Below are 57,671 nucleotides of genomic sequence, written 5' to 3' on the forward strand. Positions count from 1 at the left end.
ATTCAATAGTGATTGAATCAGCATCTAGACGATATTTAATTAAGTAAGCAATCTTCTTGACCCGACCAATAATTGGCTCTTTTAATGTTAATTCAATATTCCTGTCATTAATTTTATGACCGACTATTTTTGTATAAATAACCTTATCGTCTAAAAATATTGCAAGGTGTTCGATGGCTGAATGGCTTATTTGGATATGGTTATTATATTTACAATAAATAACATTCTCTCGGTTGAAAGATACGATTAAAGCACTGGTTTCATCGCATAACCAAAAAGGTTTAAATCTTCCGCACAGACAGTAAATTAATTTTTTAAACACGGTGATCTGTGAAAGATTTTCAAGATAGAAAACAAGGCTACGCGCTGACGTAGTCTTGTCCCATTTTTTAAGCCATGTGATTACACCAGTTTCATAATCAATTAGGTCGATATCTTGGTTGGAGCTTATTTCTCTTGTTGTGTAATTATTATAAATAACTTCATATCCAATATATGTTTTTACGTCATCGGGCTGATAATCTATTTCATCGATATACTCGGCTTGGTAAGAGAGATTACAGCCATAACCCGCAGTGTGTAGTTTAACATTTGAAATATAAACATCATTTAATTTTACCGCGTAAGCTTCGCTATATCTGTACTTTACTTCACTTGTTTTCGATGCAATTCCATCATCATTGCCATCATTGTCATCATTAAAAACAAAAGTAAAATTGTTTGGCGATAATTTATTATTGAATTTAAAATAATGCTATTATCAACATCCGTATGCCATGTCACCAATTCATTTAATCTACCGTTTTGATAAATAAGTAATTGTTCGCATGCTGATTGATATAAATATATTTTTTCAATTCTGTCACCTTCATTAATCGCACCAAGGTAGACAGCACCAACAAAATTAGGGATCTGTCATACATTATCAACACCATTTTTTAAGTGGTCAAAATACTCAAGGCGCCTATTCTGGTTGATATATAACTTTATATCAGCTGTAACTCTTGGTAAAATCCTGATTTGTAGCCTGTTTTCTTTTCTATTTAGCGATTCAATAACATCGGTTAACCATGCGTAAGTTTCGCTATAATCAGATAATGGCTGCTCTATTAATATTTTTTTCATAATTTACAATATAAGGGGTGATAGGAAGATGAAAGGAATAATTGCCATTTTGGCTTTTGCGTTTGCGTTTGTTTTAACTGGGTGCTCAATCCCTCAAAAAAAATATGATTTAGATTTATCTGTAGCTGATTCATATAATTATGACGCTTTACCAAGCAATTATCGTGATGTTGCAATTGAGTTTATATCATCACAGTTAAAAGACCCATATTCAGCTCATTATAAAATGTACAAACCAGTCAGAGCATTTAACAAATTAAGCAACGACTATTTTTATATAGTCCCAGTTGGTGTAAATGCTAAAAATGGTTACGGTGCATATACAGGATATAAAATGTTCTATATAGGCAAATTTAGAGGCGAATTTCCACAAAGTAGGAATATAGCAGTAACTTTTAAAAATGATATTATTATTGACAAACTAGAACCTGAACTAGATTGACATCCCCCCTCCCTAAGGGAGGGGTTTTACGGATCTACGGATAAAAAACAGCAGTTACCAATTAACTTTATTAGGCAACCCCTCGAACTATACTACTTACTTCCTCTCTGTTATTCCTCAATTGATTAAGCACTATCTGTTCACCGCCACGACCTGATAACCATTCACGTGCTTTTTCATCACTATCAACTAGAGCAATATTGATCACAGGCTGAGAGTTAATAACTTCAGTTTGTTGTGAGGCTGGGGAATAACTTGGTTGCTGAATGGTTGCATCGCCGCGCTGCAATAGTTGTAGAGAACCTACACCAATTCTTGATGTTGAGGCAGCATCCATAACAAATTCCCTGCCATGTACTACTCCTGCAATCTCGCTTATCCCTATATTGCCTGTATATCCCCCATTCATAAATCCTACTTATTGCGATCTAATTTGTTGAACATTTGCTATACCTGCGGCAATCGCAGCCGCAGCCGCCGCGCCAAATGCAGGACCAACATAAGCAATACCAGCCATCGATGCATAAGCTGCTGTTGGAGATTGATAGGTGTTAATAATCGCTTGGGATATCGCTGCCGCTTTGCTGAACATTGTCATTTTTTTATTATTAGAATATTGCATTTCTGCAAGACCACCAAAAAAAGAATCAGCTTTAGTTATTAAGTCTAGGACTAAAAAAGTTGTACTCAGTTGCCAAGTCGTGATGAAAAACTTAAGAGATATTTAAGGAGAGTTGTGGACGTGAAGTAAGAGAGGAGTTTTTATCTTGTCACTTATTTAATGATATGAAACAGTTTTCAAACACTGGCAACAGATTGGCTATGGATATGCAATTGGGAAAGATCTCCTTAAACAAATAATTTTTAAGTATGTAATGCTTGGAATACACTGTACAAACAGTAATGTTTTCCACACATTTCATATTTGTTATCAATGATTAAGGCTCTTTTAAGATCGGAAGGTCTTAAACCAAAACTGGATAAGCATGTTCTACTGAGATGAGCAGAATCAGAAAACCCCATATTACTCGCTAATGTTGTCAAAGTGGTTGGAGAATCAATAGTATTCATTACACCCTGTAATTTTTTCCATAAAAGATAACCTCTAAAATTAACACCTAATTTAGCACGAAATAGATGAAGGAAACGGCTTTCGGAAAGAAATATTTGATCAGCTACTTCCCGTGAAGATATTTGTTTTACGGGCAATGATGAAATGATTGAAACCGCTTTATTAATTCTGTTATCTGTATCACACTCACAATTTGGTGAATCTTCACACAATAACTTACAAATATGTCCTATATCAAAATTTTGATTAAGTGTGATTGATTTAATTAAGTAATAAGCTAATTTTAAAGCTTCGCTACTACTTAGAAAATAAACAGGATTAGCTTCGGTAAAATGGTATAATAAATGATAAAGAGGCTCTTCCGGTTCTATTAATAAATTAATACAGCATATATTTGATGCATTTAATTTATGACGAATATTCGCTTGAATAATAAATCCAAATACATTTTGTTTTGTATCCGATGTTTCTAACTCTAAAAAGACATTATGCAATGATATAGTCAATTGAATACAAGGATGACGATGCCAATCTGTTGTTATATTGTAAAGAAAATGTAATGTTGAAAAATTTTGATTATATACTTTAACTAATGAATCATTGTTTGACATGATATATTACCTTTGGTTATTTCATTAAATGATTATTACTAAATATTTTTAAATTTAGGTTATAGTAAACACCTCAAATTTTCACAATCAGGGTAACATAAATAATTCATAAAGTTAAGAAAGAACTACAGAAATATCTTTTTAGCTGCTTTCATCCTACAACTATAAATTTCATTAAAAAATCACATAAAATTTCTCAATCTTTTTGTCATTTTTCAATTGAAAAGTCAGTATAAATGCCTTGTTCATTTACCTGTACCACCAAAAAAATCTTAACGATTTCTTTACTAAGTAAATATTGAATTTAAGATTAGTCGAATATATCCTGCCAAAACTTAAGAGAAGTGTTTGCTTAATGGAAAATATTATGAAGATAATAAATGATAATGGGACCAATGCATGACCTAAAAATATTCCTAGCTCAATATTTTATACCAATCATATTGTATCGGAGACTATTATAAAATATATAAATAATAGCCAAGCAATGAAGTTGATATAGATAAAGTAATGTCTACCAAAAGAAAAGAATGTAAACCGAACAATCTTAAAAATTTATTCCACATAAAAACATGACGATAGATATAATTTACTACGTCACTTTGGCGTTTTGTGTTAAAGCAATTTTATGATGCCTTAGTTATATTAAAATGCCTATTTCATATGAAAATATTTTCTGTGTTGATGCAAACACAGAAAAAAGAATAAGCACACTATAAGTTGATACACTGATTAATAACGTTTTGTATATTGATTTCTATAGCTCAAAATCTTATACCTCTTGTCATACCATATATATTTGTTTAAATGATCATTAATCTACTCCACTACTGTTCTTAGAGGTAATGGTTGATTTTGCAAACCAAATAACTATGATTAATAGTAAAAAAATAATTCCATATAACCAAAAAATTTCGTTTGATGCAATTAATAGCCCCTGATTAGTGATGCTTTGCGCTAACTTTGCTGAGACCTGATTTTCAGACAAACCTTGTTGTTGCAATTGTTGATATGTGTAATCTAGAGCATACGTATTTTGATAGATTAGATCAGTCAATTGGCTATGATGAATTGCTTCGCGCTGCTCCCATATTGAGTTTGTTAAAGAAGTACCTACAGAAGTAGCAAGCGTTCTAAAAAAATTGAATAAACTTCCTGCTGCTGCCAATTTATGAGGCGGTATATCTGTTAGAATAATTATATTTAGAGGCATAACAAAACATGCTATTGCGAATCCTTGAACAAATTGAGGCCATGCAAAACTTGAAAAACTCATGTTCGGCTCAAACGAATAAGCTCGCCAAAAAAAGCAACAAGCAAAAACAACAAAGCTCACGGTTACAAATTTTCTCATATCGATAGAAGGAACAAAATGACCTATTATTGGAGAGAGAAGTATAGGAATTAAGCCGATAGGAGCTAGGGCCAGTCCCGCCCACGTCGCAGTATAACTGAAAACTCTTTGTAGAAGTTGAGGCTGTATCACCAATGTTCCAATGTGCAATAAAAATGCTAGACTGATGCAAATTGTTCCTACTGTAAAATTTCTTGACTTAAATAGAGTTAAATCAACAATAGGGTTATCTGATGTTATTTCCCATAGAATAAAAAAAGAAATTGTGGTGAAAGCTATTACAGAAAAGAGAACAATTTCAGATGAATCAAACCAATCAAGTTCTTTACCTCTATCAAGAACAAGCTGTAAGCTCCCAATACCTACTACTAATAAAACAAGCCCGATAGTATCAATTTGGGATTTTTTATACTCTGTTTCTCTTCCTTTTAATATTATTTTAATGCTTATCCAGGCTATCAAACCAATAGGGACATTTAGTAAAAAAATCCAGCCCCAATAAAAATTATCACTTATCCATCCACCTAAAATAGGTCCACACACAGGAGCAATAATAATTGTCATTGACCATATTGCTAATGACATATTTTTTTTTGAATTTGGAGAATTAGCTAATAAAATACTTTGTGAAAGAGGGACAATAGGTCCAGAAACGGCACCTTGAAATATTCGTGAAATGATTAACGTTTCAAGACTATTCGAAATGCCACATAGCCAAGAAGCTATAATAAAGAATAAAATTGAAAACGAAAATAATTTTACTTCTCCAAAACGCTTAGCTAGCCAACCAGATAAAGGAATTGAAATAGCATTAGCAACAGCAAATGATGTAATTACCCATGTTGCTTGACTAGTTGATGCACCTAAGTTTCCTGCGACAGTGGAAAGGGCTACATTGGCTATAGTCAAGTCTAAAATTTGTAAAAAAGCCACTGTTGCCAGAACAACAATAAACCCTATTAATTTCATTCCTGATAGAGGTAATTGTGACATATCATATCTCACTGGTTAGATAATATTAAGTTAGTTTGCATGATTTCTCGTATCAACTGTTCAAATTCTTCAGAATCATAAGAAAGTACATCTGTTTGATACTTAACTTCTTTAGGTGAAACATCTGTAAGTAATTTTCCACTGATATCACTGGTATCAACTTTCACTTCCATAGATAATCCTAACCGTAATGGGTGCTTTTTAATCTGTTCTTTATTTAATTCGATGCGAACCGGTAAACGTTGAATTACCTTAATCCAATTTCCTGTTGCATTTTGTGCAGGTAATAATGAAAAGACACTGCCTGTTCCCATAGCAATACCAGAAATGATTCCATCAAATTTAATATCACTTCCATAATAATCACTTGTTAATGTGACTTTTTGACCTATTCGAATACGTTTTAATTGAACTTCCTTAAAGTTAGCTTCTACCCAGACTTGATCAAGAGGAACAATAACAAATAATCGCTCCCCTTTATTTACCTGTGCTCCAATTTGGACCTGACGTTTTGATACATACCCTGTTACAGGAGAAACAATTTTTATTCGTTTTAAGTTAAGCCATGCTTCCTTAAGTTTAAAAATAGCTTTTTGAATATTTGGATGTTCTAATAATGAATTTTGCATTAATAAAGCATTATTAATTTTTAATTCTTGCTTGGAAATATTCAAGTCATTTAAAGCTAGTGAGACATCTTGCCTAGCATGATCTATTTCTTCTTGTGAAATAACATGACGTGACCAAAGATTTTCTCTTCGTACTAAATCTTTTTCTAATCTATCTAATGTCACTTGTTTTAACTGAATACTGGATAATAGTTTTTCCGTAGTTAATTTTATTTGTTGAGTTTCTCTTATTACTTTTGCCAATTCATTTTTTGCATAACCAAAATTATTTTCAGCATCAATTGATTCTAATTGAGCAATAACATCTTTTTCCATTACCAAATCATTATCGTCAACATAAATGGAAGATATACCTCCACTTATTTGTGCGTGAATGGGAATTTGATTTCCCATGACATACGCATTGTCTGTAGATTGAACAAATTGATAAAATAGACTCCAAAAGATATAATATCCTAGCCCAATACTTAAGAAAATTATTGATAAAATTATCAACTTTTTCTTTCGTCTGGACGTCTTATTAGACGATTGGTCATCAATTTTTTTTATCATTAGATCCTCCCTTCTACATTCTTAATCAAAGTCATTCTTTTTGATAATTTGATAAAATGTCCTTATAATTATGCGGACATTCCACCATCAATAATTAAAGTTTGACCTGTAATATAACTGCCACCTGGGCCCAGTAAAAAACTTGCTGACATTGCTACTTCTTTAGTGGAACCTACCCGAGCTAACGGAATTTGTTTGAGCATTTTATTGTATGCACTATTTGGCAATGCTTTACTCATATCCGTTTCAATTAAACCTGGCGCTATTGCATTAACCCTAATATTGAAACGTCCTAATTCAACAGCTAAAGAATGAGTCATACCAATCATTGCAGCTTTTGAAGCTGCATAATTTACTTGGCCAATATTTCCTTTAAAAGCCGTTACTGAACTAATAAAGAGAATACAACCATTTCCTTGACTAATCATATGAGGTAAAAAAGCATTATTTATCAAATAACTAGATAAAACATTATTATTCATTACTTCTAACCATGCTTTTTGATCCATATTTATAAACAAACTATCTTTCACTATACCTGCATTGTTAATTATTGCATAAGGAGCACCAAATAATGAAATACATTTATCTGCTAATTCATTCACTTCTTCCTGTATCGAAACATCGCATTGAAAAGCCGTGCATTGCTTTCCTTGTGAAATTAAAGAATCACATAATGCAATTGCATTTTCCCTACTATTTTTATAAGTGAATACAACGTTATATCCAGATTCAGCCAGTTCAGATACAATTTCAGCACCAATGCCTCTAGAACCACCCGAAATAAAAACCCATTTATTAGAATTTTCCATATTTAATCTCTCTATTTTAATTTAACTATTCGTTTTTATGCCCATAATATTCATTGTTATAATTAACGATATTTCATTCATAATCCAAACAGGGATAACAAAGCTAATTAATAATGATTCTTCATGAAATGTTGTTTCATTGATTATCACGTCATACTCCACAGTTTTGGGCAACTTTTCTAAATTTTGATGGCTTATATGCGGACTTACAAAAACCTGATGATTTGTGTGTAAAAACATAACTTTATCACCAATAAACTGTTCTTGCCCTTCCATAAAGCTTTTAAATTTTCCGGTACATAAAGGAGTTGCATGTTTGGATATAAAAAGAGAAAAAATAAGTGCATCAAAGTATATCCATAATAAAGAAATACGAGGAAAAATTGTTTGAAATTCTTGTAGCTTTTGCTTCATTAATGCAAACGAAATATTAAATTTTTGAGTCTCTGAAAAATCATAATTTTGCATCGTTTTTTCAAACCTATTTTTTTGAACACGACCAATAAAATATTTTTTTGTTAAATTTATATCTTGTAATGCAAATGAGAGCTTACTGTCCGTATTTTTTAATGAAAGTTGATACTCTTTATCAACATCCAAAGGAGCTCGCAAAGAAGAATACCAAACGTACCCTTCTTGTTGCTGCTTCATAAATAAAGATGTTGTGTGCTGTTTCAGAGGAAGCATAGCAAGCATGCCATGAACAGCTAGATTGTCTAACCCTATTTGTCTTGCTTTTAGTTCTTCAAAATGAATTGGGTTATAATCACTTGAAAAATTAGCCCATTCCTTTAGGGAATTTTTGTTAAATTTAAATTTCATTGTTATACCTTTCAAAAATCAAAGCACTGTTTGAACCTCCGAATCCATAATTGACATTTAAAACAGATTGAATACTTTTTACCTGACGATGTTTGTTCGGTACATAATCCAAATCACAATCTGGGTCCGGATTATTTAGATTAATAGTCGCTGGAATCATATTAGTTTCAATTGATTTTATACTTAGGATTGACTCTAACGCACCTGCCGCAGCGATAAGGTGACCAGTATAAGATTTAGTACTTGATATTGGCACTGAATACGCTTTTTCACCAAAGACACTCTTTAACATATTTGTTTCATTGAGATCATTTAATTGCGTTGAAGTACCATGTGCATTTATATAATCAACTAACTCTATATCAGCTTGTTTTAGCGCATTTTTTACAGCATGATATCGACCACCACAATCAGGAGCTGGAGTTGTTACATCATAAGCATCTGAGCAATTACCATAGCCGGTGACTTCAGCTAAAATGACTGCCCCTCTTGCTAACGCTGTTTCATATTTTTCCAGGCAAAGTATGGCTGCTCCTTCGGATAATACAAAACCGTTTCGCTTTTTATCAAATGGGCAACAGGCATTTTCACGATTTTCCTGTTCTTTACTTAAGGCATTGAGAATATCAATGCTCCAGACATTTAGAGCATTATTTAAACTTTCCCCACCTCCAGCTATTATCATATCTGCTCGCCCACTTCTAATTATTTCTACTGCATCACCAATTGCAATACCTCCTGTGGCACAGGCTGAAACTGGAGTATTTTGATAACCACGTAAATTCCAGTTCATTGATATCATTGCAGAACCAACATTATGCATCGATTGGATATTAGTTAGCGGTGAAGCAAAACCTTCTGAATTATAAGAAAGGCAATTCGAAGCCAGTTCATCAGAACCGCCCCAACCCGTTCCAAAAATGACACCGCGTTTAAAAGGTGAATAATGCTTGTCCAGTTCACTTAAATCGTTCCCAAAAGCCATTTTCAACGCTTCATCAGCAGCAATCAGACCTAAACGACAAAAACGCGGTGCATTTTTTAAAACTTTTTTGGAAAATGGAGATAAATCTAATTCAAATGGAATTTTACCGAAAAACTTGGCTGTAATAGATTTATCTTCATATTCATATTTAGAGTATCCAATTTTATAATCTATGATAGCATCCCAAATTTGAGCTACATTTTGGCCTAAGGAAGTAACAGCCCCATAACCGGTAACAACTACACGTTGTTTAGAATTTTTATTCTCCATGTTAGTTCCTTAAAATTATAAAGATTGTGACAAGTAGTCAATAAATTCACCAACTGTACTGATTTGTTTTTGTCCTAATTCGGCCATATTAACGGACACACCATATTTTTTCTTTAGTGCAACTTCAATTGATACATAATCTAAACTCACAAGGTCTAACTCTGTTAAAAGTGTATCTCTAGTAATCATTTCTGGATCAAAATCCGTTAATTCAGTAATTTGCGTAACAATAAAATTAAATAATTCCATACTATTTTCCTTTTTTATTAACTTGATAAACTTCAATTATTTTTTCCAGATAAAGAAAGTAAGTAACAAACTTCTATATGAATTGCGTTTGCTAATATATCGATTTCCTGCAAAGTTGTGTCATGACCAAAACTGATGCGAACCGCACTATCAATTTGTTCATTAGAGAGTCCCATTGCTGAAAGAACATAAGAACGATGGTTTTTTTTATTATTGCTACAAGCAGATCCTAAAGATAAAGATATACCGTGCAATAAACTTAGCCTGCTGGCCAAAGATTCGGCTCGAATACCATCAAAACTAATATTCAATGTCCAAGCTGCCTGAGATTTCAAATTGTTATTTCCATTAATCACATATTGAACAGACAATAAATTTAATTTTTCTAAAAGAGCCTTTCGCAATTTACGATAATGTTCATTTCTCAAATCTAACTGACTTTCTGCCTCTTTGGCAGCCATACCCAAACCAGCTAAGCCAATCGTATTTTCAGTTCCACTACGTAATCCTTTTTCTTGCCCTCCACCATGTAGTAAAGGCGTTAAGGAAAGATTTTTCGAAATAAACAATCCACCGATTCCTTTAGGACCATTAAATTTATGCCCTGAAAAAGATAATGTAGAAATTCCAGGTAATTTACTTAATGGTATTTTAATTTTTCCCACTGCTTGGACAGCATCAACATGAAACAAAATCCCTTTCTCATACGCTAAATGAGAAACTTTTTCGTAATCTTGAATAGCACCTGTTTCATTATTAATAGCCATCATTGAAATTAACTTTGTATTCGGTTGGATTGTTTTCTCAATATCAATAAAACTGATTATTCCTTCTTTGGAAGGCTGTACTAAGGTTAGCTGCATTCCCTTTTTTTCAAAAAAGTATAAAACTTCAAGAATAGAGGGATGCTCTATGCTAGTACTAATCACATGAATTGAAGTTAAATCCGATTCTGAATATTGTGATAAGATGCTTTTTAATGCAAAATTATTACTTTCTGTTCCTCCTGATGTTATAACAATCCTATCTGATTGAGTATCTAGCAACTTTGCACATTCCTGATGAGTATTTTGCAAAATTTCTTGGGGTATTTTATTAAGTAAATAATGACTAGATGGATTTGCATAATACTCCATCGCATCTTGCATCTTTTTTTTTACTGCATTACTCAAAGGAGTAGTTGCATTGTGATCAAAATATAAGTTCATTACACCTTTTCCTTAATTTGCTTAAATAAGCTTATTAGCATTTCTACACAATGTTGTTGGGATGGTTCAAGAACTCCTAATAATTCTCCTATTTCACTGTCTGAAATTTTTCTGACTTGAGACAAAGGATTATTTTCAACATATTTGCAAAAGATATTAGACATAGCTAGGGATGTTGTACATCCCCATGCTTGAAAACGAGCTTTTTCAATCTTATCTTCTTCTTTATTGTAGTTAATAAAAATATCAACCTTATCCCCGCAAACCGGATTTGAAAGCGCTAATTTAATTCCGGACTCCGTCATCTTTCCTTGATATTTTGGATCACAAAAATTATCTGTAATGATTTTATTGAACATGTTGTCTCCTGATTGATTTGTACAGCATGAATTTAATTTTTTGCATTCTCACAAACATCATTTTTATTCATGTTTTTTTCCAAAGTAACAGCACAGCAACCAAACTCTTTTGCTGTTGGAGTACGACTTACAAATTCAATACGTTGAGAATTGCGCCAAGATTTTGTTTCATCGTTACGAATAAATACTAAATCTTCAGTTTGAATCATTGCCGGTACGGAAAGAGAAAGGGGATCAAAAATAGCAAGTTGTCCAACTTCTCCATCTGGTACTTCTTTCGATAAGTCATTAGGATCTCTAACGGAAAAATGAATATATGGGGGGACATGCTTATGGTTGAATTCATCTTCAATGGCCATAAAATTGGCTTCTACCATACCATACATATCTCGAACATTTGAACTAGGGATTCCTAACCAAGTTTCAATATCTTGATTGAGTTCTTTTCTGGAAATCATTTCACCAGTGAATCTTTTCCAACCTCCCATCATTATGACTAAACTCTGTGAATCTAATTTCAACTTAATATTGTTAGTTTTTAGATAAGTGATAAAACGATTGATTAAAAATGGAGGACCAATGATATGTCGAGAAAATTTATTTTCCCAATTCATTAACGCTTCTATTGATTTTTTAGCATCAAACTCATAGTTATCACCTAGTGCATAATATCTAGTATCCAATAAACCTGTTAGAAAATTAAAAATTTTCACCATCGCCATTTCGGGTACATCTTCTGGTGATGGACATAAAAATAATCCAGCTCCTGTCGATATTTGAAACATAGAACGGTAATTAGATACCACAGCAAAAGCAGTGTTAGTCATGGTATCATGGCAACGTCTATAAACACTTGGGATACCACTAGTACCAGTTGAGCGCATTTCATGTTCAATTTCTTGAAGTGGCTTACTTAATAATTTATAATTATCGCCCGACTTAAACACCGATACTGGGATCAATGGAATTTTTGTCAAGTCTTCAAATACTTTTATATTAGATGGAGTAAAGTTCTGTTCTTCACAAATTTTTTTATAATAGGGGTTGTTCTCAAAATGATGCGTGACGGTATCTTTAATCAAGCATAATTTAAGTTCTTTTTGTTCTGATTCCGATAATTTATATAATTTATCGACATCAGCAATTAAAAGCCTTAATGGATCAAATCCACTCATCTTTATTTCTGAATATAAACTCGCTATATTTTGCATAATTTAACTTCTCCCTTTATTAAATGAATTTACCTTTTTTGTTAATATTTCGTTAAATAAGAGTTAAGATTTTATAAATTATTAAATAATATTGTCTTGAATAAATTAGCTAAATTTGTAAGTTGCAAAAAAATCGCTGAATGTTTTATTAAATCTAATAACAGGCTAATTCTGCATGTTTTGTTACTTTTGGTTGTATTGAAAATAGCTTCAAATAAACAAAACAGTCAGTTTATTCAAGTCAGTAACTTTCGAATTAATATACTATTTACACGATATATTAACTAGGAATAGGAAGAGAAAACTGATGATTTACGATTGTTTGATAGTTGGTGCAGGTCAAGCTGGATTAAGCCTAGCATCATTCCTGAGTCAAAAAAAAATCTCTGTTATTATACTAGAAAGAGATAAACGGATAGGGGATGTTTGGCGAAGACGACCCGATAGTATGAAATTATTTACGCCAAGAATAATAAGCCAGTTACCGGGTTTAGTGCTAAAGGGAGACCCTAAAGGATATCCTGATAAGAATGAGATAGCTGACTACTTAGAACTTTATGCTCAACATAATAAATTAAATGTTTTATTGAATAAAAATGTGTGTTCAGTAGAGTATAATGAAAATATTTATTCCATAAAAACGCAAGATGGCGAAATATTTCATGCAAAATGTTTGGTCAATGCAACGGGTGCAAATCAAAAGGTTGACGTTCCTGAAATAGCTAAATGTATTTCGCCTGAGATTAAGCAAATCACCATAGATCAATATCAAAATCCAGATCAATTGAAAGAAAAAAAAATTGCGATCATTGGTGATGGTTCCGGTGGTCGTCAAATTGCTAAAGAATTAGCAAAAACACATAATGTCACTTTATTTTGCGGTGCGCCTCGTCCATTTTTTCCAAAGGAACTGTTTGGTGTAAATACATTAACTATATTAAAAAAATTGTCTATTTTAGATGCTGATACAAGAAGCATTATGGGGCGTTGGCTGATGAGAAGAGGATTTATTCCTTGTAATGATATTGTAAATAAAGTTTTACGCAAAATGGGAGTACAATTCTATTCTAAGCTTATCAGTGTAGATAATAAAACATTGATATCTGATAGTGGAGAAAAATGCCAACCAGATGTTATTATCTGGAGCCTTGGATATGCAGAAGAGACAAACTGGTTAACTATTCCTAATACTGTTGATTCCGCAGGTTTCATCTGCCTAATCGGTCATGATTTAGGAGGTAAAACATCTTATCCTGATTTATTTGTAGTTGGGAAAAAATGGCTCAGTTGTCGTGCATCTGAACTAATTTGTGGGTGTGTTAATGATGCTAAACGCGTAGCTAATTTTATTGAAATAGCTCTACATAATAAATGATTCATGTGTAAAACTTCTATCCATGTAATTAGGCTTATAACGATTTAATTTTTTTTGATTTTTCATTTTTGCGTGTTATCCTTCCACAAACTAGCCCTGACGAAGATAGAGTAAAATTTTATTTGATTGCGTTCATTCTTAACTTCTAAGGGCTTTTTCATCAAAATTATTTTAATATAAAGTCTCTTTTATTTGATTAGCGACTCACATTAATTGAATTAAAAATAACAGATATGATATCACGTATTAAAATTGTGATGAACACTAAATTTAGTGTAATTAAAATAGACAAATCTATATATATTGCAAAAACCTTTTTCATCGAAATAAATTCAATATTTTTTTAATTAAAATAAATCGATCTTAGCCTGACATAATGCCAGTATTTTGGAGTCGTTAAAAATGACATTAATAACTTTTGATATTTATATTTAAATAATTATTATAAAGATTAATTAATTTGGATATCACCAAACTGATTTTGGTTTTGATATTTTAAATACAAAGGACGATAGCGATATGAAAAAATTTTTAATAATAGAACTTAATGCATAATTATACGGTTGAGTATACTAGTATTAAAAGAAATGGAAATAGGAATCATTCTTTATGTAGAAAATGGTTTATAAAATAAATTTGAATAGAAGAATGAATAACTTTCTAATGAAGATTGTCTTATAAACTTTGAAAAGATAAAGACAAATTTATAGCCATAAAACTGTATTTTTCCTATTTACATTGTTATCTTTTTTAAAATTAAAGTCCGTTATATTTGAAAGGAAGTCAGAAGTGGGAGTGGGAAGTGGGAAGTGGGAAGTGGGAAGTGGGAAGTGGGAAGTGGGAAGTGGAAAAATGGCAAGGCTTTTTAATAGGCCTATCCATAAAAGAGAACTAAGTAATAAAAAAGTCCATATCAAGTATGGACTTTTATTAAAAAATATTAATTTACCTTTTACAGTAAACGTTCATATTTTGTAAAAATTTCATGAATTTTGTTTACATCATCAGCAGTTAAATCCCCACGACTGAATGCCGCATACATTTTCATAGCGCCTGTGGAATGATTATTAAGTGTTTGATAAGCCATCAAACGAGGACGAAAAGTATCCGTTGATTGTCTATTGAATCTTTTACTGATAGTACGTGCTTTATGTTTATATACTAATGAATTTCTATTTATATGAATAACATATACACCATCAGTAGATTGATTATCTTCTTCTTTTTTAATTGCATTTTCTTTAAAGCACCATTGAAATATGATACCGTTAAGATGTTGTTCATTTCCTGCAGTAGAGAGTACATGTGGATGGCCAGAATTTTGTTCTGCCCCCCATTCAAAACCGGATGTCGAGCCTTTAGACATCATGAAAACCAGACATAAATTTGAATCAGCACCATTTGGATAATAGAAATTGTTATCGTATAAATTATAAATTGCAGAAGATTCAGATTCAATCCCATCATTTAATATATTTGGTTCCCCACTTTGACAATTTAAATAATTATTCCCTATCACGCTATACTTAATATTTTCCATATTTTGATGTTTTGATGCAAAATAGAATAATCCTTTACACTTTTGATCTAATCCTGCTTTCACTAAATCATCAATGAGTAATAGTAAGCACTGATTATCTCGTCTCTGTGATTTAGTGATGTAATTGTCATAAATTGCATAGGCTTTATCACTTACTGTGTCCAATGGTTGATCGTTCTTATCACTGCCATAATCAACAGTGCCTAAATTATTTTTACTCCAATTGACATTTGGAACTTTAATTGCTACACCTGACATAAAAATCTCCGTTAATTTTTGTTTATTAAAAGACTGTTTAACTCATCATCTTTAATTTTAATTATTGAATCGTAATAAATTTATTTTGTTATTAACCTAAATGATATTGAAAAATGGTACACCAATTATGTAAATAGTAATTATTGCCTCCTATATAAATAGATACGTTATTATTATCGCGTAATTGACCCGCATTTCTTCCGTCAGTATCTGAAAAACCATAATTGATTATAAGATTAGCAGGGCTTTCTTTACATGTGATCTTAAGCGTATTACAACTATTACTATTGTTAAGCATTTGAACATTCTCAATAATATCTATACCTGCAGAGTTTTTTATAGAAAAACCTTTGTTTTGAATTTTGTTATGATTTGGTAATTTTTCTGGGCTATCAAATATCAAACCCATTTTGTTAAATGTCAGATTCAATACATTACCATTTATGGTGTGGGAAATTGGATGCAATGGCTGCCAATCTTCACCTGACATGACTTTATTCAAAACATAACCATAATAGGCACCTAATAATTTAGAACTGTATCCATCTATGTGCCACCTGTCTAGATATTGTAACTGATATATTGGTGTAGCTAGATAAAATCCACTACCTTTTTCAAGCGCTAATTCTAATTGTGCTAGAGCAACATCAGGACAATATGGAACACCTGTTTGAGATAGATAAGAAGAAGATACTTGGTAAGTAATAAATGGCAAATCAGAATAGTCATCGCCCGTGATCTTTTCAATGTCCTCAATTAAATCAGACCGTAATTTTCTAAGAGCAGTTCTATAATAATCGATGCCAAAGTTATAATTTGCTTCACCTTGAGTGTAGGTTATTGCAAGTAATCGGTACGATTTACCTTGTTGAGCTGCAATTCGTTTACCATTTTGAACATCATTGAGAATGTTTTGATAGTTAGAACTACCTTTGGACAAATTAGATATTGGCTGACCTCCCTCAGAACAATTGGAAGATAGAATCACTTTATTTTTAAAATTATGAAGTTTAATTTCTCGAATAAACATCTCGGCAGTACCAGCAGATGGTGACTCATAATTATCATCGTTTTGCCATTCAATGTGATTTACCAATGTTTGATATTTATGATCTCTAGCATAACGAGTTCGAATACCATGATTAAACATTTTGGCGTATTGAGAAAATGGCGTTCCAGAAAGGATAGGATGTGCAGTCGATCCTTCACCTAATGATTGACCATAAGTAACGATATGATTAATATCAGCAAGCCCTGAATCAGGTGGATAGATTAATGTTTTTAATTTGGCAGCAAATTGTTTATCAATATTAAATTCTGAATTACCCTCTTCATCAATTTTGAAAGAGACATTGCCTTGCTCATCAGCAATAGTAAAACCATTTTTTTGAGTATTATTGAATGAAAAATTTTCTGGAATTGACTTTTCAGGATCCAATAAATCATCCAATGAATCGTTTAAATTTACCATAATTGCTATTTGTCCTTAATTATTATATAAAAAGCAAAATACAGTTATCAAATTAAACAAGGTTTGTTATAACAAACAAGTAACTAAATAAACCTGTTTTACTTTTATTTAATTTCAGTTTAAAAAACCTAAAATGAATAGCAGATACAACCATATGATTTGCTTTTAACATTTTTAAGTTATTTTTTAGACATCGATGTTGATGATCTATGTTGTTATAATTGATTTAAAATCACTCTCAATTTGAGAGCAAATTGGCGATTGATTTTAAATTCTGAAAATCCGTTTTCATCGATTTTAAAAACAACATTACCTAAACTATCAATAATTGAAAAACCATTTTTTTTGGTACTCGTAAATGCCGAGGGATCTTTATTGATAGAAAAGAATTTACCGTTATTGTCAATTTTTAAAGTCCTACCATTATTACCAATATAGCTTCCATCATCCTGGTTTACATCATTAAAATTTTGTGGAAGCGTGTTTGTTTGATCCGATATATCGTTCAATGTTTCATTTGAATTTGTCATATTATTTTCACCTTTGTTATTCATATAAAAATACAGCTAAATAATTAAATTAGATTTGATATTACTTTTCACAAAAAAGAAGATACTATCTTCCACCATACAAAATTTTATTGTTCTATTTCTTTGAAAATATGAAGTCTATAGTGATCTGATGTAGATAAATTATTTTTTTAAGACAATATAAATACTTCTAATTTAAAATTGAAAAAAGCTAGGATTTTTTGATTGGCCAAATTTGATTTGCTAAAACGCGAAAAATTATTTTAAACTTCCATTTTTATTAAATATAACTTATCTATAAAGCACACCGAGTTTGAAACAAGTAATACTATAATTCATTTAATGTTTAGCTATTAAATATTGATGCGAGCGCATTTATTCAAATTTTGCTCACTTGAGGGTTGAATTGTACTTTTAAAAAATTCGTAATAACTGCTTAAAATATTTAACAATCATTTCTACTATTCATCATTTAAAAATATGATAGATAAGCGGTTGTACCCTATCTGGGAACGTACTCAAGAGTTTGTCCCGCATAATAAAAAATAAATTTTTTCACTCTACTATTTATTTAGCATTAAACAGTATATGAAAAGTTATTTCCCAATTTTCAATGAATTTAAGAGCTGAATTTATTTTTTAATCATTCATCCGCAAGAAAAACCCACAATAATTGTGGGTTTTTAATTTTAAAATGAACTAAACGATTATAGAAATGCTTCGAATTCAGTAAAAATTTGTTGAATTTTAGTAACTTCAGATGGAGTTAAACCTTCTCCTTCCATACCACTACTAAATGTAGCATACATCTTCATTGTACCATTACCTGGATTTTTGATAGTATTATAATTTAATAAAGATGGGCAGAATTTAGCACATGAACGCGGAACATATTTTGTTAAATTAACAGCACGATGACGGTAATCTAATGAATTTCCATCAACATGAATTACATAAACACCTACAGGATCTTGTGGATCTTCAGATTTTGATACAGCAGCGTGTTTAGAACCATTATTCCATTTAAAGATAGAATTTTCGAAGTAATCTGCATTACCGGCAGAAGAAAATGCATGTACGTGGTTTACTTCGTCTTCTCCACCCCAATCAAATCCATAAGTAGAAGGTTGAGACATCATAAACACCAAGCATAAATCATTGCCTTTTGAACCATCAATGACTTGATGATCATAAAGATCTGCACGGCTTTCGATTTTTGTTCCATCATAACGAACTGTTGGAAAATCTGAATATCGATCTATAACATTATTGCCGATTACACTATACTTAACATGCTCAAAGTTATTGTGAGGTGATGCTAAATAAAATAAGCCAGTACATTTGCGATGTAACTCTTCTTGGACTAATTTATTAATAAACAATGCTAGAGCTACATTGTGTGGACGAGCTTCTCGCTGATTACTAAAATCGCCAGTTTTTTCAATGTATTTCTTATAAATGTTAAGTGCTTCTAAGCTAATCATTTTTTCAATGTCAGCGATTGAAATTAAATTACTGTTTTGAAGTAAGTCTTGTAAATTTGACATAAAAATTCTCCATTTTTTATTATTTAAATTAAATTAAAAAGAAATTTGCGTTTAACTTTAAATAAAAGTTTAATCCGCAAGGTTTTTACTAATGTTATTACTCAAGGTAATAATCGAAATAGCTCACTACTGGTTTAAAGTCAGTCAGCTCTATCGATAGGGTAGATAACGATGTTGTATTGAACATTTCGTTACTCGTCTCTTTTTTATTAATAAAAAAGAATTTATATAGATTTTTACCCAAAATGTGAGTTTTCAGCTTTTATTTTGGTTTTGAAGTGATAAGGATTTACATTGATTAATCAGGTCAATTTGCTTAGTAAAGAATGTTGAAATAGTAATAATATTTATTTGTATTAGACATAATTATGCCATCACAGAAAAATACTAATTTCATGAATAATCAATGCAATAGCGATAGAATAAGTATTTATTTCAGTAAACAGACTTGTTTAGAGCTCTGATGGCTTGCTTATCTTGATTGCATTTTTCAATAACATTTAATAAATGTTCGTTATATTTAATGCTATCAGCAAACGTTAATAATTTAGGCGGTAATACTGGCAGACAATCAGTTAATAGACTTTCTGATATCGGTTGATTGACGTATACCTTTCGCTCTTTGGTACAACCTGTTAGCAATATCATTAGGAATATACTCATTAGCGCAATTGTTATTTTTAAGTAAATCATCGAGTTTTTCCTGCATTTGTAATGATTGATTTTCAAGTTTCCGTTTTGTCATTTCATTATTTGCAATAATTTGGTTATCAATTATATTTTTTTGCTCAAGTTGAAAAAGTTTATTGGTTAATTCTTGTACTTGAGCTTGTCGTTCCTTTGATGTACGAACTTCACCAATATACAAATAAAGTAGCATTAACCAAAGAAAGATAAACATACCAACAAATTTATTCATTTTTTCCCACCATCAATCATTCTTTATTAAATAGGTTCTTTTCTGCTTTCCTGCGATTTGTCAAGCCAGTTGAAGACTGTTTAATGCCATCAACTGTAATTTTATTCCAACGTTCGAACTCATTTGAAGCGCCGATATAATTACCTACATTCAATTTTGCCAACAATGTCGATTGAGTAAATGCTAAAACTCCTACATTAAAGACAAAAGAACACAACGCATCATATTGATTTTGACTTAGTTCGACTTTTATCAATTGATTAATCGATTGCTCTATAAAATAAAGATCTTGTACTAAAAAACAATCAGCCTGCGAATTACTGATTATGTCTTTTTCTTTTACATTTTTTGTATGACCATAACCAATAGTCCATACTCCTGCTGGACATTTATATGCATTTAATTTTAGACCTTCAAAGCTTTTTATCAGATCGATTCCTTTTTGACTAATATTCATGTGTTTTCCCTTATGCTTCTATAATTTATTGAATTATTTGTTAAATAAGATGTTTATTTTGATAATGAATGGAAATTAATAACTTTTAGATTAGCTCATATTAAAAAATACTAATGATTTAAATTGACTGTTTAAGTAATGATAAAAAACCATTTTTTAATAATCCTAGATATAAACTTTATTCAGATCTATTTCAGTCTTTATTTGTATTAGTGTAATATTTTAATTAGCAATGTATTATTTATTATCAATTTGTTTTATCAATCTTTCTTCAAGAACTTTAATTAAATTTGCACCTGACCAACCAGCTAAACCGGCAACACCTCCAGCTATTTCAAAAGCCCAATTACAATAACTTGCAATAAAGATGACCAAAGCACCAGAAAAAATTGATATAAAAATTTGTGCAATAAGTGTCCATAAAAAGAATTTACTACCATTGAGTAAGTGGTAACAATAACTGGCTAATGAACCTAAAAAAGTGATAAAATATAAATATACGACAACGGTCCAATTTATGTTGTCTGGATCTTTTATTGGCATATTATGTGACCCTTTTACGTATTTAAAGTTAGATTGTTAAAAGAATATAAATTAAGATTACATTAATATAAAAACTAAATTCTTAAATTCATATGTTGTTGCTTAACGTTTCATGATGCAATATATGAGTAATATTTCTTGACTAATAGAATTTAGTATTTATAATTTGATAAAGGTTTTATCAATCATTACCATTCTATATTTTCATTAACGTTAATGATTTCTTAGTTAAATGATTTGGCGACTCAGTTATTTTTCATTAGTAAGTTATTTGAATATTGATTCGTCATTTTATTTTTGATAGAATGCTAGATTAATAAATATAAATTTAGAATCACTGTTCTTGGCTTTAGCGATTTGAAAGATTCAAAATTCTAAAAATAGATGTTATGTCAATGAGTATCAATATTTAGAAGGTATTGTTGTAAAAAATATCAATAAAATTGATATAATATTAATTGCAATAAAAATAGTAAATAAATACAGAGTGCTATTTTTAATATATTAACCAACGCCAACTCTATAGCAACCTAAAACTATAAGTTTTAAAAACAAAAAAGCCCAGCTGATTAGCTGAGCTTTATGTATACGTAATAAATCACATTATAGAGTAATAATGTATGCTAATTTGCGCAATGTCAAGAGATTAATATGATTTATCTATAAAAAGATAAATGCTGCAACATACTATTAAGCTTAATTAAGTATATTAATAACCTCATGAGAGTCTTTACCGATAGTTTGGACTACACTTCACATGCAATATTTTTAATATAACAAACCATTAAATCGTCATTGCTCAAAGTTATGAACTTTTACATTCAAAATAACATTATCTATTGTTACCCTCCCTATTTCTTTGTTAAAGATTAACGATAATTTCAATTTATCCGAATATAAAAAAACCCAGCTAGTTTTAGCTGGGTTTCGTTCATATGCATAATAAATTGCATTATGGAGCAATTATATTTGCTCATTTGCGCAATGTCAAGCGTCTAATATGATTTATCTGTTGAAAATCAACCGTGATCATCAATTAACCCACTGCCTGATAAAGTGTTTTAATAAAACCATGAGAAAATTTTTACTTATTCTATGAAGCAGTTTCAAATAATAAGTCTTTAAAACACCATTATCCGAAGATATGAACCTTTACATTCAAAATTAATATTGTCTATTAATGCGTTTACTTCGTTTAAACTTGACGATAATTTCAATTTATCCGAATATAAAAAAACCCAGCTAGTTTTAGCTGGGTTTCGTTCATATGCATAATAAATTGTATTATGGGGCAATTATATTTGCTCATTTGCGCAATGTCAAGCGTCTAATATGATTTATCTGTTGAAAATCAACCGTGATCATCAATTAACCCACTGCCTGATAAAGTGTTTTAATAAAACCATGAGAAAATTTTACTTATTCTATGAAGCAGTTTCAAATAATAAGTCTTTAAAACACCATTATCCGAAGATATGAACCTTTACATTCAAAATTAATATTGTCTATTAATGCGTTTACTTCGTTTAAACTTGACGATAATTTCAATTTATCCGAATACAAAAAAACCCAGCTAGTTTTAGCTGGGTTTCGTTCATATGCATAATAAATTGCATTATGGAGCAATTATATTTGCTCATTTGCGCAATGTCAAGCGTCTAATATGATTTATCTTTTGAAAATCAACCGTGATCATCAATTAACCCACTGCCTGATAAAGTGTTTTAATAAAACCATGAGAAAATTTTTACTTATTCTATGAAGCAGTTTCAAATAATAAGTCTTTAAAACACCATTATCCGAAGATATGAACCTTTACATTCAAAATTAACATTGTCTATTAATGCGTTTACTTCGTTTAAACTTGACGATAATTTCAATTTATCCGAATACAAAAAAACCCAGCTAGTTTTAGCTGGGTTTCGTTCATATGCATAATAAATTGCATTATGGGGCAATTATATTTGCTCATTTGCGCAATGTCAAGCGTCTAATATGATTTATCTTTTGAAAATCAACCGTGATCATCAATTAAACCCACTGCTTGATAAAGTGTTTTAATAAAACCATGAGAAAATTTTTACTTATTCTATGAAGCAGTTTCAAATAATAAGTCTTTAAAACACCATTATTCGAAGATATGAACCTTTACATTCAAAATTAATATTGTCTATTAATGCGTTTACTTCGTTTAAACTTGACGATAATTTTAATTTATCCGAATACAAAAAAACCCAGCTAGTTTTAGCTGGGTTTCGTTTAAATTTTATAAAATAGCGCAATAGTCTGCATCTGATCTAACTTATCTGAAAAAAGGATAAATGTACCCCCCAATAAAACTTTCTGCTTGATTGAGTATATTAATAATATCGTGAGGACGTTTACCAATAACTTTAGCTTGTGCATTACATGAAACATTTTTTGTATAGTAAGTCATTAAAACTGTCCAATGCGCTAGATTATATTCTTTTAGATTTAAAATAGCGCTATCAACGATTTCCGCTTCTTCCTCTGTCAAGTATTGACGATAATCAAAATCTCTTGCAGCGCCAGTAATAACTGCTGATTTTGATGGATATTCAGTTCCGATACGTTTAAGTACGCGAGTATTTTTCCATGCGGTTAAAATTTCTTTGGTCTCTTTCATTGTTACCTCTCACCATTAATGCTTTAATTTAATTATTTATAGAATACTTTTATTTAATTATTTATAGGTTTTATATTTATTTTTCTTATAAGATTTAATTTGCTTTATATCCAAAAAATACCGTATAGAAATTCACTTTAATTTCTCACCAAATTTCACGGCTATTTTTTTGGTTATCGTTTAATAAGATGCTATCTTCTAATCGGTAACTCATTTACGATAATTTATATTATCACATGATAACCAATATTATCGATTAGATCAATAACTATTATTATTTGATGACCGATAACTTAAATTATATACTTACAACATCGATAACCATGAGATAACGATATGAATACCTTTACTGATAGAATTAATTGGGCTCTAGAAGCATCAGGCATGTCTCAGCATCAACTCGCTGAGATAGTAAAAATTAGCCAACCGGCCATTCAAAAACTCGTTTCTGGTAAATCCAACACATCCCGTAAAATCATTGAGATTGCTTCTGCTTTGAACGTTGATCTCCTTTGGTTAACAAAAGGAGTTGGAAACCCCGATATAGGGGAAAACTTGTCCAATGCAAAAATAGTGGGAACAATTGATGAATGGGATAGTAAGACACCACTTAATGATGACGAGATTGAAGTACCATTTTATAAAGATGTCAGATTATCTGCTGGAAGTGGTTTTGCTGATGACATTGAAGATTACAATGGTTATCAACTACGCCTATCGCGTTCAACCATGCGTAGATATGGTATTGATAAAGACTGCACGGTTTGTTTAACCGTTTATGGCGATAGTATGGAGCCAGTTTTTCAAGATGGAGCAACAGTTGCCATTGATCAAGCCGACACCATTATTCGTGATGGTAAAATTTATGCAATTAATCATGCTGGCTTACTAAGAATTAAAATACTTGAAAAATTACCTAATAACCAAATCAAAATCAGAAGTTACAATGCTGATTATGAAGATGAAATTGTTTCACAAGATGAAATTACTATCTTAGGGCGTGTATGGTGGCAATCATCAATACTTAATTAATCGGTTAATTTAATCGGTCAATTTATCATGCAGATCAATATGATAATTTACATTCAATTGAGCTTGTTATGATTCTACCTTTAAAATGCATAGTATCAATGCATCATGGCGCTTATTTAAGCCCTTAAATGGGCTTTTTTATGATACATTTTCCCTTAACTTGGTTATAAACAATAACTTTCGTTATTGACAAATCTGATAACTTATATTATCATTACCACATCAATACCAATCGAGTTAACAGAGTCATTAAACAATACTACGAGTTATTTAGTGGGTTAATAAGATTCAAGTAGCTAGCAGGGGCTTATGAACATACTGCGGTCTTGATGGATGTCTTGGGCATGACGCTAAGCTGTCTAATTGGCTGTTTTGATTCGTTAACACTTAAATCAGCCAATTTAACACCTAAGCATGAAATAAAATTTATGTATAAGGATATCAATTGCTATAAAAATAGCAATCAGTACATCAGTTGCCCCGCTAGCAGGGGCTTTTCTGATAATAATAACTAAAAAATGATTATTATTTTAATTTTTTATCAATCCACTTGCATAAAACTCATTAAAAAATTCAAGTCTATTGAGCTCTCTATGACAGGGAAATAACCAAAGTTTTATGGAAGATAAAAATTGAATAAGATTGCCATAAATTACTATAAGTAACTTGGTGCTAATTATGCGTTACAAGTAATGGAACAAACCATAGAGTAACCAGAATTACCCATTATAATAGCAATAATCGCTATCAACATTAAAAAAACTAAAGAAATAAAGGAAACACACGAAATAGATAAACATTAAAAACATCAATCTATGCTAACGAAATTGATATAAATAACAATAAGCAAAAAGCATAACAAAGTAATGAATAGATTCGGTCCTATTTATTTGTTAAGCAATTTAGGATTTTTGAAACTAATATTATTGCCATTGAGCCAACATTAATACCAAATACTTTTATAAAAATAGCAATATTTAGCAATGACCAACTATCATCAACAAATATTAGCGATAATGGATCATTAGTTGGAAGGAAACTCAAGGACATAAGTAACTAGATAATTAACCCATTGCTTTTATCTTTTAAATGATCATTACATTTTTTCAATATTTAGGGTTATTGATTTTGAAAATTGGCTAAATTTTGCATCAACGGTACCCTTCAAAAAATAAAATTATCACGCCACCACTAAAACTATTACCTTCATTGAATAACTTGTCTTGGATACTTAACATAAGATAATGTTGCACTGATAAAAATGGTGCACACCTATTTAGGTATGGATAACTCTAAAGTTGTAATCATTATCGAAAAAATAAATATAATGATTAGTCAATTATGATGATGAGATAATCGTCTTTATAAATATTCATCAACAATTAATGTCCATTAAATTTTTAAACCATTAATAACATCATTCACGGAATCAAATTTAATGGGGTTAATTCATTTTATCTTTTCTTAAAAGTGAAGTTTAAGCGATAGTCACAAAATCGATACCAACATAATCGGTGTTAAAACAACTTACGAAAAGTAACCATAACTTTTCGACTGACTAAATTTTATCTTTCTTAATGAAAAAAATAATATTCATATTAACTAATTGATTGAAATAAAAAACCCTAGATGAACTAGGGTTTGATAAGTAAGTTAACTAAAGGATTAACTATTTTTCTTCGCTTTACTTTTGTACTCATCATAATACTCTTGTGCAAGTTTACGCATTGATAAGCCAATCGCAGCGTATTGATATTCATTTAAGTTCGCTAAAGATGCACGAGCAGAAGGATGTTGTACAGCAAAACCTTTACCAGGTAATAAAACAACCCCAGCTTCATCAGCTATTCTAAATAGCATTTCAGATGGATTTTTATTTGTTAAGATCCATTGAGCAAATTTATCGTCATATAATTCACGACAAATATGTTCAAGATCAATTAGAGTATAATAATCAACACTATTTTTATCGACAGGGTGTTTAAGACCTAAATGTTGATAAAGAGACGCAGCACGACGTCGGATCAATGATTTTAATGCTGCCTTATAACTTTGATCGGTGTCAATCATTTCGCACAATGCAAATAAAACCATTTGTACTTGTTGTGGTGTTGAAAGACCAGCAGTGTGATTTAACGCAACCGCTCGGCTATCGGCAACTAAACGATCAATAAATTTTAGATTTTCTGGTTCTGTTACAATTGAACTATAACGCTTATTTAAGACTTGTTTCGTTTTGCTAGGCAATGCATTAATTTTTTTATCTAAAACATTATCTTTTGTTGTGGCAATAACACCTAAACGCCAACCTGTTGCTCCAAAATATTTAGAAAAAGAATACACCAAAATAGTATTATTAGGGCAAATAGCAAATAATGATTTGAAATCGTCAGCAAATGTACCATAAACATCATCGGTTAATAGGATGAGATCTGGACGTTTTTTAACAATATCTGCGATGATTTTTAATCCTTTATCGTCAATTTTTACTGAGGGTGGATTGGAAGGGTTGACTAAAAAGAACGCTTTTATAGAAGGATCTTCTAACTTACGCAACTCAGACTCTGGATACTGCCAATTAGCATCAGGATCAGAGTTAACTAATACCTCAACCAACTGATAATCATTGAGTTCTGGTATTTCAAGATATGGCGTAAATATTGGAGCACCAATGGCAATTTTATCACCTTTTTGAATCAAATTATTTTCTTTCATTGAATTAAAAATATATGCCATAGCGGCTGTTCCGCCTTCAACAGCAAATAAATCAATATCATCAAGATCAAGATATTGAGCGCCCATTTGCTGTAGCACATAAGATTTTACAACTTCTTCACTTAAACGAAGCATCCTATCAGGAACAGGATAGTTACAACCTAAAATGCCTTCAACCATCTCTTGTAAAAAAGCATTTTCATCCAAACCAAGTTGATCACGAATGTAAGAAAAAGCTTTACCTAAAAACGAAACGCCCTCTGTATTATAATTTTGACGAATAAAATGTTCAAAGCGCCCTGTTAAACCATCTTTGATTGGAAAACCACCAACGCCCTCATTTAAGTAAGAGTAGGACATTTCCGATTCTTGCGTTGCAAAGACACCTAATTGGAAAAAAGCTTGTCTTGGCCAAATAGCTAAAAAATTAGGATTCCCTCGACCTGCATTTAGCATAGCTCGATCGGCATGACTTTGTGCTAATTTAATTAAGTTATCTTTTAACTCAAAAGGACTTAAATTAGCATACTTAGCATATTGTGTTTGGTTCTTCATAATCTGTATCCTTAAATTAATATTTTAATTAAACAAAGGCCACAACCAATGGTCCTAATAAAGTCAGAAATACATTAGCTAAAGCATAAGTAATAGCGAAAGAGTTTGTTGGTGTAGAATTACCCGCTTTGTTAAGAACTTCACCAAATGCAGGGTTAGCACTACGAGCACCAGCTAAAGCACCTGCAAAAACGGCAGCATTTTTGTAACCAAGAACATATTTACCAAAATAAATAGCAAGCAACATTGGTAAGACTGTAACGACAACACCAATTAAAAACAATGATAAGCCTTGTTCCCGAATAGTATTGATGGCCTGAAGTCCAGAACTTAACCCTACTACTGCAACAAAACCAGCTAACCCGAAATCTTTTAATAGTTGCACCGCACCAGTTGGAATATTACCTATAGTTTGATGCAGTGAACGGTACCAACCGAATATCAAACCTGAAAGCAATGCACCACCACCAGCGCCTAAGGTAATTGGAATCTCACTAACACGGATAACAATTAAGCCAATAATCAGACCAACCACCAAACCTAACCCGTGAAATATCCAATCCGTTTTTTCGCTTTTAGTGATTGGTGCACCAATTTTATCAATTACTCGACGAAGATCACTATCGGTACCATAAATGGTAATTACATCACCCAATTTGAATTGGAAGTCACTGTTAAGAGGCAGTGATTGTCCATCACGATGAATAGCTATAAGATAAATGCCATGTTTTAATTGCATTACTTCCTCAGAGGATAATACCTGGGATAAATTCTGACCAACATAACGCGAGTTACGCATTTCGACATCTTGCGTATTCATTACAACATCCATACCTGAAGCAGAATTTACTTCTGACCCAAGAAGATCATTAGCTTGTATCATGGCATCACGGTGACCAACTACCAAAATAATATCTTTGGCTTTTATTACTGTATCAGGTGATGCTTCTAAAATTTTATTGCCACGTTTAATTCGTTCGATACTAATACCACTAACGGTTTTTTCAATATCAGAAACACTTTGATTGATTTTATTAGTGACTCGATATAATCGACCACTAATATCGGATAATGCTAAGTTTTGGTTCGCACCTAATAACAGGGAGCCATGAAGCTGCTCTCCTTCAGCCTTAATCGCATCATCACCAATATCTCGCCCCATGATTTTTGGTAAAATATTCACGCAAATGATAATCGCACCGAGTGAACCAAAAATATAAGTCACCGCATAACCTATGGTCACATTGCTTTGTAAATGACTTAGCTCTTCAGGACTTACACCTAATTGACTTAATGCATCGGAAGCTGTGCCCATAATGGCAGATTGCGTTAAACCACCTGCTGCTAAACCTGCTGCAAGTCCTTTATCTAAATTGAATATTTTTGCCAGAACAACAACGGTAATTAATCCAACAACTGCAATAAAGAGTGCTAAAAAGATTTCACGAAGTGTTTTAACACCTAATGAACGGAAAAACTGCGGACCACTTTCGAATCCAACAGCATAAATAAAGAGAGCAAAAAGAACGGCTTTAACGCCAGCATCAACAGTAACACCAAAAATACTTAAAGCAACAGCCACTAATAATGATCCTGCTACACCACCAAGTTGAAATTTACCAATCCGAATACCACCTATTAAATACCCTAAACTTAATGATAAAAATAAAAGTATTTCTGGTGAGTGTTTGAGTCCATCTAAAATCCAGTTAAAAAGCCAGTGAAACATAATAATTGTCCTCAAGCGCTGTGATTAATGATTTATAGAAAAGATATTTATTAAGGAATGGAACTATATTCATTGAATTTATGAATATGGCTATATATTAAACTTCAATGCAAAGAATAGAAAGTCTATTTTAACGATTAATATTATTGTTAGGAATAATAAAAAACTTTAAAAAAACGCAATTAACAAATACGAAAAAAATAATGAACATAAAAATAATTATTATTCATTGATATGACTATTTCAATACCAAAATTTTCAAGGAACAGAATGCTAATTGATATGGCGGTAAATTAGAACAACAAATATATTTAATAAAGTTGTTTTTTTATTTTTTTCATCTTTACGAAAGCTAATCAGATTTAAATTTGGAAATGATAAACAAAAAAATCCGCCGAAGCGGATTATATTTAAAGCAATTTAAGAAACAATAATCCTATAAAGGGTTATTCAATACCTGATTTAAAGTACTTAGTTAATAGATTATTTAATATTGATATTTTCTTAATTTTCGCTATGGTCTTTGGATCTATCTTTCTTTCGACATTTTTTCGTGAGCCATAAAATCTCACTATTACCTGATCTTTATCATTTAGTGAATTGATATAAGATACAAATTGATTATTTAGAATAAATTTAGTCCATTCATATACAGTGCTACCACTTTTACTCTTAAAAGTTAAGTCACTAGATGATTCATATATATCATCATTTTGAAAGATCTTAAAATGATCAATAAACAGTCGTTCTTTACTACTAAATATAGCAGTAACCGTTGTAGTATATAATTTTTCTTTAAAAATAAAGGTTTCTATACTCAAAGGTTCGCTTTTTAATTCGATCTTAATAATATTATTTTGAGAATTATAGGTGAAATTGATATCATCCGTGTTAATAATATCAATGAATCGATGTAAATCATTTGGATTAGTTATTTTTTTTGATAGGGATAATAGCCCATAAAGGTTAGCATTACGCAATCTTAGACCATTTGAAAAGGTAATAATATAAATATCTTTCGATTTTGAATCTGTCTCTACTTTTGTTACATATAAATCGTCTATATTGGGAAATTTAATTTCTTTTAATTTCTCTATCTCATCTAATCGCTTTTGGTAATTTTTTGCACTAACTATCTGATTATAAGAATTGAGATCATTGAGATAAAGCACTTCTCCATTTTTCAAAACTATCTTATAGTAAATTTTATTTCCAACTTTGACTTCTTTGTCCAAATAACCTTCCATTCCGTTATATTTTTTATAAGAAGGATAAAAAAGTGAACGTGCATTGGGTTCAGAATATAAACCACTATATTTTTTCAGGTTTATTGCCTCAGCAGAATATTGATCAAAAACAAAAATATCTTTATCTGCTGGATTATATTTTTCTTTTTTAATTAATGCAGATGAAGAAAACGAAACAACCGTCAATATAAGAAACAAATAACAACAAACCTTTTTCATACCATTATCCTTAATCCTTTTTATTTTTTTGTAATAGTATGTTATTTAAGCTTTTTTGGCAATAAAAAATCCCATTTCCATCAAGAATTTTAAGGTAATAGGGGATAAAAAAATTGTGCTTGATAACATGTCTATTTGTGAAATTTAAGCGAGCTGATATGAGAGTTTGCGTATTTACTTATGCTTAATGAATAACTATCTGAATTTTGTATTATTAAGAAAATGGGCTACTATAGCCCATTCCCTTGTCTAAACAATAACCTTTCAACACTTTTGACCACATTTTTTGAGATTTTTTCAGACAGCTTTTGTTTACGTTGAAAACTCACTGAAATAATTTTATGTGTATCAAGATGCGATAAAATAAAATCATCACTAGTACTGATTTCGTCAACTAACCCTTTATCTTTTGCTTGAGCAGCAAACCAGTGTTCTCCTGTTGCCACCTGCTCAATATCCACATTAGGACGATACTCTTTAACAAAATCTTTGAATAATAGATGAGTCTCCTCTAATTCTTGCTTAAATTTCTGGCGCCCTTCATCAGTGTTTTCTCCAAACATGGTCAATGTACGTTTGTACTCACCGGCTGTTTGTAGTTCTATATCCACATCATGCTTTTTAAGCAAGCGATTAAAATTTGGAATTTGAGCAACGACACCAATTGAGCCTACAATAGCAAACGGTGCAGCAACAATTTTACTGGCGGTGCACGCCATCATATAACCTCCACTTGCGGCTACTTTATCAACGACAACAGTAAAAGGGATATTGCGTGCTCTAAAACGTAATAATTGTGAAGCCGCTAATCCATAACCATGTACAACACCACCAGGGCTTTCTAATTTAATCACGACCTGATCTTCTGGTTTGATAATAGCAAGTACAGCAGTGATCTCTTGACGCAACTCTTCAACCTCATGAGCATCCATACTACCATTAAATGATAATACAAATAGCTTAGGTTTAGTACCATGAGTGATTGTAACCTTTGTTTGTGGATTAGAATCATCAATAATGTTATTACAATCAGTTTGGTTACAATTTTTATCCTGTTTCTTTTTTTGTTTGACGGCTAATTTTGCCTGCTTTTTCTCATTTTTTTTCTGTTTTTTAAGATCTTTTGTATACTGCTTAGCTTCAAGTTCATCCATGCTTGACATCAATATATCATCTTTAACTTGTTCATATTCCTGACTGATATCCTTAACAGATAAGCGCCCAGCAACGATTGATAATTTGCGACGTTGACTTACTATAAAAACAAGGATAGACAAAATAGCAATGACCACTGTTGCGGTTTCTGCCAAGAAAAGAGCATACTGTGAAAACCAATTCATTTAACATTTTTCCTTAGATTGAATGTATTGCATTATTATAACAAGATAATTAAGAATTGTGCCGAAAATCAACAAAGATAAAATTGTCGCTTTATTCGGCAATTCAAATTAATTATACTGATACCTCAACATTATCATTCAATGAGAATCTTTATGTCTTTACGTCCAATTACTGAAATAGCACAGCAATATAATATTCCTAAACAATATGTTTTACCTTATGGTAAACATGTCGCAAAAATCGATTTATCCATTCTTAAAACAAATCAAAACAAACCAAAGGGTAAATTGATACTGGTTACTGCTATTACCCCAACTCCTCTCGGCGAAGGTAAAACTGTTAATACGATTGGACTTAGTGAAGGATTAAATTATATTGGTAAAACAGCGATAGCGTGTATTCGTCAACCAAGTTTAGGTCCGGTATTTGGCGTGAAAGGTGGTGCTGCCGGTGGCGGTCAAGCCGAAGTTTTACCGATGGAAACCCTAAATTTGCATTTAACTGGCGATATTCATGCTATCACCGCAGCTCACGATTTGGCATCAGCTGCATTAGATGCACGTCTTTATCATGAAGAACGTTTAGGTGACGAATTTACCACACAGACTGGTTTACAACGTTTAAATATTGATGTCAATCGTATCGTCTGGAAACGTGTCATAGATCATAACGACCGCGCATTACGGCATATCAATGTTGGCGTCGGTGGTGGCGTAAACGGTATTGAACGCCGTGATGGTTTTGAAATTACTGCTGCATCAGAACTGATGGCAATTTTAGCATTGGCTTCTGATTTACATGATATGCGCGCACGTATTGGTCGAATTATTTTAGCGTATAATACTCAAGGCGACCCCATCACAGCGGAACAACTTGAAGTTGCGGGTGCAATGACTGTACTATTAAAAAATGCCATTAATCCAAATTTAATGCAAACTGTTGAGCATACTCCTGTACTAATTCATGCTGGACCTTTTGCTAATATAGCTCATGGTAACTCCTCGGTTATCGCTGACCGCATTGCCTTGCAACTGGCTGATTATGTTATTACTGAAGCTGGATTTGGTTCTGATATGGGAATGGAAAAGTTCTTCAATATCAAATATCGTCAAGCAGGTATAAAAGCGTCTTGTGTGGTGTTAGTCGCTACTGTTCGCAGCCTGAAATCAAACAGTGGTAGATATAACATTAAACCAGGACAAGCCATCCCTAAAGAGATCTCAGAATCGAATGTAGAACTACTCGAAATTGGTGCAGCTAACTTAGCATGGCACATTAACAATGCTAAAAGTTATGGTTTAAAGGTAATTGTTGCTATTAATCGCTTTCCCCATGATAGTGAGGAAGAACTTACTTTCTTACAAAAATATGCTATTGACCATGGTGCGTTTGCTTGTGAAGTGAGTGAAGTATTTACCCATGGTGGTCAGGGCGCTGAAAAACTGGCACAACATATTATTAAAGCTTGTGATACGCCAAGTGAAATTAAGTTACCTTATCCGGATAATATGCCTTTAATTGAAAAAATTCAAACCATGGTAAAAAAATATGGTGCCAATAAAGCAAATCTTTCCAAAAAAGCGCTTGACAATATCAAAGAGATCGAAGCATTAAAACTCGATCACCTGCCGCTTTGTATTGCCAAAACGCCAATGTCAATCAGTGCCGATCCCAACTTAAAGAATGTACCAACGGATTTTGATGTTGATATCAGTCATTTAGCGATTTCTGCTGGTGCTGGATTTATTCGAGTCTATGCTGGTAATGTAATGACTATGCCTGGACTGGGTACCAATCCGGCTTATCGACAAATTGATATTGACAAGGATGGTAATATTATAGGTTTAAGTTAATGCAAAAAGTAATTATGCAAACCAAACAACAATATAAAGCTTTTATTGACGAAGAAAATTGTATTGGCTGTGGTAAATGTATTCGCGTTTGCCCAACCGATGCTATTGTCGGCAGCAAACAAGTATTACACACCGTATTACCGCAGTTATGTACTTCGTGCAGTAATTGCATCAATACGTGCCCAACAGACTGTATTACATTAAGTACATTAGGTATAGCATTAAGTGAAAATGAAGAGTTACGACTGACTGAGAAAAAGCAACAACGCTTAAATTACAATCAACTTGTACCACCTACGATACTATTTCCACACACAATGCCTGTAAATCACAGCAGTCAAACTAGCCCAAGCGATCGCAAACAATCGATTGCTGATGCGATTGCTAGAGTCAAAGCCAAAAAAAACCTCGCTAAATAGCGAGGTTTTTTATTCAGTTATTATATCCTATCTTTCAGATTAATAACAAAGATTAGTCTTTATTACTGCTTCTAAACGCACGTTTACGATCATTCTCAGTTAGATGACGTTTACGTAAACGGATAGATAATGGTGTTACTTCCACTAATTCGTCATCATCAATAAATTCTAATGCTTGTTCTAACGACATTTTAACTGGCGGTGAAAGTGTGGTTGCTTCATCAGTACCTGATGCACGCATATTAGTCAATTTTTTACCCGTTAAACAGTTAACGGTTAAATCATTTGAACGAGTATGAATACCAATAATTTGACCTTCATAAACTTCAGCACCATGACCTAGGAATAATTTACCACGATCTTGTAAGCTATAAAGTGCATAAGCTAATGCTTTACCCGTACCATTTGAAATCATAACCCCATTAATGCGTTGACCAATTTCACCCGGTCGTACATCGTCATAATGACTAAATGTAGAATATAGCAAACCAGTACCCGATGTCATGGTCATAAACTCCGTTCTAAAACCGATAAGACCACGACTTGGAATGACATAATCCAAACGCACTCGACCTTTACCATCTGGTAACATATTAGTCAGATCACCTTTACGTAAACCAAGCGCTTCCATCACAGAACCTTGATGTTGTTCTTCAATATCAAGGGTTACTTGTTCAAATGGTTCTTGTCTTTTACCGTCGATTTCTTTGAAGATAACTTTAGGACGAGAAACCCCAAGTTCATAACCTTCACGACGCATATTTTCAATTAATACCGATAAGTGTAATTCTCCGCGACCAGAGACTCTAAATGCATCAGGATCAGGCGTTTCTTCAACTCGAAGTGCCACATTATGTACAAGTTCTTTCTTCAAACGTTCAAGAATTTGGCGAGAAGTCACAAATTTACCTTCTTTACCTGCAAACGGTGAACTATTAACATTAAAGAACATAGTAACAGTTGGTTCATCAACAGTTAATGCTGGTAATGCTTCAATGCAGCTGTTATCACAAATCGTATCAGAAATACCTAATTCACCAAGGCCAGTTAACGCAATTATATCACCGGCTTCGGCAACTTCTGCTTCATAACGTTGTAAACCTAAATGACCTAAGACTTGCCCTACTTTACCAGTACGTTTATTACCTTCACTATCAACAATCGTCACTTGTTGATTTGGTTTTACGCGACCTCGTTTGATTCGACCGATACCAATAACCCCAACATAATTATTATAATCAAGTTGAGAAATTTGCATTTGGAATGGCCCATCTAAATCCACTTTTGGAGGCTCAACATGTTTAATGATAGCTTCAAATAATGGTGTCATATCTTCAGCCATATTTTCATGATCTAAACCAGCGATACCCATTAATGCAGAAGCATAAACAATAGGGAAATCGAGCTGCTCGTCAGTTGCACCTAAGTTTACAAACAGATCAAATACTTGATCAACAACCCAATCTGGACGCGCACCTGGACGGTCAACTTTATTAATTACTACAATTGGTTTTAAACCATAAGCAAACGCTTTTTGTGTGACAAAACGAGTTTGTGGCATTGGTCCATCCATAGCATCGACTAACAATAACACCGAGTCAACCATCGACATAACACGCTCAACTTCACCACCAAAATCAGCATGACCTGGGGTATCGACAATATTTATACGATAATCATTCCAGTCAATCGCTGTATTTTTGGCTAAAATGGTAATACCACGCTCTTTTTCAAGCGCATTAGAGTCCATTATACGTTCATTGTCGTCACCACGCAGATTATCTAGCGTACCTGATTGTTTTAACAATTTATCAACCAAAGTTGTTTTACCATGGTCAACGTGCGCAATAATGGCAATATTTCTTAAATTTTCAATCACAATTAAAATCCCAATTAGGAGATAGATTCTTTAGGCGCGATATTGTACACCTTTTTAGCCCAAATGTTGATCTATATCACAAAGTTTATTTAAAAGAACGTCATTACTTGATAACATTACAAAAATATTAATCTATTTTGACAAGAAGTTTAGGGTTATCTATACGTTTGAGTATAAAATTGTGTTGCAAACTGATCAACTTTAGCCCAATCGGTATACTCAATGATAGGTTTTGTCACGTCTGTATCACCCTTACCTAGCCACATAATAAAACGAATCATATTACGATCAAACCAATTGTATTTGGGATAATAAAGTGCGCCAGCAAAAACGGCTTTAATTGTTGGTTTCCATGCGATTTTAGCTAAGAATTTTCTCGTGTACAAATTGGTTTCAGGGGTATTTTTATGCGGCTTTCTGGCCACAACATTCACACCAAAAAAACCCGATTTAATTTTATTTAATTGCTGATAATTATCATCAATAAATTTTTTCATTACTTTATTGTAAAATCCATAACGAATAGAACATCCTAACAAAACTGCTTGATATTTTGTAAGATCGATATTCATCGTTGGTAAAAGCTCAATGACATCACAATCACATTTACCCGCGAGTTGATTTTCGATACGCTGCATAATTTTAAATGTTTGCTTTTCGTAAGTAGTATAGAGTAATAAAACTTTCATTTTTAAATTTCCTATTAAAGGGTTTATACCTGCAACTTTTTAATTCATTTAGTCGTAATTAACTGACTATAGGATAGCAAGCGAAACCTATTATATATAAACGTTAAAGATTAATCAGTACTTTATATTTACTTAAATCATCATATCTAATCAGAATGGCTAACTTAATTTTGTTGAATGGATTTTCTTTTTTTGGTTAAAAAGTAGATTATAGTTTTGAACGGTTGCCCACTGATCTATGCATTGAAATTATCGGCTATTTGAATCATAACTAAACCTTTGTGGCAAATCATAATAGCTTTTTTGACATTTCTATATCACATTGATGAAATCTGAATGGAAACAGGACTAATTACCTTTTTATTACTCATCGAAACATTGCCTCTATTTATTATAGAATTTGAAACATCGACTTAAGTCTTGAATCTATATTGAAAATATTTTTTAGAACACAATTTTCATAATTAAAAGAGATAATCATTAAAGTAGATGTAACTTTTTTTATGATAAAAATTAATAAATTGTGGATGATTTACTAAAAAACTTTGATTATAGTATTATACTAATTTAACCTGATCGGAAATGAATATGGCAATTTCACCCCCAAAACTTAGTGCAATTATTTTGGCGGCAGGAAAAGGCACACGGATGTATTCCAACCTTCCTAAAGTTTTACATAAAATCGGTAACAAACCGATGCTTCAACATGTAATTGATACAGTTAAACAACTTAATACCAATCGCATCAATGTTGTTTATGGTCATGGTAAACAACAGCTTAAAAATGCGTTTAAAGATCAACCTGTACAATGGGTTTATCAAGCTCAACAGCTTGGTACTGGACATGCAGTACAACAAGCTATTGCCTATATTGAAGATGACGAAGACATCTTAATTTTATATGGCGATACCCCACTTATATCAATACCAACCTTACAAAATTTAATTGCCAGTAAACCCAAACAAGGTATTGCGTTATTGACTGTTGTACTTGATGACCCTACCGGTTATGGGCGTATTGAGCGGAAAAATGGCAAAGTCGTTGCGATTATAGAGGAAAAAGATGCTTCATCAGAGCAGCAAAAAATCAATGAAGTCAATACTGGGATTATGTTAGTAACGGGCAAACTATTAAAAAATTGGCTAACGCGATTAACCAATAATAATGCACAAAAAGAGTATTATTTGACTGATATCATTGCTTTTGCTAATCAAGATGGTTACGAAATTCTCACCTCTCATCCAATAAAGCAATTCGAAGTTGAAGGTGTGAATAATCGATTACAGTTAGCGATATTAGAACGACACTATCAACATCAACAAATACAAAATCTATTACTTTCAGGTGTAACCCTACTTGATCCAAACCGTTTTGATTTACGTGGCACTCTTACCCATGGTAAAGATGTCGTAATTGATAGTAATGTCATTATTGAAGGTGATGTAACACTCGGTAATAACGTTACTATTGGCGCAGGGTGTATCTTAAAAAATTGCCGTATTGATGATGATTCCGTTATCAGCCCATACAGCATAATTGAAAATTCAACCATTGCTAAGCAATGTACAATTGGACCTTTTGCACGATTAAGACCAGGTTCAGAACTTGACGAACAAGTACACGTTGGTAACTTTGTTGAACTTAAAAAAGCGCATTTAGGCAAAGCAACCAAAGCTGGACACTTAAGCTATCTTGGCGATAGCCAAATCGGTAGCAATGTCAACATTGGTGCAGGCACGATTACCTGTAATTATGATGGTGCCAATAAATTGACAACCATCATTGAAGATGATGTATTTGTAGGCTCAGATACCCAACTCATTGCCCCAGTTAAAGTTGGTAAAGGTGCAACCATCGCTGCAGGTACTACTGTCACCAATAATGTTAATGATAACGAATTAGTAGTAAGCCGAGTAAAACAAAAGCAATTTGCTGGTTGGAAACGTCCAACTAAATTAAACAACGAGGAATAGACTATGTGTGGAATTGTTGGTGGTGTGGCCAAACGTGATGTTGCTGATATATTACTAGAAGGTTTAAAACGATTAGAATATCGCGGTTATGATTCTGCTGGGCTTGCCATTATATCGCCACAAGGCGAATTACAACGCGTTCGTCGCGTTGGCAAAGTTCAAGCCCTAAAAGATGCCGTCGATGCGCACCCACTCAAAGGTTCAACTGGTATTGCCCACACACGCTGGGCAACACATGGTGAACCGGCTGAACATAATGCCCACCCACATGTTTCCGGATTTATTAGTGTGGTGCACAACGGTATTATTGAAAACTTTGAACCATTACGAGAACAGCTCATTGCTAAAGGTTACCAGTTCCGTTCCGAAACCGATACTGAAGTTATTGCTCATCTAATTCATGACATCATTGCAACTGAAGATTGCTCATTATTTGATGCTGTCCAAAAAGCGATACCACAGCTACGTGGGGCTTATGGCACTGTGATAATGGATACTCGTAACCCTGATATATTAGTCGCTGCACGTTCGGGCAGCCCCTTAGTGATTGGTTGTGGTATGAGTGAAAATTTTATTGCCTCAGATCAACTTGCATTATTACCAGTCACACGTCAATTTATCTTTTTAGAAGAAGGTGATATTGCCCTTATTGGCCACAGCGCGATTACAATCATAGATAAAAATTATCAACATGTTACCCGTCCACGTATTGAATCCGATGCCAGATATGACGCTGGGAGCAAAGCAGGACACAACCACTATATGCAAAAAGAGATCTACGAACAACCTAATGCTATAAAAAATACGCTTGAAGGTCGTATGGCACATGGAAGAGTAGATTTATCTGAACTAGGGGAGCGTGCCGAAAATATTTTAAAACAAGTTGAACATATTCAAATCGTGGCATGTGGTACTGCTTATAATGCTGGTATGGTTGCTCGTTATTGGTTTGAAGCTTTAGCCGGTATTGCTTGCGATGTCGAAATAGCGTCAGAATTTCGCTATCGTAAACCAGCACGTCGAAAAAACAGCTTATTTATCACGTTATCGCAATCAGGTGAAACTGCAGACACTTTAGCCGCACTAAGGCTAGCAAAAGAAATCGACTACCTAAGTACACTCGCAGTGTGTAATGTAGCAGCATCAACCCTTGTTCGTGAAGCAGAATTAGTACTATTAACTAAAGCTGGGGTAGAAATAGGTGTTGCGTCCACAAAAGCATTTACTACTCAATTAACGGTATTGCTGTTATTAGTTGCCAAATTGGGGCGACTCAATGACATGGCAGAAAGCACAGAACAAGCCATTGTTCACGCATTACAAACCTTACCAAATCGTATTGAACAGGTATTAATGTGTGAACCACAAATTAAAAAACTCGCCAGTCAATTTGTTGATAAGCATCACGCTCTATTCTTAGGGCGAGGCGATGAATACCCAATTGCTATGGAAGCATCATTAAAACTAAAAGAAATCTCATACATTCATGCTGAAGCTTACGCTGCTGGTGAACTCAAGCATGGTCCTTTAGCATTAATTGATGCAGACATGCCGGTAATAGTTATGGCACCAACTAACGAAATGTTGGAAAAATTAAAGTCCAATATTGAAGAAGTCCGTGCTCGTGGTGGTCAACTTTATGTATTTGCTGAGCAAGATGCCGGTTTTGTCAGCGACGACACCATGCATATTATTAATTTACCCCATATTGAACAGCTTACCGCACCAATCTACTACACTGTACCAACTCAATTACTGGCTTACCATGTGGCATTAATCAAAGGCACAGATGTCGACCAACCCAGGAATCTAGCAAAGTCGGTAACAGTCGAGTAAAACCAAACCCATAATTATTAAGACCATAAGGGTCAATTATTATGGGTAAAGATCAATAAAAATCAGACAAGCATCACAAACCATTGGCATAAAATTTATGCCAAACATCCTTCCAAGCATTTAACCATTTTGCAAGTGTGAACCACATCACATAATCAGAAAATACCCTGTTTTTTGAAGTGTGATAAGGGTCACATTTACTCATTATTCCAGATGAATATTATGAATAAATCCCTATAAAATAAAAGCATAATAATTATATTCATCAATAAGGAAAGATGCATTTTATGACAACATTAAATATTAAATTAAAAGTCCAAAACTTTGGGCGATTCTTAAGTAATATGGTGATGCCTAATATCGGGGCTTTTATTGCTTGGGGATTTATAACGGCAATTTTTATTCCAACGGGCTGGTATCCTAATGAAAATGTTGCCAAACTCGTTGGTCCAATGATCACTTATTTATTGCCACTGCTCATTGGCTATAGTGGCGGTAAATTAGTTCATGGAGAACGAGGAGGTGTCGTTGCAGCCGTAACAACTATGGGTGTGGTTGTTGGAGCATCCATTCCAATGTTCTTAGGGGCTATGATTGTAGGTCCATTAAGTGGCTGGGTGATTAAACAATTTGATAAGACCATAGACGGTAAAATCAAAAGTGGCTTTGAAATGTTAGTCAATAATTTTTCAGCCGGTATTATTGGTATGCTCCTTGCTTTATTATCATTCTTTGCCATTGGACCTTCAGTAGTTGTCGCATCTAAGGTACTTGCAAGCGGTGTTGACTTTATGGTGCAACATAATTTATTACCACTCACTTCTATTATTGTTGAACCAGCAAAAATCTTATTTTTAAATAATGCAATTAACCATGGTATATTTTCACCACTTGGTATTCAACAAGCAGCCGAACATACACAATCAATATTCTTTCTAATTGAAGCTAATCCTGGACCAGGTTTGGGATTATTACTTGCTTATATGCTTTTTGGTAAAGGCGCGGCAAAAGGTTCAGCAAGTGGTGCTGCAATCATTCACTTCTTTGGTGGTATTCATGAAATTTATTTCCCATATGTGTTAATGAATCCTCGCTTAATTATTGCCATGATTTTAGGTGGGATGACAGGTGTATTTACACTTACCCTTTTTAATTCAGGCTTAAGTTCCCCCGCTTCACCAGGTTCAATTATTGCCCTATTAGCAGTAACGCCTAAAGATTCAATGCTTGGTGTGATTACCTCAGTCCTAGCCGCAACGACAGTATCATTCTTAGTATCAATCGTATTATTAAAAACAACTAAAAATATCGATAAAAGCTTTGAAGATGCAAAATCAGATGTCATAGCGATGAAGGATGAATACAAAGCTTTAAAAACTGAAACATTTAATCTTGATAATGTGAAAAAAATTGTTGTAGCTTGCGATGCAGGGATGGGATCGAGTGCAATGGGTGCAGGTGTACTTCGCAAAAAAATACAAGATGCTAATTTAGACATTTGTGTTATTAATCTTGCCATCAACAATCTAACCTCCGATACCGATATCGTTATTACTCATAGAGATTTAACTCAACGAGCAAAACAATATGCACCCAATGCACATCACATCTCATTAACTAATTTCTTAAACAGTGATTTATATAGCCAACTTGTAAACGAATTGATTGTTGCACAAGGTGTTAGCAATATTAATCGTAGTAATATTGAAACATCAACGCATAATATCCAACCATTATTTCAATTCACAGAAAAGGACATCTTTTTAGGTTTAACCGCTCAAAACAAAGAAGAAGCAATCCGTTTTGCAGGGCAAAAATTAATGGATAACGGCTATGTTAAATCCGCTTACATTGAAGCAATGCTAGAGCGTGAACGGCTAACTTCAACTTATCTTGGCCAATCCATTGCTGTACCTCATGGCACAATTGAAGCCAAAGATAGTGTCATCAATACCGGTATCGTCTTTTGTCAATATCCAGCTGGAATAGAATTTGGTGAAGAAGCGAATGACAAAGCCAAAATCGTTATTGGCATCGCTGCACGCAATAACGAACATTTAGATGTCATAGCCAAATTAACTAACGCGCTGGACGATCCAAACCTTATTGCCAAACTATCCAATACCTCTCGTTTTGATGAAGTGTTAGCAATATTAAGTTAAGTATGACATCACAATGACTTCCTTCACTTTACTTAAGGAAAGTTGTTAAACCAATTATATTAAATACAAATTAAAGGTAAAAAATGCAAGCATTACATTTTGGCGCTGGCAATATTGGGCGCGGATTTATCGGTAAATTATTATCAGACGCAGGTATTCATGTAACATTTGTCGATGTTAACCAACAAGTGATTGACGAAATTGCCAAACGTCATCAGTACCCTGTTAATGTGGTGGGCGAGCAATCAACCACTGAAATTGTTCACAATGTTGACGCGATTAATAGCTCATCGTCCGAAGTGATTGACTATATTGGAACAGTCGATTTAGTAACCACCGCAGTGGGTCCACAGATTTTAGCTCGGATTGCTGAAGATATGGCAAAAGGATTGATTGCAAGATATCAACAAACCAACAACGCACCACTTAATATCATTGCTTGTGAAAACATGGTACGAGGAACCAGCCAATTAAAACAAGAAGTATTTAAATACATACCTTATGAACTCCACTCATGGATGAACAGTCATATTGGCTTTGTTGATTCAGCCGTTGACCGCATCGTACCACCAGCAACATCTAAAATAGGCGATATTTTAGAAGTCACAGTTGAAACATTTTCGGAATGGATTGTTGATAAAAATCAATTTATTGGCGATATCCCATCAATCAAAGGTATGGAGCCAGTCGATAATTTAATGGCATTTGTCGAACGTAAATTATTTACTTTAAATACAGGTCATGCCATCACCGCTTATTTAGGATTTTACAATAATATTGCAACCATCCGTGATGCTATTTTAGTTAATAGCATTCGCACAGTTGTACAAGGAGCAATGCAGGAAAGCGGTCAAGTACTGATAAAACGTTACAATTTTGACCCTGCTAAACACCAAACCTATATTGAAAAGATCCTTACGCGCTTTGAAAATCCATATCTCCAAGACGATACAGCTCGCGTTGGTCGTCAACCCATTCGTAAATTAGGGTCTAACGATCGATTAGTTAAACCGCTACTTGGCACATTTGAATATGAACTAAGCAATAACAACTTGCTCATCGGTATTGCAGCAGCACTTAATTATTACAATGTTGATGACCATCAAGCTATTGACTTAAATAAACAAATCGTTGAAAAAGGCTTAATTCAAACATTTTGTGATATTTCAGGTATCGAAATCAATAATCCTATTGTTTGTCAAATTGAACAACTTTATACTTCCATGCAACATCATCAATACTAAATGAATAATGCTAGAATCAACATTAGCAGAAAACACAATACTTGAAAAACTCAACCAGCAAGCTGACATACACAGCTTGCTGGCGGAGGCGATAAAAATGATCAATAGCATTATTAGTCAATTGCTTATAAAGTCCTTTCGTAAAGAACCTCACGCTATAAAATTTGTCATACCTTCACTCATTGATAAAAATGGTCCGCTCAATGATACATCTATCTGTTTAAAATTACTTTATGTGTTTGGAATCATAACGCACGAAGAGTATGAAGATGTCGAGCTATTAATTGCCATATTAGACGAACTTGATCATGACGATAAAAAATACACTTACCTCGACGATGAAATATTAGGTCCGATTAGTCTATTACATGATATGGTACTGCCATCAAATTGGGATTCACAACATCAAAAAGCCAAGGATTCTGGTATTGTCGATACATTAAAGTCATCCATCTATCAAAATCGATATCAACAAATGATACGCTCAGCACTGATTATCGCTATTACGGATCTGACGGTACGTATGATTAATAAACAAAATATTCACTGCATCCCTTAAAGAGAGAAAATTCATCTTTAAAACAGTTGGTTAATAAAAAACCAAGGACTCATCGAAAAACAAAAACTGGTCTTAATCAAGATCACATAAAGGGAGAACTATTATAAACATGGTTCCTTACCAATGGCATTAATTTTGAAACAATTTACCTACACATTCAATCCTTCTATTAAATCATAACAAACTAAGTTAAGTATGGCTCTCAGTTTGGCAAAAAAACTGTAATAGTTTCTATCTATTGACACAACAAAAATTTTCAATTTCAGGGTGATTTATATTTCATTATGCTATTCAAATTTTGTCGGTGACAGACAAATCATTTACTTTTTTATAGTCTCCTCCTTTTGAATTAAGATTCGTACATTCGGGGTTGAATGTAAGTTTGAATTTCTAATGAAACGGTATAGACTCCTAAATATTTTTTACAAAATTTACTGTTTTCATACTCAAAAATCATCAAGATCCAAAAAGGATTATCCTTTATTTCCCACAATAAAAATAACTCGCTATAATGCATTCAATTTTATTGTTAAGTGGATTATGCATGAAAACACTATTTGCCAGCACGTCGCGCGGGCTTGAAGAGTTATTAAAAAAAGAGTTAGAAGAGTTAGGTTCGGTCGATTGTAAAATCGCCCAGGGTGGTGTTTTTTTTGACGCGGATGAAAAAACACTATATCAATCATTATTATGGTCTCGTTTGGCATCGCGTATTTTATTGCCCATTGCGGAGTTTGATATTTACAGTGATTTAGATCTTTATTCGTGTGTATTTAATCTTAAATGGCCAGATATTTTTGCAGTTGATAACTCCTTTGTCATTAATTTTGTTGGTGTCAACGATTTTATTCGTAATAGCCAATATGGCGCACTCAAAATTAAAGATGCAATTGTTGATCACTTTTCTCGTCATTCTAACGAGCGTCCTAATATCGCTAAGCAAGATCCAGATATTCGTATTCATGCTTATTTAAATAAGAACCGTGTAACACTGTCATTAGATTTGAGTGGCAGTAATTTGCATCAACGTGGTTATCGTCAGCAAACTGGGCAGGCTCCATTAAAAGAAAACTTAGCGGCAGCAATCATTATGCGATCAGGATGGCAGATAGACACGCCATTAATCGATCCAATGTGTGGTTCGGGAACACTATTGATCGAAGCGGCAATGATCGCTGCAAAAATTCCACCAGGTTTATTGAGAAAACAGTGGGGATTTTTCGCCTGGAAAGGTTTTAATGCAAAACTTTGGAATGAACTCTTATTTGCTGCTAAACATAATATTAGTAAACCAAATACACCATTTATCGGTTACGACAATAATGCCGTTGTTTTAGAGCGAGCAAAACAAAATGCCATTCAAGCTGGAGTAGGCGATTTGATTACCTATGCACTGCAAGATGTAACGCAGTTAACCAATCCACTCCCTGATGATGTAATGGGTATGATAATCAGTAACCCTCCTTATGGCGAAAGATTAGAAAGTGAACCTGCTCTTGTTGCATTGCATACAGCGCTTGGTCGTCAAATTAAACAATATTTTGGTGGCTGGCGACTTTCTTTATTTAGTGCTGCGCCACAATTATTAGACTGTTTACAAATGCGTGCCGAAAGACAATTTAAAGCGAAGAATGGTCCATTAGATTGCGTACAAAAAAATTATACAATTGCGCAACGTTCTACCGAACAAGTCAGTACCCCCATATTGCCAGCCGCTGATTTTGCTAATCGTTTACGAAAAAATAAGCAGAAGCTTGAAAAGTGGGCTGCACAAGAACAGCTAGAATGTTATCGCCTTTATGATGCCGATTTACCTGAATACAATGTAGCTATCGATCGTTATAAAGATAAAATAATAGTACAGGAATATGCAGCACCTAAAAATATTGAACCACAAAAAACTCGGCAACGACTGTTTGATATTATCAACGCCACAATGTCAGTGCTAGAACTTACTGCCGATCAGTTAGTTTTAAAAACTCGTGAAAAGCAAAAAGGCAAACAGCAATATCAAAAGTTGAGCCAAAAACAGGATTATTTTTTAGTGCATGAATATGCCATTAATAAACACAAAACTCAATTTTGGGTAAATGTGACTGATTATTTAGATACTGGGCTGTTTTTAGATCATCGTTTAGCACGCAAAATGATTGGTGAGATGAGTTCTGGTAAAGATTTTTTAAATCTGTTTGCTTATACTGGTAGTGCAACTGTTTATGCTGGACTAGGTGGCGCTAAATCAACAACGACAGTTGATATGTCACGTACTTATTTACAATGGGCCGATCGTAATTTGAAACAAAATGGTTTAACTGGTCGACAGCACCGCTTAATTCAAGCTGATTGCTTATTGTATTTAGAACAAAGTGATGGTCAATTCGATCTAATTTTCATTGATCCGCCTACATTTTCGAATTCAAAAAGGATGAGTGATACTTTTGATGTACAACGTGATCACTTAAAAATAATGACACATCTAAAACGGTTATTAAGACCAAATGGAATCATTGTGTTTTCAAACAATAAACGTGGTTTTAAAATGGATAATACTGGTATGCAAAACCTTGGATTGACTTATCAAGAGATCACCAATAAAACATTATCTTTGGACTTTAAACGTAATAAGCAAATTCACTGCTGTTTTATTGTCCAACATCAAAAATAAAATATCACTGAAAATGAAAAAATTTTGACGTAATTCTCCTTAAAATAAATCAGTATAGATCTTTTTAAGGAGAATTGTTTTAATTTAAACTCTTTTTGAAAAATTAAACAAATAAATTCAATGGTAAAAATAAATTGAGTATTACTCGTTTATTTTACCTTTAGTAATGAAAATATTTATAAGAATTCAACCATTATTCGAACAACATCTAAAGCAATTTTTTAATACTTAATCATTTATAAGAGAGAATTAATTGAATTCTAATTACGTTATACTAAAAACTTATTTACAGATTACAACAATCATCAAGGATGATAAATTAGTAAAGAGAATAAATATTTAGAACTTTTATGAATATCGTTATTGATTTTTTATTTCACGAATACGAATACTACTGGTTACTTCACGCCATATGACCATTAACTGATCTTCACTATAGGCTTTACGGCTATCAAGTGGGACAATATAGTACATTTCAACCAATAAGTTGGGATTTTTATTATCAGGCTCTTCCATATTAATGCCTAAATTAAAGATATAACTCTCTTTTTTAAATTCATCGAGGTTTTCATCGTTAAAATCCTTACTTTTAACAATTATTTCCTCTAAATGCAGATTGTGACTCTCACGTGTCCCTTTATAAATTTTTTGCCCTTCACCCTGAATAATAAAATAGTCAGGAATATCAAATAACGAATAACCTCCAGCATAATTATTAAATGTAATACGAAAATAAAAATCATCCCTATCTTCATAACGATAAATGAAATCGATTTCTTTTGGTTTGTCATCATCGCCTTGCATAAAGCCATTTGTAAAACAAAAACCGGGTTCGTTTGGAACAGTAAAATCATCACGAACACGAATGCGTTCAAACAATTTTCGCATTTGCACTATCTTTTCCGGCACATCGTTATTATGGATATCTGGATATTTTTTTCTATCCTCATCATACCGACTGGCCGAACCATTGGTAGCTTCCATTTCAATTTTGAAGGTAACTTCGTCCTGCCAACGATAACCTTCTAAAATTCGGGCTACATCAGGAACTCCCTCACTCTGCATCCGTTCAAAAATAAGACCTTCTATTTCAGCACTATTTGCAACTGACAAAGGGTAGATTGCTTTTAAAAATTTACCATCAATAGGATCGTCTGGTTGAGTGTTTTTTAACTCTTGTTCTCGTCGGGCTAGCATCTGTTTAAAAGGGGGAAAATATTGCTGATTGGTTGCGATATTAATGCCTTGATTATAATCATATTTGAATGAATTTTCTTTGGATGATTTAAATTGTTTTGGTAAATCAATTAAATAGGTTCCTAAGCAACGGGTAGCCGTATCAGTAAGTAGCTCATCGACCTGTTGTTGTTGTTCAGTTGATAAAGTTGCCATATGTATATCCTTGCTAAAAAATTGGTAACTAAAGAGGGTAATCACGAATAAAATAACAATTAAAAAAAAATGTTTTTTATTAAGTTTTAAGTTATGGATCATTATATAACCTTCTGAATAATATCGACTATTGCACGCAAAGCAAACTCTTGACCGATTGCATTTTGATACGCAGGTTCATGTTCAACGGGTATATGCATACGAGCTTGAATCTGATTAAGTGGAATTTCACCAGAACTTTGTGGTACGGTACCATCGCCATTGCTATCGGCTTTTTTTAATATGTATTCTTCCGCAATATTGCCTCTTTTTTCCGAAACGGTTTGGGTTCCCCAAAAAAAATGATAATCGCGTTTAACCTCTTTCCAATCATTAAAGCTTGCTTTAAGAGTTCTGATTTCAGTTATCTCGTTTAAATCTAATCGATTATTAGCACCAATATGATTCATTGCTGGTCGTTTTTCCTCTTTTTGATACCCTTTAATAACCTTACCTTGCCAATGTACAGTTTGATAGGTAAAAAACTGTTTACGCATTTTATTTCTGTTATTTTCTATTCCGAAAAACACATAGGTATTGGGATGATATTTATTAGCGATCTTTTCATGAAAAGGTTTAACATCTCTATAAATTAACTTTTTATAGTTTTGCCAATCAATTCGCATTGTAGCTAAATCATGCTTTGAATTTAATGGATTAATTAAATGCGGTTCACAAACGCACCACCAGTGATCTTTATTTAAATAAATATCATCATAAGGATTCTTTTGAGGAAACGAGTATGATTTTCCGTTAGGAGCAGTAATGATTAACCATTTTGATACATATTTTTCGCTAGGTAACAATTGTAATGGACCAGGAGCTTGAGCACATACAGCCGTCATTTCTGCAGCATCTTTCCCTAAAACATTTGCAGTAGCCCAATTTATCATAGTACTACTACCATAAGCTTCACTTCCTCGTTTCATGCGGGTATAAGCGGCAGCAGCTCCCGTCGAAGGTTGTACACCGTTAATCACACCGTATACTTTTTCACGCCCACCCAGAACTTCAGTATAATAACGCGCAACCAATCCGCCCATAGAATGGGTAATTAAAATCACTTTATCGCAAGTTCTGCCTCGTTTTTTATAAAATCTTGGGATTGTCTCTTCAACTAGGATTTTAAGTCTTTTTGCACTTTTTTCATTAGATTCTAGCCAGTTATAACCCATCGCATAAAGAGGGAAATCATAATCTTTAAAGATCTGAATCTGATCATTATTAAACGTTAACTTTGCTTTTGATCCTTTTTCTAACTCAAAAGGTAAAGCTTTAATCAGACTTTTTACTTTACTGGATAATTGTCCATTTGGTTGAAATAAGTATGATTGAAAGGTTTCTAAAAACTTGCCATAACTCTTATAACCAACGCTTCCCCATCCTCTTGCTCGACGAACACCAAAGAGCCGATTTTCAGGATGGTTATTGATTGCTTGCTTTATTTTTTGATTTCTTATTACTGTTTCGTCATAAATTTTATTAACCTGATATTTGCTATACTTAGCAATATCTTTGATGTATTGTTTTTTTATATTCGAAATTTCCTTTTCTGCTGCATCAATAACAGTTCCACGGTAATCTACCTCTGTTTTTTCAGGATCAAGTTCTTTTTTTCTTGCTTTGGCTCCACCAACACCCCAAAGTGCCCAACCAGCTACTGAAGCCGAACTATCTAAACGCCAAACTTTTTTCGTATTTGAATCCTTACCGTTTGTAGATTTTACCTTTAAATTACTTCCCATTACGCCAGGCAAAAAAATAATAGGTATAACTTTACGCTCTTTTTCAATATGAATTTTTTCCATTTTCTTATTTGAACGTGGTACTGTGTGAAATACGGCACTTTGGGGATCATTATTTTTGTCCATTCTATTTCCTTATTCCTTTATTGGTTACATCATTTTTTGATAAGTGATTAGTTATAAAGTCACTTATCCAATAACTAGGATCGTTACAACTGACTTAGCATAATTTTACTGCTGACTTGTAAATCCCTAACACAGTGAAAAACTATCATTAAATCTGCGTACCTCACGCTTCACTCGACAATGTGCTTGATCTTCGCTCTCTACGACAATAATAAATTCAGTGATTAATCCGTACAAATTGCTTATTTTTACAACATGACCAAATGAGCTGATTTTTGTCACTACTAGTGGAAATTGGTTAAGAGGAAGAGTCAGAAAGATGGCTTGGATATGGAAGGATGCAATTGAAATTTGCTTATCTTTGCAGGTCAAATCCATCTGATATTGCCAAAGTGCATTTGACCACGCTTGACCTTTAATTGATACGACAAAAATACCGGATAACCCGTCGAGCTTATCAACTGAAAACAGATAGTTAGTGTATGATAAGTGTCCGGTAAGCGAAGCTAAGCTATCGTCCAGTTTCTCCATTATGCCCATACAACAATCCTTCATTTGCAAAATGCTATATTGATCTTCATAAAAAACAAGGATACATATAGATGATAATCTGTATTATATAATAATAATTATTTCTTTTTCGTGAGTCAATTAATCTGTTCGTTATGCCAAATAATGACTAAGTCGAGTAATAAATCTGGTTTTCTATTTTATCGATACCAATATTAAGAATTATGCATAAATACATCTAAGAACAATGTGTCATTAATAAAATGAATATTCATAACATGTACAACCTATAATAGATCGCATTGTTATCGATTTGAGTATTCACAAAGATCCTCTGATTACAAATTATTTACGAGGAGTTATTCGCTCCTCGCTATAGATTTAAACAATACAACTCTAAACTAACGAACGACCAAAACTGAGGTTTGCGCGCTACGAACTACACCTGCTGCATTTGATCCTAATAAATGAGTGGTAATATTAGGGCGGCGAGATCCCAGTATAATTAAATCGGGTTTTAGTTCTTCCGCAATATGAAGAATTTCATCCCTTGGGTTACCAAACGCGATAGAAAACGACAATTTTTCTTGCGGTAAATTAACCGAAGCCATTAATTTATTTAACCACTGTTCAGTTTTTACTGTCGCTTTATCTTTAAATTCATCAAATCCAAATGAGTAAGCATTCACAATTGCTGACGCGACAGGTAAAGTATGAAAGAAAATCACCTCAGCATTTGATAATTTTGCTAAACATTCAACATGTGGGATGACTTTTTGGGTCAACTCATCTTCAAGCACATCAATTGGTACTAAAATTTTGTTGTACATAAAACTTTCCCCCTTGATAAAAAACCGGATAAAAGATCATTAACAATATGGTTTAATTGTTCTGTATTTTGATAATCGTGATTTTGATTACTAGGATACGCAATTTGGATTCATTTTTTTATTTTAATAGTTAAGTTAGTTGATGCTCACTATAATATCCTAAATCCAATTTAGAAAAATGAAACTTTTTTTTGCTCATTTCATGACGGAGATCACCATGAGTAATATCATTTACCGTTCTGACATCAAACCAGAACTCGAACAAGCTATTGAGCTTTATCGTCACTGTTCACTAGGTGAACGCCGACCACTTGCAGATTCAACACGATTTCAAGCTATGTTAAATAATGCTAATTTAGTTATAACCGCGTGGCATAATGATAAATTAATTGGTATTGCCCGTTGTTTAACAGATTTTGTCTATATAACTTATTTAGCTGATCTCGCTGTGGATGAGAATTATCAAAAACAAGGTATTGGAAAACAATTGATTAAAGAAGTAAAAAACAATACTCATGAGGGATGCTCAATCACTTTACTAGCAGCACCAAATGCAGTTGATTATTATGAACATATCGGATTTAATGCCCATCCTTCAGCTTGGATTTTAAGAGACTAATCAATATGAGAATCATTTTAGCATCAACATCACTATCACGTAAAAAAGTACTTGAAAAATTCGCTATACCTTTTGAATGTGTCCCACCAATTTGTGACGAAACGCCACTTTCTGGAGAGTCTGCCGAGCAATTAGTGGTACGTTTAGCGAATCTGAAAGCGCAATCCTTAGTCGACATATATCCAAATAGTTTAATTATTGGCTCAGATCAGGTGGGGGTTTTGGAAGATAAAATTGTTTGCAAACCACATACGGTTGAAAATGCTCGTAAACAACTTGCCAATAGCAGTGGCAAAACAGTCTATTTTTATACCGGTATGACAGTTATTAATACTCGTTCGGGTCAATCAACAACTATTTGCGAGCCATTCAAAGTCACTTTTCGTCAGTTAAGTTGTGCAGAAATTGAGGCTTATATCGCAAAAGAGATGCCCTTACAATGTGCAGGTAGTTTTAAATGTGATGAGCTCGGTATAACGCTGTTTGAGAAATTAGAAGGTGATGATATTAATTCTTTAGTCGGATTACCGCTGTTAAAACTTAATAAAATAATGATTGACATGGATTGTAATCCATTATTTCTTTAATAAGTGATGCAAACTCAATAAGTCAGTGTTCACTTAATATTAGGTGAGTGAACATTGACTTATTTATCAATCAACCGTCCTGCCGATAGGTTCATAATATTTTGGCTATAACTTGCCACATCATTATCATGAGTAACAATCAATAAAGTGGTACCTTGTTGATTAATTTCTTTTAGCAGTTGCATAATATCGTTAGAACTTTCCTCATCAAGATCACTGGTTGGTTCATCGGCAATGAGAATTTGTGGCTGGCAAATTAGTGCTCTCAATATCGCAATACGACGCATTTCACCGCCCGACATATTTGCTGGATACACATCTTGCAAATAACTGACTTTGGCTTTTTCCAATAATTTCTGTGCATAACTTAAGCTATTCTGGTTGGAACGCTTAGTTAAATAAAAGGGTAAGCGAATATTATCTATTGCAGTGAGATTAGAAAGTAAACTGCTGCCTTGAGGAATATAACCAATATGCTGATTACGAAACGCCGATACTTGTTGATCATCTAATTCAAATAGATTTACATCATTGAAGGTTACTTTTCCTTGTGTTGGTGTTAATAAACCCGCAATAATATTCAGAAGCGTGGTTTTACCACTACCGGATTTCCCCATAATGCAATTAAAATCGCCTTGTTTCATGCTAAAACTGATATTATTTACTGCTGCAAAAGTTTGCTGAGCACGTTGATAATCTTTACGCAAATTTTTAACATGCAGTTCCATTATTCCCCCTCTCTGAGCGTACTATAAGTATCAAATTTTGTCATAGATAAAGCCGAATAGATACTTGATAATGGACCAATAATTACAGTTAATGCAAATACTCCTACGGCATAGCCTATCGCATCAATAACAGAAAGATTAATGCATGGCAAACCAATGGTTTGGCAGATTAATAAACTAAATGCATATAATAATACGCCTGCTAATAAAATTCCCATTAAGCCACCTAACGCACTAATAATTAAAGATTCACGCAACAACATTTTTACCAAATCTCGACGTGACGCGCCTAAGATACGTAATAAACTGATTTCTCGCTTGCGCTCATTTAAACTTGACGAGAAAATTACAAAAATAATCACTATTGCTAATACCCAAAAAATTACCGATAAACTATATACTACTGTCGAAAAGCCATTTAACCATTTGGAAATCTTACTTAACATACCTTTAGTTATAACAAAATCGAGTTTATAGTCGATAGCATATTTTGGCATAATTTGATTCACAATATCTCTAGGCTGAAAATCGGGAGCAACTTTGATAAAAATTGAAGAAGCATAATCCGCAAAATGATCCACATCGCCTTGTACTAATCCGGCTTCTTTCATTAAGGTATGTGCCGCTTGCATCGTCATGAATACCGAAGTATCAAAGCCCATACCAGTACTGTCCATTTTAGCTGCTATTTTAAATGGATGATTGAAAAACATAACTTCATCGCCAATATTTGAGCTAATTTTCGATCCAACCACTATTTGATTATCAGTAAGAGGCTCAGCTAGTTGCGATTGTAACCAAGGTTTGATCACAAAATCACTTTGCTGATCAAAGCCAATTAGTTGCACTTTTGCAGTACAACAACCTGCGCTGAGAGAAGCGATAAATAACTGAGGTGATATTGCTTGTATTCCTTTTATGTTCTTGATTTTATCAACTAAATCAACCTTTAAATAAAAGCTACTTGGTTCACCACGTAATAAGGCTATTTCTAGATTTTTTTCGTAACCATAAGGAACAACCAAAATATCAGCGCCAAGGCGATCTGCCATACCTGAAATTCCCAAACTGAGGTTTTTCATAATGACACTGCCACCAAAAAGTGTGGCAGAAAACAACACAACAATGATAATTAAACAACAACTGCGAAATGGCCGCCGTTGAATGTTTCGCCACGCCAAATTAGCCAAAGTAATGGGTTGTTCTTGCATGTTTTTATCCTGTTTCCTAACAAAGATGGAGCATATCTAAAAAATGCTTCGTCTGGCTGCTTTATTTAGATAGAAAATATTAACAAGTGATACAATAAATAATAACACGGACAATAATACTAGCGCTGGTTTAGCGCCCATATTACAACGCATCATCTCGTTACTGCATACGCCAATTAAAATGGTTGGAATAGCCGCAGCAAATAACGAAATACAGGCGACCGCCATACTCAATCCCATTCGCAGAAAAATTTTACGACAAAATAGCATCAAGATGCCAATTGCAATAATCATACTCCCCACGCCAATCTCAGCTCTACCTGTCCAAAAGCATTTCATAATTTTTCCAACTCCCGCATGCACATGCTCTGCTTGACCATGCATGGTTGCAGTGGGTAGGTTAACTGTTTCTGGTGGGCAAACGGGTAAAATATACAGAGGAAATAAAATAAATAATATGCCAATAATGATATAAACTAATGATGAAACAATACGATTTTGCATAATTTAAAACCTTTTTGTTAATTATTAATTACTTGGGCAACCTTGCCATGTTCAAGCACAACAGTTGTTTGTGCATGTTTTGATACTTCAAGTGAGTGAGTCACAACAATAATAGTACTCCCTTCTTCGTGCAGTTGATGCAGTAAATTCATAACCATTGCTTCATTGCTTTCGTCTAAATTACCTGTAGGTTCGTCGGCTAATATTAATTTTGGATAATTGATTAAGGCTCGGGCAATACACACACGTTGCTGTTCCCCACCTGATAGCTGATTTGGCAAGTGCTTAGCGCGAGCAGCAAGACCGACCCTTTCCAATGCTTGCATGGCTTCTTTTTCATCAACCATGCTGTGATAATACTGTGCCACCATAACATTTTCCAGTGCAGTTAAATAAGACACTAAATGAAATTGTTGAAAGATAAGACCAATTTTATCACGGCGGATTTCGGTTAATTCGGGTAGAGATAATTGGGTAATGTCTTGTCCATCTAAAATGACTGATCCTAATGATGGTTTATCCATACAACCAATAATATTCATCAAGGTCGTTTTGCCACTGCCTGATGGTCCCATAATAGATAACCACTTGCTCTCTTCAACTACTAAATTCACCTCTGATAAGGCATGAAGAGAACCATAAATCTTAGATACATTATTAACTTCGAGTATATTCATACTTTACATCCTATTCGCCACGCAATACTAATGCTGGCTCAACATCTAATGCACGTTTAACGGGAATTAAACAAGCAATAACCGTCACAATTGCTGATATTAAAACGGTACTGGGTATCAAATAAAATTCAATAATGATTGAACGACCAAAAACGTTAGAACTGATCACCTGCGCAAAAATAAGTCCACAAATCACCCCAATTATCCCCCCAGTAATCCCCAAAACTAATCCCTCCGCTAAAAACTCTTTAGCGATACTTTCATTCTTAGCACCAATGGCCTTTTTAAGACCTATTTCTTTACGCCGCTCCATTACGACAGTCATCATGGTGGTAGCCACGCAAATCATGGTCAAAACTAATACTATAAAAGTCACTAAATAAAGTAATGATGACAGCTTACCTAATACTGAAGTTTCCGATTGTGTCACCCATTTAATTAAATGTGGTTCAATTGTTGCTGATTGGCTTTTAATGACTTCTATATAATGCTTTAACTCATTTTGTGATGCAGTGATACTGACTTCAACAACGTCGGCTTGATCACTCTCCTCGAAAAACTGTTCTAAATCATAAAGATCGACAAAAATAAAATTATCTTCTGC

Annotated in this window: 48 protein-coding genes and 1 pseudogene (1 of these 49 running past the window's edge); 13 read left to right on the forward strand and 36 right to left on the reverse strand. The window is 33.2% G+C overall.

The window, feature by feature from the left end:
- A partial coding sequence (locus J3U13_RS01845; RefSeq protein ID WP_267339745.1) for a hypothetical protein occupies positions 1–322 on the reverse strand: 322 nt, incomplete at its 3' end.
- 831 nt (positions 323–1,153) lie between these two features.
- Here J3U13_RS01845 and J3U13_RS01850 point away from each other — a divergent pair.
- Positions 1,154–1,567, forward strand: coding sequence for a hypothetical protein (locus J3U13_RS01850; protein ID WP_267339746.1), 414 nt, complete (start codon positions 1,154–1,156; stop codon positions 1,565–1,567).
- Positions 1,568–1,637: 70 nt separating this feature from the next.
- Here J3U13_RS01850 and J3U13_RS01855 read toward each other — a convergent pair whose 3' ends face one another.
- From J3U13_RS01855 to J3U13_RS01910, 12 genes are all read right to left on the reverse strand, one after another.
- Positions 1,638–1,976: a hypothetical protein gene (locus J3U13_RS01855; protein WP_267339748.1), complete on the reverse strand. Its 339-nt coding sequence runs from the start codon at positions 1,974–1,976 to the stop codon at positions 1,638–1,640.
- 9 nt (positions 1,977–1,985) lie between these two features.
- Complete coding sequence (locus J3U13_RS01860; RefSeq protein WP_267339750.1) at positions 1,986–2,189, reverse strand: hypothetical protein; 204 nt, start codon at positions 2,187–2,189, stop codon at positions 1,986–1,988.
- A 242-nt stretch (positions 2,190–2,431) separates the two neighbouring features.
- Positions 2,432–3,250, reverse strand: coding sequence for a helix-turn-helix domain-containing protein (locus tag J3U13_RS01865; protein ID WP_267339752.1), 819 nt, complete (start codon positions 3,248–3,250; stop codon positions 2,432–2,434).
- Positions 3,251–4,064: 814 nt separating this feature from the next.
- Positions 4,065–5,597, reverse strand: coding sequence for a DHA2 family efflux MFS transporter permease subunit (locus J3U13_RS01870; protein ID WP_267339754.1), 1,533 nt, complete (start codon positions 5,595–5,597; stop codon positions 4,065–4,067).
- A gap of 8 nt (positions 5,598–5,605) precedes the next feature.
- The gene (locus J3U13_RS01875) at positions 5,606–6,778 is read right to left on the reverse strand and encodes an efflux RND transporter periplasmic adaptor subunit (protein WP_267339755.1); all 1,173 of its coding nucleotides are present in this window, start codon (positions 6,776–6,778) and stop codon (positions 5,606–5,608) included.
- Positions 6,779–6,846: 68 nt separating this feature from the next.
- Positions 6,847–7,590, reverse strand: a complete 744-nt coding sequence (locus J3U13_RS01880) for a 3-oxoacyl-ACP reductase family protein (RefSeq protein ID WP_267339756.1) — start codon at positions 7,588–7,590, stop codon at positions 6,847–6,849.
- Between the two features lie 21 nt (positions 7,591–7,611).
- Positions 7,612–8,412 carry a MaoC/PaaZ C-terminal domain-containing protein gene (locus J3U13_RS01885; RefSeq protein WP_267339757.1) on the reverse strand — a complete coding sequence of 267 codons (801 nt, stop codon included), beginning with the start codon at positions 8,410–8,412 and terminating at the stop codon, positions 7,612–7,614.
- Complete coding sequence (locus J3U13_RS01890; protein WP_267339759.1) at positions 8,402–9,667, reverse strand: beta-ketoacyl-[acyl-carrier-protein] synthase family protein; 1,266 nt, start codon at positions 9,665–9,667, stop codon at positions 8,402–8,404. The genes J3U13_RS01885 and J3U13_RS01890 overlap by 11 nt, the downstream gene beginning before the upstream one ends.
- Before the next feature lie 15 nt (positions 9,668–9,682).
- Positions 9,683–9,916 (reverse strand): acyl carrier protein, encoded by a 234-nt coding sequence (locus tag J3U13_RS01895; protein WP_267339761.1) that lies wholly within the window; start codon positions 9,914–9,916, stop codon positions 9,683–9,685.
- 32 nt (positions 9,917–9,948) lie between these two features.
- A complete protein-coding gene (locus J3U13_RS01900; protein WP_267339763.1) occupies positions 9,949–11,124 on the reverse strand; it encodes a cysteine desulfurase family protein in 1,176 nt (391 codons plus the stop codon).
- A complete protein-coding gene (locus J3U13_RS01905; RefSeq protein WP_267339764.1) occupies positions 11,124–11,483 on the reverse strand; it encodes an iron-sulfur cluster assembly scaffold protein in 360 nt (119 codons plus the stop codon). Before J3U13_RS01905 ends, J3U13_RS01900 begins: the two co-directional genes overlap by 1 nt.
- Positions 11,484–11,515: 32 nt before the next feature.
- Positions 11,516–12,694, reverse strand: a complete 1,179-nt coding sequence (locus J3U13_RS01910) for a hypothetical protein (RefSeq protein WP_267339765.1) — start codon at positions 12,692–12,694, stop codon at positions 11,516–11,518.
- 307 nt (positions 12,695–13,001) lie between these two features.
- Between J3U13_RS01910 and J3U13_RS01915 the strand changes: the two genes are divergently transcribed.
- The gene (locus J3U13_RS01915) at positions 13,002–14,069 is read left to right on the forward strand and encodes a flavin-containing monooxygenase (RefSeq protein WP_267339767.1); all 1,068 of its coding nucleotides are present in this window, start codon (positions 13,002–13,004) and stop codon (positions 14,067–14,069) included.
- 952 nt (positions 14,070–15,021) lie between these two features.
- Here the strand turns inward: J3U13_RS01915 and J3U13_RS01920 are convergent.
- The 8 genes from J3U13_RS01920 to J3U13_RS01955 all read right to left on the reverse strand — a co-directional run bounded on the left by J3U13_RS01920 (position 15,022) and on the right by J3U13_RS01955 (position 23,981).
- Complete coding sequence (locus J3U13_RS01920; protein WP_267339769.1) at positions 15,022–15,867, reverse strand: hypothetical protein; 846 nt, start codon at positions 15,865–15,867, stop codon at positions 15,022–15,024.
- A 91-nt stretch (positions 15,868–15,958) separates the two neighbouring features.
- Positions 15,959–17,338: a sialate O-acetylesterase gene (locus tag J3U13_RS01925; protein WP_267339771.1), complete on the reverse strand. Its 1,380-nt coding sequence runs from the start codon at positions 17,336–17,338 to the stop codon at positions 15,959–15,961.
- A gap of 215 nt (positions 17,339–17,553) precedes the next feature.
- On the reverse strand, positions 17,554–17,892 hold the full coding sequence (locus J3U13_RS01930) for a hypothetical protein (RefSeq protein ID WP_267339773.1): 339 nt from the start codon (positions 17,890–17,892) through the stop codon (positions 17,554–17,556).
- A gap of 683 nt (positions 17,893–18,575) precedes the next feature.
- On the reverse strand, positions 18,576–19,415 hold the full coding sequence (locus J3U13_RS01935) for a hypothetical protein (RefSeq protein WP_267339775.1): 840 nt from the start codon (positions 19,413–19,415) through the stop codon (positions 18,576–18,578).
- Between the two features lie 571 nt (positions 19,416–19,986).
- Entirely contained in the window at positions 19,987–20,334 is a 348-nt protein-coding gene (locus J3U13_RS01940) for a hypothetical protein (protein WP_267339776.1), read from the reverse strand.
- Between the two features lie 16 nt (positions 20,335–20,350).
- Complete coding sequence (locus J3U13_RS01945) at positions 20,351–20,791, reverse strand: lysozyme (RefSeq protein WP_267339777.1); 441 nt, start codon at positions 20,789–20,791, stop codon at positions 20,351–20,353.
- A gap of 237 nt (positions 20,792–21,028) precedes the next feature.
- Positions 21,029–21,334 (reverse strand): phage holin family protein, encoded by a 306-nt coding sequence (locus J3U13_RS01950; protein ID WP_267339778.1) that lies wholly within the window; start codon positions 21,332–21,334, stop codon positions 21,029–21,031.
- A 2,302-nt stretch (positions 21,335–23,636) separates the two neighbouring features.
- A complete protein-coding gene (locus J3U13_RS01955) occupies positions 23,637–23,981 on the reverse strand; it encodes an antiterminator Q family protein (RefSeq protein ID WP_267339780.1) in 345 nt (114 codons plus the stop codon).
- Between the two features lie 336 nt (positions 23,982–24,317).
- On the opposite strand from J3U13_RS01955, the gene J3U13_RS01960 reads away from it, so the two are divergent.
- On the forward strand, positions 24,318–25,013 hold the full coding sequence (locus J3U13_RS01960) for an XRE family transcriptional regulator (protein WP_267339781.1): 696 nt from the start codon (positions 24,318–24,320) through the stop codon (positions 25,011–25,013).
- 1,665 nt (positions 25,014–26,678) lie between these two features.
- Here the strand turns inward: J3U13_RS01960 and J3U13_RS01965 are convergent.
- From J3U13_RS01965 to sohB, 4 genes are all read right to left on the reverse strand, one after another.
- On the reverse strand, positions 26,679–28,283 hold the full coding sequence (locus J3U13_RS01965) for a bifunctional aspartate transaminase/aspartate 4-decarboxylase (RefSeq protein ID WP_267339782.1): 1,605 nt from the start codon (positions 28,281–28,283) through the stop codon (positions 26,679–26,681).
- Between the two features lie 28 nt (positions 28,284–28,311).
- Positions 28,312–30,012, reverse strand: coding sequence for an aspartate-alanine antiporter (gene aspT, locus J3U13_RS01970; protein WP_267339783.1), 1,701 nt, complete (start codon positions 30,010–30,012; stop codon positions 28,312–28,314).
- A gap of 446 nt (positions 30,013–30,458) precedes the next feature.
- Positions 30,459–31,478: a hypothetical protein gene (locus tag J3U13_RS01975; RefSeq protein ID WP_267339784.1), complete on the reverse strand. Its 1,020-nt coding sequence runs from the start codon at positions 31,476–31,478 to the stop codon at positions 30,459–30,461.
- A 230-nt stretch (positions 31,479–31,708) separates the two neighbouring features.
- Complete coding sequence (gene sohB, locus J3U13_RS01980; protein WP_267339785.1) at positions 31,709–32,818, reverse strand: protease SohB; 1,110 nt, start codon at positions 32,816–32,818, stop codon at positions 31,709–31,711.
- A 153-nt stretch (positions 32,819–32,971) separates the two neighbouring features.
- Here sohB and J3U13_RS01985 point away from each other — a divergent pair, with 153 nt between their 5' ends.
- Positions 32,972–34,672 (forward strand): formate--tetrahydrofolate ligase, encoded by a 1,701-nt coding sequence (locus J3U13_RS01985; protein ID WP_267339787.1) that lies wholly within the window; start codon positions 32,972–32,974, stop codon positions 34,670–34,672.
- A gap of 26 nt (positions 34,673–34,698) precedes the next feature.
- A pseudogene (locus J3U13_RS11450) lies at positions 34,699–34,875 on the forward strand (RnfABCDGE type electron transport complex subunit B); the annotation flags it as partial.
- Between the two features lie 268 nt (positions 34,876–35,143).
- Here J3U13_RS11450 and typA read toward each other — a convergent pair.
- Together typA and hemG are read right to left on the reverse strand one after the other, a co-directional pair.
- Positions 35,144–36,970, reverse strand: a complete 1,827-nt coding sequence (typA, locus tag J3U13_RS01995; RefSeq protein WP_324123778.1) for a translational GTPase TypA — start codon at positions 36,968–36,970, stop codon at positions 35,144–35,146.
- 155 nt (positions 36,971–37,125) lie between these two features.
- The gene (gene hemG, locus J3U13_RS02000) at positions 37,126–37,659 is read right to left on the reverse strand and encodes a menaquinone-dependent protoporphyrinogen IX dehydrogenase (RefSeq protein WP_267339789.1); all 534 of its coding nucleotides are present in this window, start codon (positions 37,657–37,659) and stop codon (positions 37,126–37,128) included.
- 588 nt (positions 37,660–38,247) lie between these two features.
- On the opposite strand from hemG, the gene glmU reads away from it, so the two are divergent.
- From glmU to rlmKL, 6 genes are all read left to right on the forward strand, one after another.
- The gene (glmU, locus tag J3U13_RS02005) at positions 38,248–39,633 is read left to right on the forward strand and encodes a bifunctional UDP-N-acetylglucosamine diphosphorylase/glucosamine-1-phosphate N-acetyltransferase GlmU (RefSeq protein WP_267339791.1); all 1,386 of its coding nucleotides are present in this window, start codon (positions 38,248–38,250) and stop codon (positions 39,631–39,633) included.
- 3 nt (positions 39,634–39,636) lie between these two features.
- On the forward strand, positions 39,637–41,469 hold the full coding sequence (gene glmS / locus J3U13_RS02010; protein WP_267339792.1) for a glutamine--fructose-6-phosphate transaminase (isomerizing): 1,833 nt from the start codon (positions 39,637–39,639) through the stop codon (positions 41,467–41,469).
- Positions 41,470–41,756: 287 nt separating this feature from the next.
- On the forward strand, positions 41,757–43,631 hold the full coding sequence (locus J3U13_RS02015) for a PTS mannitol transporter subunit IICBA (protein WP_267339793.1): 1,875 nt from the start codon (positions 41,757–41,759) through the stop codon (positions 43,629–43,631).
- Positions 43,632–43,714: 83 nt separating this feature from the next.
- Complete coding sequence (locus tag J3U13_RS02020) at positions 43,715–44,875, forward strand: mannitol-1-phosphate 5-dehydrogenase (RefSeq protein ID WP_267339795.1); 1,161 nt, start codon at positions 43,715–43,717, stop codon at positions 44,873–44,875.
- Positions 44,876–44,882: 7 nt separating this feature from the next.
- Complete coding sequence (locus tag J3U13_RS02025; protein ID WP_267339797.1) at positions 44,883–45,434, forward strand: MltR family transcriptional regulator; 552 nt, start codon at positions 44,883–44,885, stop codon at positions 45,432–45,434.
- Positions 45,435–45,978: 544 nt separating this feature from the next.
- Positions 45,979–48,099, forward strand: a complete 2,121-nt coding sequence (gene rlmKL, locus J3U13_RS02030; protein WP_267339798.1) for a bifunctional 23S rRNA (guanine(2069)-N(7))-methyltransferase RlmK/23S rRNA (guanine(2445)-N(2))-methyltransferase RlmL — start codon at positions 45,979–45,981, stop codon at positions 48,097–48,099.
- 360 nt (positions 48,100–48,459) lie between these two features.
- Here the strand turns inward: rlmKL and J3U13_RS02035 are convergent, their stop codons facing one another.
- The 4 genes from J3U13_RS02035 to J3U13_RS02050 form a co-directional block, all read right to left on the reverse strand.
- Positions 48,460–49,491, reverse strand: a complete 1,032-nt coding sequence (locus tag J3U13_RS02035; RefSeq protein ID WP_267339800.1) for a T6SS immunity protein Tli4 family protein — start codon at positions 49,489–49,491, stop codon at positions 48,460–48,462.
- 101 nt (positions 49,492–49,592) lie between these two features.
- Complete coding sequence (locus tag J3U13_RS02040; RefSeq protein WP_267339802.1) at positions 49,593–51,401, reverse strand: lipase family alpha/beta hydrolase; 1,809 nt, start codon at positions 51,399–51,401, stop codon at positions 49,593–49,595.
- Positions 51,402–51,527: 126 nt separating this feature from the next.
- A complete protein-coding gene (locus J3U13_RS02045; protein ID WP_267339803.1) occupies positions 51,528–51,941 on the reverse strand; it encodes a hypothetical protein in 414 nt (137 codons plus the stop codon).
- Positions 51,942–52,312: 371 nt separating this feature from the next.
- Positions 52,313–52,741 carry a universal stress protein gene (locus J3U13_RS02050; RefSeq protein WP_267339804.1) on the reverse strand — a complete coding sequence of 143 codons (429 nt, stop codon included), beginning with the start codon at positions 52,739–52,741 and terminating at the stop codon, positions 52,313–52,315.
- 217 nt (positions 52,742–52,958) lie between these two features.
- On the opposite strand from J3U13_RS02050, the gene J3U13_RS02055 reads away from it, so the two are divergent.
- On the forward strand, positions 52,959–53,360 hold the full coding sequence (locus J3U13_RS02055) for a GNAT family N-acetyltransferase (protein WP_267339805.1): 402 nt from the start codon (positions 52,959–52,961) through the stop codon (positions 53,358–53,360).
- Between the two features lie 5 nt (positions 53,361–53,365).
- Positions 53,366–53,947: a Maf family protein gene (locus J3U13_RS02060; RefSeq protein WP_267339806.1), complete on the forward strand. Its 582-nt coding sequence runs from the start codon at positions 53,366–53,368 to the stop codon at positions 53,945–53,947.
- A gap of 59 nt (positions 53,948–54,006) precedes the next feature.
- On the opposite strand, the gene J3U13_RS02065 is transcribed toward J3U13_RS02060, so the two are convergent.
- The 5 genes in view from J3U13_RS02065 to J3U13_RS02085 are tightly spaced (at most 36 nt apart) and all read right to left on the reverse strand, a layout consistent with a single transcriptional unit that may run on beyond the window.
- Positions 54,007–54,675 (reverse strand): ABC transporter ATP-binding protein, encoded by a 669-nt coding sequence (locus J3U13_RS02065; RefSeq protein ID WP_267339807.1) that lies wholly within the window; start codon positions 54,673–54,675, stop codon positions 54,007–54,009.
- On the reverse strand, positions 54,675–55,886 hold the full coding sequence (locus tag J3U13_RS02070) for an ABC transporter permease (RefSeq protein WP_267339809.1): 1,212 nt from the start codon (positions 55,884–55,886) through the stop codon (positions 54,675–54,677). Before J3U13_RS02070 ends, J3U13_RS02065 begins: the two co-directional genes overlap by 1 nt.
- Positions 55,887–55,922: 36 nt before the next feature.
- A complete protein-coding gene (locus tag J3U13_RS02075; RefSeq protein WP_267339811.1) occupies positions 55,923–56,390 on the reverse strand; it encodes a DUF4418 family protein in 468 nt (155 codons plus the stop codon).
- Between the two features lie 17 nt (positions 56,391–56,407).
- A complete protein-coding gene (locus J3U13_RS02080) occupies positions 56,408–57,067 on the reverse strand; it encodes an ABC transporter ATP-binding protein (protein ID WP_267339813.1) in 660 nt (219 codons plus the stop codon).
- 10 nt (positions 57,068–57,077) lie between these two features.
- Positions 57,078–57,671 carry the 3' portion of an ABC transporter permease gene (locus tag J3U13_RS02085; protein ID WP_267339815.1) on the reverse strand. The gene runs 549 nt beyond the window's last position, so 594 of the gene's 1,143 nt are visible here — the last part of the coding sequence; its start codon lies beyond the right edge, outside the window — the gene reads right to left on this strand; the stop codon is at positions 57,078–57,080.

The organism is Gilliamella sp. B2887 (assembly GCF_026537015.1).
GTDB lineage: Bacteria > Pseudomonadota > Gammaproteobacteria > Enterobacterales > Orbaceae > Gilliamella.

Bases quoted from the DNA above. Each gene is read 5' to 3' on its own strand.
- J3U13_RS02070 (WP_267339809.1), bottom strand. From the start codon at position 55,886: ATGCAAGAACAACCCATTACTTTGGCTAATTTGGCGTGGCGAAACATT.
- aspT (WP_267339783.1), bottom strand. From the start codon at position 30,012: ATGTTTCACTGGCTTTTTAACTGGATTTTAGATGGACTCAAACACTCA.
- J3U13_RS01890 (WP_267339759.1), bottom strand. From the start codon at position 9,667: ATGGAGAATAAAAATTCTAAACAACGTGTAGTTGTTACCGGTTATGGG.
- J3U13_RS01905 (WP_267339764.1), bottom strand. From the start codon at position 11,483: ATGTTCAATAAAATCATTACAGATAATTTTTGTGATCCAAAATATCAA.
- J3U13_RS01885 (WP_267339757.1), bottom strand. From the start codon at position 8,412: ATGAAATTTAAATTTAACAAAAATTCCCTAAAGGAATGGGCTAATTTT.
- J3U13_RS01910 (WP_267339765.1), bottom strand. From the start codon at position 12,694: ATGCAAAATATAGCGAGTTTATATTCAGAAATAAAGATGAGTGGATTT.
- J3U13_RS01880 (WP_267339756.1), bottom strand. From the start codon at position 7,590: ATGGAAAATTCTAATAAATGGGTTTTTATTTCGGGTGGTTCTAGAGGC.
- J3U13_RS01930 (WP_267339773.1), bottom strand. From the start codon at position 17,892: ATGAATAACAAAGGTGAAAATAATATGACAAATTCAAATGAAACATTG.
- J3U13_RS01935 (WP_267339775.1), bottom strand. From the start codon at position 19,415: ATGTCAAATTTACAAGACTTACTTCAAAACAGTAATTTAATTTCAATC.
- J3U13_RS02015 (WP_267339793.1), top strand. From the start codon at position 41,757: ATGACAACATTAAATATTAAATTAAAAGTCCAAAACTTTGGGCGATTC.
- J3U13_RS01940 (WP_267339776.1), bottom strand. From the start codon at position 20,334: ATGAATAAATTTGTTGGTATGTTTATCTTTCTTTGGTTAATGCTACTT.
- J3U13_RS01945 (WP_267339777.1), bottom strand. From the start codon at position 20,791: ATGAATATTAGTCAAAAAGGAATCGATCTGATAAAAAGCTTTGAAGGT.
- sohB (WP_267339785.1), bottom strand. From the start codon at position 32,818: ATGAATTGGTTTTCACAGTATGCTCTTTTCTTGGCAGAAACCGCAACA.
- J3U13_RS02020 (WP_267339795.1), top strand. From the start codon at position 43,715: ATGCAAGCATTACATTTTGGCGCTGGCAATATTGGGCGCGGATTTATC.
- J3U13_RS01895 (WP_267339761.1), bottom strand. From the start codon at position 9,916: ATGGAATTATTTAATTTTATTGTTACGCAAATTACTGAATTAACGGAT.
- J3U13_RS01920 (WP_267339769.1), bottom strand. From the start codon at position 15,867: ATGTCAGGTGTAGCAATTAAAGTTCCAAATGTCAATTGGAGTAAAAAT.
- J3U13_RS01900 (WP_267339763.1), bottom strand. From the start codon at position 11,124: ATGAACTTATATTTTGATCACAATGCAACTACTCCTTTGAGTAATGCA.
- J3U13_RS01960 (WP_267339781.1), top strand. From the start codon at position 24,318: ATGAATACCTTTACTGATAGAATTAATTGGGCTCTAGAAGCATCAGGC.
- J3U13_RS02045 (WP_267339803.1), bottom strand. From the start codon at position 51,941: ATGGGCATAATGGAGAAACTGGACGATAGCTTAGCTTCGCTTACCGGA.
- J3U13_RS01850 (WP_267339746.1), top strand. From the start codon at position 1,154: ATGAAAGGAATAATTGCCATTTTGGCTTTTGCGTTTGCGTTTGTTTTA.
- J3U13_RS02060 (WP_267339806.1), top strand. From the start codon at position 53,366: ATGAGAATCATTTTAGCATCAACATCACTATCACGTAAAAAAGTACTT.
- J3U13_RS02035 (WP_267339800.1), bottom strand. From the start codon at position 49,491: ATGGCAACTTTATCAACTGAACAACAACAACAGGTCGATGAGCTACTT.
- hemG (WP_267339789.1), bottom strand. From the start codon at position 37,659: ATGAAAGTTTTATTACTCTATACTACTTACGAAAAGCAAACATTTAAA.
- J3U13_RS01865 (WP_267339752.1), bottom strand. From the start codon at position 3,250: ATGTCAAACAATGATTCATTAGTTAAAGTATATAATCAAAATTTTTCA.
- glmU (WP_267339791.1), top strand. From the start codon at position 38,248: ATGGCAATTTCACCCCCAAAACTTAGTGCAATTATTTTGGCGGCAGGA.
- J3U13_RS01950 (WP_267339778.1), bottom strand. From the start codon at position 21,334: ATGCCAATAAAAGATCCAGACAACATAAATTGGACCGTTGTCGTATAT.
- J3U13_RS02050 (WP_267339804.1), bottom strand. From the start codon at position 52,741: ATGTACAACAAAATTTTAGTACCAATTGATGTGCTTGAAGATGAGTTG.
- J3U13_RS02040 (WP_267339802.1), bottom strand. From the start codon at position 51,401: ATGGACAAAAATAATGATCCCCAAAGTGCCGTATTTCACACAGTACCA.
- J3U13_RS01870 (WP_267339754.1), bottom strand. From the start codon at position 5,597: ATGTCACAATTACCTCTATCAGGAATGAAATTAATAGGGTTTATTGTT.
- J3U13_RS01975 (WP_267339784.1), bottom strand. From the start codon at position 31,478: ATGAAAAAGGTTTGTTGTTATTTGTTTCTTATATTGACGGTTGTTTCG.
- rlmKL (WP_267339798.1), top strand. From the start codon at position 45,979: ATGAAAACACTATTTGCCAGCACGTCGCGCGGGCTTGAAGAGTTATTA.
- J3U13_RS02055 (WP_267339805.1), top strand. From the start codon at position 52,959: ATGAGTAATATCATTTACCGTTCTGACATCAAACCAGAACTCGAACAA.
- J3U13_RS01915 (WP_267339767.1), top strand. From the start codon at position 13,002: ATGATTTACGATTGTTTGATAGTTGGTGCAGGTCAAGCTGGATTAAGC.
- J3U13_RS02075 (WP_267339811.1), bottom strand. From the start codon at position 56,390: ATGCAAAATCGTATTGTTTCATCATTAGTTTATATCATTATTGGCATA.
- J3U13_RS02025 (WP_267339797.1), top strand. From the start codon at position 44,883: ATGCTAGAATCAACATTAGCAGAAAACACAATACTTGAAAAACTCAAC.
- J3U13_RS02065 (WP_267339807.1), bottom strand. From the start codon at position 54,675: ATGGAACTGCATGTTAAAAATTTGCGTAAAGATTATCAACGTGCTCAG.
- J3U13_RS01965 (WP_267339782.1), bottom strand. From the start codon at position 28,283: ATGAAGAACCAAACACAATATGCTAAGTATGCTAATTTAAGTCCTTTT.
- glmS (WP_267339792.1), top strand. From the start codon at position 39,637: ATGTGTGGAATTGTTGGTGGTGTGGCCAAACGTGATGTTGCTGATATA.
- J3U13_RS01955 (WP_267339780.1), bottom strand. From the start codon at position 23,981: ATGAAAGAGACCAAAGAAATTTTAACCGCATGGAAAAATACTCGCGTA.
- J3U13_RS01860 (WP_267339750.1), bottom strand. From the start codon at position 2,189: ATGCAATATTCTAATAATAAAAAAATGACAATGTTCAGCAAAGCGGCA.
- J3U13_RS01985 (WP_267339787.1), top strand. From the start codon at position 32,972: ATGTCTTTACGTCCAATTACTGAAATAGCACAGCAATATAATATTCCT.
- J3U13_RS01925 (WP_267339771.1), bottom strand. From the start codon at position 17,338: ATGGTAAATTTAAACGATTCATTGGATGATTTATTGGATCCTGAAAAG.
- J3U13_RS01875 (WP_267339755.1), bottom strand. From the start codon at position 6,778: ATGATAAAAAAAATTGATGACCAATCGTCTAATAAGACGTCCAGACGA.
- J3U13_RS01855 (WP_267339748.1), bottom strand. From the start codon at position 1,976: ATGAATGGGGGATATACAGGCAATATAGGGATAAGCGAGATTGCAGGA.
- J3U13_RS02080 (WP_267339813.1), bottom strand. From the start codon at position 57,067: ATGAATATACTCGAAGTTAATAATGTATCTAAGATTTATGGTTCTCTT.